Raw genomic sequence first — 55,350 nt, 5'->3', positions numbered from 1 at the left:
ATCGAAGCCCGCGCGCTCGTGGACCCGTACGTCCTCGATCGTGAACTCCGCCACCGAGCCGTCGGCCCGCAGCACGCGCACCTTGTCGCCCGCCTTCGCCGAGCTCAGGCCGTAGAAGACGGCCGGCTTCGACCGCGTGTCCACGTGCCCGACCAGCAGCGCGGTCCCGGCCGTGCCGGGCTGGGCGCCGCCGCGCCACCAGCCGACCGTGCCCGGATTCTCGTACGGGGGCGCTTCGATCGCCCCCGTAGCGTCGAGGTCCCGGACCATGACCGGGGCCTGGACGCCCAGGGACGGTACGTCGACCCGCGCGGGCGCGGCCGGCCCCAGCGGGGTGTGTGCCGCGGGCAGGCCCGGGGCGGCCGGTCCGCCGGCCTGGCCGGGCAGGGGTATCGCCACGCCGGTGATCTCGCGGCCCCACAGCCACAGGCCGAGGACCAGCACCGACCAGGCGGCGAAGGTCAGCAGCCGGGAGCCGCCGGAGCTCCTCGGCTCCCCGCTCACCCGATCACCCGGTCACTCGCCGCTGCGGCGGCGGCGCAGGGCCAGTGCCCGGCCGGCGACCGCGAGGGTGGCGGCGGCGGCGAGCACGGCGCCGATCACCGTGTGCGGCAGGCCCGGCCCCTCGCCCTCGGGGCTCTTCTTCGCCGCGGCGGCGAGCTGCGCCGCATCGGCGGGCTCCGCCGCGCCGGCCGCCTTCGACTTCTCGGCGATCTCCTCGGACATGCCGCCGCCGCCCGCGTGGACCGGCCAGACGGGTGTGTGGTGGGGGCTGGGGCGGTGGTGCTCCCGGCGGCGCTCGATCTCGATCGTGCCCCACTCGCGTTCGCCGCCGCGGCCGCCGCACTTGATCTTGATGTCGTGGCGGCCCGGCTCGACCCAGGAGCGGATCATCGCGTCGCCCCACAGGGTGCGGCGGTCGTCGCGGCCGGTGGAAAGGCGGACCTCGGAGACGAAGACGACGGACGAGGCGACGGCCCAGTCGTCCTCGCAGCCGCGGACGCGCAGTTTGACCTGCGCCCCCGGTTCCGCCGGGTTGGGGTCGACCGAGACACTGCCGCGGTCGCGGTTCCCTTCCTCCGCGAAGGCGGAGGGAGCGGTCACGGCGGACAGGGCCGTCAGGGCGACGGCCACCCCGGTGACACGGAGAGCGATAAGATCACTGCGCATGGTGAACCTCCTCAACAAGGAGATTCACGCGCGGCGCGCCGCTCCGCATCCGGAGCGGCGCCCTCTTGGCCCGTACGTGTCAGCCGTACGCGCTAAACCAGATCGACCAGATCGGCGATGGAGTCGAAGGTGTGGGTCGGTCGGTACGGGAACTTCTCGGTGTCCTCGACCGACGTCAGACCGGTCAGCACGAGGAAGGTCTGCATGCCCGCCTCCAGCCCGGCCAGGATGTCGGTGTCCATCCGGTCGCCGATCATCGCGCTGCTGTGGGAGTGCGCCCCGATGGCGTTCAGCCCGGTCCGCATCATCAGCGGGTTGGGCTTGCCGGCGAAGTACGGCTTCTTGCCCGTCGCCTTGGTGATCAGCGCGGCGACCGCGCCCGTGGCGGGCAGCGGGCCCTCGGCGGAGGGGCCGGTCTCGTCCGGGTTGGTGCAGATGAAGCGGGCGCCCGCGTTGATCAGGCGGACCGCCTTGGTCATGGCCTCGAAGCTGTACGTCCGGGTCTCGCCCAGGACCACGTAGTCCGGCTCGTGGTCGGTCAGGATGTAGCCGATGTCGTGCAGGGCGGTGGTCAGGCCGGCCTCGCCGATGACGTACGCGGTGCCGCCCGGACGCTGGTCGTCGAGGAACTTCGCGGTGGCCAGGGCCGAGGTCCAGATGTTCTCCACCGGGACCGACAGGCCCATCCGGCTCAGCCGGGCCTGGAGGTCGCGCGGGGTGTAGATGGAGTTGTTGGTCAGCACCAGGAAGGGCTTGCCGGACTCGCGCAGCCGGTTGATGAAGGCGTCGGCGCCGGGGATCGGGATGCCCTCGTGGACGAGGACCCCGTCCATGTCGGTGAGCCAGGATTCGATCGGCTTGCGCTCTGCCACGGGACTGTTCTCCGCTCTCGGTGACCTCTGACCTCGGTGACCTCTGGTCTCTACCACCCTATCGGGGCCGGACCGCGGACGCGTGGGGCGTCCACGGCCCGGACCGCACGGCGGAACGGGTCGCCGCGAAGGCCCGTCAGGGACCCGCACCAAAGGTCCCGTACCCGCCGAAAGCGACCTCAGCCGAGCTTCACGTTGTCCACGGTCCAGTACCAGTTGTTGCTGCCCGCGTAGCGGAAGCGGACCTGGACGTCGGTGGCGCCGGCCGGGACCTGGAGCGCGATCGACTCGGACCGGGCGACTGCGTCGGCGGTGTAGCTCTTGACGAGCGCCGGGGTACCGCCGTTGTAGGAGACGAGGACCTGGGCGGTCTGGCCGGCCTCGTGGCGGTAGTGGGTCTGGAAGGTCAGGTTGCGCGTGGTGCCGCCGGTGACCGCCCACTTGGGGGTGATGAGGGTGGAGTCGTAGGAGCCGGTGTGGGTCTTGTCGTCCCACTCGTCGGAGTCGGCGACGGCGAACACGTCACGGGAGCGGACGTTCAGCTCGCGCCACTGGTCGCGCTGTGCCTGGCTCCAGAACTCGTCGGTCGCGAAGGCCCATCCGGCCCACTCGGTGACACCGCCCGTGCCCATCTTGGAGTTGTCGACGGACCAGCCGGCCGGCGGGGTGTGCGTGAAGCCCTTGGTGGCGATCGGGATGCCCGTCTCGTCCACGCGCGCCTGGAGGTTCGGGCGCAGGGTGTCGAAGGCGTCGCCGTCGTCCGGGGCGCCCAGCGGGATGCCGTCGATCGCGGAGCCGGGGGTGACCCCGACCTGGGCGAGCGCGGTCGCCGCGACGTCGACGAGCCTCACGTCGTTGCGTACCGACCCGGCCGGGATTCCGGCGCCCTTGGCGAGGACGAAGGTGCCGCGCTCCTGGATGCTGGAGCCGCCGTGGCCACCGGTGTTGGTGTGGCCGTGGTCGGTGGTGACCAGGATCTTCCAGTTCTCCTGGGCGTAGGTCGGGCGGTTCTGGACGGCGGTGAGGAGCTTGCCGACCAGTGCGTCGGACTCGGCGATGGTGTCCAGGTACTGCTGGCTGGCCGCGCCGTAGGAGTGGCCGGCGTGGTCGATGTCGCCGAAGTAGACGAAGGCGGCGTCCGGGTTCTGGTCGCGCAGTTCGGCGGAGGCCGCGGCGGCGATCTTCGGGTCCTCGGCGTGGTAGCCGTCGCGGTCGCCCTTGAGGGAGAGGCGCTTGTCGACCTTGGCCGAGAAGATCGGGCCGTTCTGGTCGGTGGAGGTGATGGGCTCCCAGTCGGCGGCCGCGTACGTGTTGAGCGCCGGGTTGGCGTTCTCGATGCGGGTCAGGAAGTCCGGGTAGGCCGTGTAGTTCTTGCCGGTGAAGGAGTTGTCCTTCACGCCGTGCTTGTCGGGCCAGACGCCGGTGGCGATGGTGGACCAGCCGGGGCCCGAGGAGGTGGCGCCCATCGGGTTCGCGTACAGGGTGCTCTTGGCGGTCAGGCCCTGGGCCATCAGGCCGTTCAGGTGGGGGGCGTTGGCGACCTTGACGCGGTCGAGGACCGCGCCGTCGAGGCCGATGACGAGCACCTTGTTCGTGACGGCGACGGCGGAGGCTTCGTCGGCGGTCGCGGCGTGGGCGGCGAGGCCGGTGGCGAGCAGGGCGGTGGCGGTGGCGGCCACGGCGAGGGTCCGTCCGGACAGGACAGTGGGCACGTACTCCTCCGGGAGTAATCGTGGGGAAGGCGCAGGGGACGTACGGGGCGTGCGGTCGTACGGTCGTGCGGCAGCGCGAGCGAGCGTACGGCGGGTCCGGACCGAAGGCGAGACTCGGTCCAGACCCGTTATCCATGCGTCACTATCCCGGCCGTGAGTGACCGGGAGGCGACGGGTCAGCTTCCGGTGGCCGACTTCCACGCGTCGACGTAGCCGGTGAGGTTCTTGTCGATGTCGGCCCAGTCCGGCTCGAAGATCTCGACTCCGGTCATCAGCTTGGTGAGCTCGACGGCGTTGGCGTCGGTGGGCTTGACGTCCGTGCGGGCCGGGAAGCCGCCGCCGACGCCGCTGACCAGCTTCTGGGCGTCCTCGCTGAGCAGGTGGTCGAGGAGCTTCTTGCCGTTCTCGGTGTGCGGGGCCTTGTCGACGAGGCCGGCCGCGTACGGGAGGGAGAACGTGGTGGGCTTGCCGCCGTCCTTGGCGGGGAACCAGATGCCGATGTTCGGCATGGACTTGGACTGCGCGAAGTTCATCTGGACGTCGCCGTTGGCGACGAGGAGCTCGCCCTTGTCGGTCTTCGGCGCGAGCTTGCTGGTGGAGGAGGACGGGCCGACGTTGTTGGCCTGGAGCTTCTTCAGGTACGCCATCGCCGGCTCCTTGCCGCCGAAGTCGTGCATCGACTTGATGAGTACCGCGGTGCCGTCGCCCGCGACGCCCGGGGTGGAGTACTGGAGCTTGCCCTTGTACATGGGGTCCAGCAGCTCTTCCCAGGTCTTGGGGGCCGCGGCCAGCTCCTTCTTGTTGTAGATGAAGCCGAAGTAGTTGTTGACGACCGAGGTCCACTTGCCGTCGGAGGACTTGTTCGCCCCGTTGACCTTGTCGGCGCCCTGCGGCGCGTAGGCCTGGAGGAGGCCCTTGCCGTCGGCCTGCTGGATGAACGGGGGCAGCGTGATCAGCACGTCGGCCTGCGTGTTGGTCTTCTCGCGGACGGCGCGCTGCACCATCTCCCCCGAGCCGCCCTCCACGTACTTGACCTCGATGCCGGTCTTCTTCGTGAAGTCGGCGAAGACCTTGTCGTACCAGCCGTCGCCCTTGTCGCTCTTGAGGCCGTCGGCGCTGTAGACGGTGACGATCTTCTCGCCGCCGCCCTTGCCTCCGGCGGAATCGGCGGAATCGGCCGAGGAGGAGTCCGCGCAGGCGGTCAGGCCGGCGGCGAGGACGAGACTGCCGGTGACGGCGGCGGTGACGCGCAGGTGGTGCTTGTTGCTGGGCATGGAACTTCCTTACGGGGAAAGGGAGTCAGCAGGGGAATCAGCACGGGAATCAGCAGGCGTGAGCGGGTCTCGCAGCGGGGGTGGAGCAGGGATCCGGCTGCGGGGTCCGAGCAGGGGTTCGGCGGTGGGATGCCGCCGTGACGCGTCAGCGGTACGCGGCCCTGGTGCGGACGCGGGAGACGGCCAGCAGGACCAGCAGGGTGGTGGCCATCAGGACCACGGCGACGGCGGAGCCGGTGAAGAGCGAACCGCGGTCGGTGGCGGTGAAGATGCGGACGGGCAGGGGCATCCAGTCCGGCGGGTAGAGCATCATCGTGGCGCTCAGCTCGCCCATGGACAGGGCGAAGCAGAGGCCGGCCGCCGCGGTGAGCGACGGCAGCAGGAGGGGGAGCTTGACCCGCCACAGCACGTAGGCGGGGCGGGCTCCCAGGGAAGCAGCGGCCTGCTCGTACGCGGGGTCGAGACGCACGATGGCAGCCGAAACCGACTGGTAGGCGAACGCCGTGACAAGGATCGTGTGCGCCAGGATCACGATCGAGCTGGTGCCGTTGAGGAGCAGCGGCGGCTTGCTGAAGGCGACGAGCACGGCGAGGCCGACGACAACGGACGGTACGGCGACCGGCAGCATGAACAGCGCGTCCAGGGAGCTTTTGCCGCGCTTGCGGAGCCCGGCGGCGGCGAGCGCCGCCCAGGTGCCGACGGTGAGCGCGATCAGGCTGGCGGCCAGGGCGGTGAGCAGCGAGGTGGTGAGCGCCTGGAGGGATTCGCCCCGGACGGCCGCGGCGTAGTTCTCGGTGGTGGGGCCGGAGGGGAAGGCCCCGGACCAGTGCGTGGAGAAGGACGCGGCCACCACGACGAGCAGCGGCAGGGCGAAGAGGGGCAGGAAGAGGATGCCGAAGAGGCTCCAGGCGGCCCAGCGGCCGCTCTTGCTATGCACCAGCACGCTTGCTCACCACCCGGTAGAGGCCGAACAGGCCGACGGAGATCACGATGTTGACGACGGCGACCACGCAGGCGGCCGCGTAGTCGGATTCGAGGATCGCCTTGCCGTAGATGAGCATCGGGAGCGTGGTGACGTCCTTGGCTCCGGTGAACAGGACGATCCCGAACTCGTTGAGGCACATGACGAGGACGAGGCTGCCGCCGGCGGCGAGGGCCGGGAGGGCCTCGGGGAGGATCACCCGCCGGATGATGCGGCCGGGCTTCGCGCCGAGCGAGGAGGCCACCTCCAGCTGGGCGGTGTCCAGTTGGGAGAAGGCGGCGAGCAGCGGGCGCATCACGAAGGGCGTGAAGTAGGTGATCTCCGCGAGGAGGACGCCCCACGGGGTGGTCAGGAAGTGGAAGGGCCCCTCGGTGACGCCGAAGGTGTCGGTCCACAGGCCGTTGGCCATGCCGACCGTGCCGTAGACGAAGAGGAGGGCGAGGGTGATGAGGAAGGAGGGGAAGGAGAGGAAGACGTCGATGAACTTGGCCACGGCGCGTGCCCCGGGGAACGGGACGAAGGCGATGACCAGCGCGAGCGCGAAGCCGAGGACCAGGCAGCCGGCGGTCGCGCCGACGGCCAGCCAGACCGTGGTGCCGAGGGCCTCGCGGAAGGAGTGCGAGGCGAAGACGGAGACGTAGGCGTCGAAGGCGGCGCCCCCGTTCTCGGGCGTCAGGGACTGCTGGACGACCAGCGCGAGGGGATAGAGGAAGACCACGGCGAGCACGGCGACGGGAGGCACGGTCCACAGCCAGCCGGGGACGCTGCGGGGCCCGCCTGCGGGTCCCGCCGGGCTGGGGCCGGCGGCGGGAGCGCGCTCCGCCCGGCCGGAGCCGCCGGCCGGGCCGGGGCCCTGCCCGGGCTCGCGGGCCCCGCTCCGCGAGGTTCCGCCCGCGGTGGAGGCGGCGGGGTCGGCGGGGCCGGCGGGGCTCTGGGCCGGGATGGCACCCGTCCGCGGCACGGCCTCAGGCATCGGACACCCCTGCGGCCAGCAGCACGGCGTCGCGCGGCTCGAAGTGCAGGGTGACGCGGTCGCCCAGAGCCGGGGTCTCGCGCAGTTCGGGCAGGTCCGCCTTGACGCGGTGGCCCTCGATGTCCACGTAGAGCCGGTGGGTCGCACCGCGCCACTGCACCTCGGTGATGGTCCCGCTCAGCGCGTTGGGTCCGGCACCGAGGCCGAGCAGGTGCGGGCGTATGCACAGCGTGGCGCCGGCGCCGACGGCGGCGCGGCCCGCATCGAGCGTGAGGGGGTGCCCGGCGAAGAGCGCGCCCCCGTCGGACACGGTGACGGGCAGCAGGTTGGCGTTGCCCACGAAGGAGGCGGTGAACTCCGTGCGCGGGGCCCGGTACAGCTCCTGCGGGGTGCCGCAGTCCTGGAGGCGGGCCCGGTCCATGACGGCGATCCGGTCGGCCAGGGTCAGCGCCTCGACCTGGTCGTGGGTGACGTAGAGGATCGACACGTCGGGCAGTTCGCGGTGCAGCCGGGCCAGTTCGGCGAGCATCCCGGACCGGAGCTGCGCGTCGAGCGCGGACAGCGGCTCGTCCAGGAGGAGGACCCCGGGGCGGATGGCGAGGGCGCGGGCGATGGCCACGCGCTGCTGCTGCCCGCCGGACAGCTCGCGCGGGTAGCGCTCGGCGTAGGCAGCCATCCCGGTCATCTCCAGGGCCCCGGCGACGCGGCCGGGGATCTCCGCCTTGGGCGCCTTCTGCGCGCGCAGGCCGAAGGCGACGTTGTCCGCGACGCGCATGTGGGGGAAGAGCGCGTACTGCTGGACGACCATGCCGATGCCGCGCTTGTGCGGCGGGAGCGCGGTGACGTCCCGGCCGCCGATCAGGATCCGGCCCGAGGCGGGCCGGACGAAGCCGGCCACCGCGCGCAGGGCCGTGGTCTTGCCGGAGCCGGAGGGGCCGAGCAGCGCCATGACCTCGCCGGGCTCGACGGTCAGGTCGAGGGAGTCCAGGACGGTGTTGCCGCCGTAGGCGACCGAGACGGAGTCGAAGCGGATGCCGCTCACGCGCCGGGCTCCCCTTCCAGGAGTGCGGGGAGGTCGGCGACGGAAGCCAGGACGTGCGTGGCGCCGTGCTCCGTCAGGGCCGCGCGGTCGTGGGCGCCGGTGAGCACGCCCGCCACGATCCCGGCGCCGGCGCGGACGCCGCTGAGCATGTCGTACGCCGTGTCGCCGGCGACCACGGTGTCGCGTACGTCGGCCACGGCGCCGGTGCGCAGGAAGGCGGCCAGCACCATGTCCGGGTAGGGCCGGCCGCGGCCGCCCGCGTCGGCGGGGCACAGGGTGAGGTCGGCCAGGCCCTGCCAGCCGAGGGCGTCGAGGATGGCGTCCTGGGTGACGCGGGCGAAGCCGGTGGTCAGGACCACGGTGCGGCCGTCGGCGCGGAGCTTCTCGACGGTCTCGCGGGCGCCGGGGACCGGGGCGATGAGGCCGCCGTCCACCAGCGATCCGTAGGCCTCCTCGAAGGCGGAGTTGGCGCGCCGGGCGAGGTCCTCGGCGCCGAAGAGGTGGCGGAAGACGGAGATCTTCGACTCGCCCATGGTGTCGCGGACGTACTGGAGCTTCGCGGCGTGGTCGGCGCTGCCCGGCTCGACGCCGAGGCGTTCGGCGGCCCGTTCGAAGGCGCGCTCGACGAGGCCGCCGTCGGCGACGGTGGTGCCGGCCATGTCGAGGACGATCAGCCGGTGGGTGCGGGGGGTGGGGGTGGGGGTGGGGGTGTCGGTCATGGTGCTTACCAGCCCAGTTCGTTCGCGGTGGTTTCGGCTATGGCGGGCGAGCAGGTCATGCCCCGGCCGCCGGGCCCGGTCACCAGCCAGACGCCGTCGGCCACCTGCTGGCGGTGGACGACGCGGGTGGTGTCCGTGCACTGCGCGTACACACCCGCCCAGCGGCGCCGGATATGCGGCAGCGGGCGGCCCAGGAAGGACTCGACGACTCCGCTGAGGTGCGCGTAGGGGTCTTCGAGGGTGTCGAAAGCGAAGGGGTGCTCGTACTCGTGGGTGTCCCCGATGGTCAGTCCGCCGTCCTGCCGCTGCACCATCAGGAGCTGCATCTTGTGCGCGGCGGCGATCGGCGCCTGGGCCTGTTCGGCGTTGAGCTCGTCGAGGGCTTCGCTCGTGTAGGCGGGGTAGTAGCGGAAGCTGTCGGCGTCGGCGACCGAGGTCGTCAGGGACTCGCCGAGCGGGGCGGTCTGCATCATCTGCAGCCGGACGCGGCGCACGGGCAGGTCGGGGACCAGCTCGCGGACCAGCCCGGAGAGCCAGGCGCCGGTGGCGAGGACGACGGCGTCGCCCCGGTGGACGTCGCCGTGGTCGTCGCGGACCGCTCCGTTCCCGACGACCTCGCGCACTTCCCGGCCGGGGAGGAAGGTGTAGCGGCCGGAGGCCTTGAGGGCTTCGCGCAGGTGGAGCTGGGCGGTGCGCGGCTCCACGGCCGCGTCCCGCTCGCACCACAGGGCGGCCTCGAACGCGCCGCGCAGGGCGGGGTTGACCGCCCTGGCCTCCGCGGCGGTGACCAACTCGTAGCCGCGGGCGGCGGCGTCGGGGCGGGCCACGGCGGCCGCGGCGACGGCGTGCTCGCGGGCGTTGCGCACCGGGGTCAGGGAGCCGATGGCGCGGAAGCCCAGGCCGGGGACCCGCTCACCGATCGCCTCCCAGAGTTCGCGGGCCCGCAGGGCGGTGTCGAGTTCCTCGCCCCCGGCCCGTCCACTGACCCAGATCTGGCCGAAATTGCGCAATGACGCGCCGCGGGCCTCCGCCTCTCGCTCGATCTGGACGACCTCGTGGCCGCGTTCCACTGCTTGCCAGGCGTGCATGGTGCCTACCACGCCGCCTCCGACGACTATGACTCTCACGTGCTCCAAGGTGGCGGCGGCCCGTGACCCGGGAGGATCCCGCGGGCGACGCTCCGGTGAACAGCCTCCAACGCTTGGACTAGACCCGTTACCGTTCCGTGATGCGAATTCGTCCTGTTTCAGGGTCTACGGGGGCCTTCGGGCGGGACTATTCGGGCCGCAGATGGGTCGTGAAGCTGAACCGGTCACCACGGTAAAGAGAACGCACCCGCTCCAGCGGCCTGCCGTCCCGATCCCGGGAGAACCGGTGGATGAGCAGCATGGGCAGCGCGGGCGGGGTGCCGATCAGCAGGGCTTCGCGGGGGGTGGCGAGGACCGTTTCCAGCTTCTCGTCGGCGTCGCCGAAGGCGATGCCGAGGCTGTCGTGGAGGTACCCGTAGAAGGAGGAGTCCGGCTGGAAATCGACGTCGAGGCGGGGTGCGCGGGCGACCCGGACGTACGTGCTCTCCAGTCCGACCCGCTCCTCGTCGGCGAGCAGCACCCGCTCCAGGTGCCAGAGCGGCTCCCCCGGCTCGGCGCCGATGCCCGGGGCCACGGAGGCCGGACAGGGGAAGCGCTCCAGGCCGATCAGACGGCGCCCCGGGGTGCGCCCCTGGCGGCGCACGCCCTCGGTGTAACTCGCCAGCGACAGGGGCTGTTCGAGCTTCGGCCCGGCGGCGACGGTGCCGCGCCCCGAGCGGCGAAGCCGGCCCTCCAGCAGCAGCTCGCGCAGGGCCTGGCGGACGGTCTCGCGGGATACCCCGTACTGCTCGGCGAGATCGCGTTCGGTGGGGAGGAGTCCCCCCTCGCCGAGCTCGTCGAGCAGGCCGGCGATGCGGGCCTTGACGGCGTAGTACTTGGGGATGCGGCCGTGCTCGGGGATGCCGGAGCGGACGGGCAGGCCGGGCTGGTGGTGGTGCGCGTAGGCGGTCGGTTCTTCCACGCTCGGACTCTACGTGGACCTCTGCGCGGCCTGCCCCTACGCGGACTGCGGGCCCGGGCCCGGCTCCTTGCGCAGCCGGCGGGCACCGAGCAGGAGTCCGCCGCCACCGGCCAGGGCGGCCGCGGCGCCGGCCCCGTACGCCCAGGCCGCCGGCGTGCGGCCGGTGTGGGCCAGCGCTCCAGCCTCGCCGGTCTCCGCGCCCGGGCCCTGGATCTCGAACCGGTAGCCGCCCGCCTCGCCGATCCAGTCCCCGTCGTCACCCTTGCGCTGGACCAGCGCGGCGTCGGCGACGACCTCGCCGTGGGGGGAGCCGGGCGCGAAGGCGAGCCGGACGGTGACGGTCACGGAACCTCCGGGGCCGACGGTGAAGCCGGAGAAGGCGTCGCCACCGTCGAAGACGGCGATGATCTCGTCCCGGTCGGTGCGCTCCAGGCTGACCGGAAACGAGCTGCCGGGGGCGTCGAACTCCATCCGGAAATGGGCGGGTCGCAGGGCGCGGGCCTGGTCGGTGAAGACGACGACGGGATGGATGGCCGTGCACTCGGCGGTGGTGGTGTTGGTGAGGTCGAGGTACCAGGTCTGCGCCTCGCCACCGGTCCGGTACACGGCCGGTCCACCGCGGATGCGGGCGCCGATGGGGAACTGCGCGCCCTTGGCGTCGCCACAGCTGGCCTCCACCCGCGAGGGCAGCGCGGGCGCGGGACGGGCTCCGCCGCCGGTACCGATGTCTGCGGACGCGGTGGGGACGGTGGCGGCCACGAGGACGGCGGCGAGGGCCAGGACTTTGCGCAGTCGCATGGAAAACCCTCGCTACTCGCCGACGACAGAACGACCAACCGAACGACCCGTGAACGATTGCCGGACAACCCGACAATCATCCCGGCCTTGCCCGCACCCTCCCACGCACGCACGACCCCGTGTCCAGCACCACGCCCAAGTTCTCCCCATGTCCCCCCATTCGGCGGACACCGACTGCCTGGGCCTGGGGCTGGGGCTGGGGCCGGGGCCGGGGCTGGGGCTGGGCTGGGCTGGGGCCGGGGCCGGGGCCGGGGCGGGGGCCGGGGCGGGGGCCGGAGCTGGACCCGAAAAGGGACGGCCCCCTCAGCCCCCTCGCCCGAACAACGGACCAAGCACCAACTCCGCCGCCCCCTCCGCCACACCCCCTTCCGCGAGTTCAACCCTCACCGCACCCCCCACAAAGGCCCGCACCCCCAAGACCCCCCGCACCCCCTCCAGGAACACCCCCGGCGCAGCCGCCACCACCCGCCCCCCGAGCAACACCCGGTCCACATCCAGCAGCGCGACCAGGTTCGCCGCCGCCTCCCCCACGATCCGCGCCGCTTCCTCCAGCCGGCCCGCGGCCACCGCGTCCAGGCACAACACCTCCGCGCACCCGCGCCCCCCGCACCGGCAGGCCGGCCCGTCCAGCCGCAGCACCTGGTGTCCGAACTCCCCCGCCGCCGAGCGCCGCCCCCGGTAGACCTCTCCACCGCCGGCCAGCCGGAGCCCCGCCCCCAGCCCGGTGCCGACGTGCACGTACGCCACGGCCTCCCCGAAAGCGGCCTCCCCGAAGCCGGCCCCCGCCGCCACCCCCGCGTTGGTGTCCTTGTCCACCCGCACGGGAACCCCCAACCGCCCCTCCAGCACCTCCCGCAACGGGAACCCCTCCCATTCAGGGAACCCCGTCACCCGCCCCAGCACCCCGGTCCGCCAGTCCAGCGGCCCCGGCGCGGCCACGCCGACGCCGAGGAGCGGCCGGTCACCGCACACCCGCGCGACCGCCCGTACGGCCTCCTCGACCACCGCGTCCGGGCCGGCCCCGAAGTCCAGCGGGGCCCGCCCGTCGGCGACGACGCGGCCCGCCAGGTCGACCCGTACCGCCGTGAGCTCGTCGCGGTCCAGGTGCACCCCGACCGCGTACCGCGCCTCCGGCACCAGCCTGAGCAGCGTGCGCGGCTTGCCGCCCGTGGACGCCTCGCGCCCGGCGTCGGCCACCAGGCCCTCGCCCCGGAGCCGCGCCGCGATCTTGCTGACCGCCTGCGGGGTGAGCCCCGTACGCGCGGCGAGGTCGCCGCGGCCGAGCCCGGCGGGGCCGGCTCCGCGCAGGAGGTCCAGCACCAGCGCGTCGTTGTGCCCGCGCAGCACCGGCAGATTCACGCCGGTGCCCCCACTCGCCTCGCCCCTGCTACCCCTGCTACCCCTGTCCACCTGCCCATTGTCCACCCTCCTTGCACTTAAGCAACGCTGTTGCCAAAGTGGTCCCCATGAACGCCACCGCCCCCACCGCCCCCACCACCCCCCTCATCCCCGCCGCCCCCCTCCGCGTCGGACTCGTCGGCTACGGACTGGCCGGTTCCGTCTTCCACGCCCCGCTCGTCTCCGCGACCGAGGGCCTGGTCCTGGACACCGTCGTCACCTCCGACCCGGGCCGCGCCGCCCAGGCCCGCGAGGCCTACCCGGACGTCCGCATCGCCGCCACCGCCGACGAGCTGCTCACCCAGAGCCCGGCCCCCGACCTCATCGTCATCGCCTCCCCGAACAAGACGCACGTCCCGCTCGCCACCGCCGCCCTCACCGCCGGCATCCCGGTGGTCGTGGACAAGCCGCTCGCCGCCACCGCCGCCGAAGCCCGCGAGCTGGCCGCGCTCGCCGAACGGACCGGGACCTTCCTGTCGGTCTTCCAGAACCGCCGCTGGGACAACGACTTCCTCACCCTGCGCCGCCTCCTCGCCGACGACGAGCTGGGCGAGGTCCAGCGCTTCGAGTCCCGCTTCGAGCGCTGGCGCCCGCAACTCAAGGGCGGCTGGCGGGAGTCCGGCGCCCCCGAGGAGATCGGCGGACTGCTGTACGACCTCGGCAGCCATGTGGTGGACCAGGCACTGGTGCTGTTCGGCCCGGCCGTACGGGTCTACGCGGAGACCGACGTACGCCGCCCGGGCGCCGAGGCGGACGACGACACCTTCATCGCCCTCACCCACGCGAGCGGTGTCCGCTCGCACCTCTACGTCAGCGCGACCACGGCCCAGCTCGGCCCGCGCTTCCGCGTACTGGGCTCCCGCGCGGGCTACGTCAAGTACGGCCTGGACCCCCAGGAGGCGGCGCTGCGCGAGGGCCTGCGCCCCGGCGACCCCGACCGGCCCTGGGGCGAGGAGCCCGAGCACCTGTGGGGCCTGCTGGGCTCCGGGGAATCGCCGCTGACCGGCGGCGGCACGCCGGTACGGACGGCGCCGGGCGACTACCCGGCGTACTACGCGGCCGTCGCGGCGGCCTTGCGCGACGGCGGCCCGGCCCCCGTCACGGCCTTGGAGGCGGCGCACTGCCTGGACGTGCTGGAGGCGGCGCGCACGTCGTCGAGGGAGGGGTGCACGGTGGACGTGTGACCCGCCCGAGCCCTGCAGGAGAGCGGAAACGGGAAAGGGGCGGCGCCGTCGACGACGGCACCGCCCCTCCCCTCCGTTCCGCTGGGACTAGGCGTCCTTGAACTCCTGGCGCTGACGGCCGAGCCCGTCGATCTCCACCTCGACGACGTCGCCCGCCCGCAGGAACGGCTTCGGCTCCGGCTGGCCCGCGGCCACACCGGCCGGGGTGCCGGTGACGATGACGTCGCCCGGGTGCAGGGTCATGAACTGGCTGACGTACCGCACGACCTCGCCGACGGCGAAGATCTGGTCGGACGTGTTGCCGTCCTGCTTGAGCTCACCGTTGACCCACAGCTTGACGTCCAGCACCTGCGGGTCCGGGACCTCGTCCGCGGTGACCAGCCAGGGGCCGAGCGGGGTGAACGTCTCGCAGTTCTTGCCCTTGTCCCAGGTGCCGCCGCGCTCGTTCTGGAACGCGCGCTCGGTCACATCGTTGACCAGCACGTACCCGCCGACGTGCGCGAGGCCCTCCTCGGCGGAGGCCAGGTAGCGGGCGGTGGCACCGATGACGACGCCGAGCTCGGCCTCCCAGTCGGTCTTGACGCTGGTGCGCGGAATCAGCACGGTGTCGTCGGGGCCGACCACGGTGTCCGGGGCCTTGAGGAACAGGATCGGCTCGGCCGGCGCCTCGGCGCCCACCTCCGCCGCGTGCCCGTGGTAGTTCAGGCCGATGCCCACGACCTTGCCTATGCGGCCGACCGCCGACCCGATCCGCAGACCCTCGGCGTCCAGCACCGGGAGCTCACCGGACCCGGCCGCGTCCCGCACTCGGGACAGCACGGAGTCGTCGGCGAGCAGCGCGCCGTCCACATCCGTGATCAGGCCGGACAGGTCCCGCAGGGTTCCGTCCTGGTCGAGCAGCGCGGGGCGCTCCGACCCGACGGGTCCTACACGCAGCAGCTTCATGGGCATTCTCCCGTGGTCGAGGGTGGTCGGCCCATGGGCATGCCCCGGGCCGGACGATGGGTTGCGGCCATCGGAGGATTGGTCGATCCTCCAAGATGTCGACCTCATCCGCAAGACCCCGTTCACATGGCGGAACGCTCTGCTCCGCTGACCGCCCGCCCGGCACGCTCCGCCCGGTCCTTCCGATGCTGGAGCCAGGCGCGCTCGGCCACCGACCAGGCGGTCGAGGTCACCAGGTACAGCCCGGCCGCCAGCGGCACCAGGGCGGCCGTGATCAGCGTCCCGAAGGACAGCAGGGGCAGTACGCCGCCGAGCTTGCGCACGAGTTCCTGCTGCTCGGCGGTCACGACACCGCCGCCCGGTGCACCCGCCCCGGAAGCCCCGGCCCGGCCGGCTTTGGCCGCGCCGATTCGAGGGGCGGCAGAGGCAGTGGCAGCCATCAGCGCCGCCGCCTTGCGTCCGCGCACCGCGCTCCACGCGGCCACCACCGCGACGACCGCGAAAAGCCCGAGGAACACCAGCCCGGACTCCCCGAGGAGGCCGCCCGCTCCGAGCGCCTCACCCCACCGGTCCCCCAGCGGCGCGGCGAACAGCCGGTGGCCGAGGAGCTCGTTGGCGTCCCCGCCGATCTCCGACGAGGAGAACGCCCGGTACATCAGGAAGAACACCGGCAACTGGAGCAGCACCGGCAGGATGCCCGCCACCGGGGTCGCGCCACGGAAGGCGGCCCGGCTCAGCGGGTACAGCGCGAGCCGTACGAGCACGGTGAACAGCACGATCGCGGCAGCGGTCGCGGACTCGGCCAGCACCGGCTCCAGGAACCGGCCCAGCACGGCAACAAGATCGATGAATACGGACACGTGGGCCCTCCGAAGGGACTCGTCGAACGTCGAAAGAGATGCGTTTCGGCGTGACGACCCGCGAGGGGCGGCAAGGTCAGGCGATCAGAAGTGATCGGGAGGAAGGAGCTGCGCGCCCCTACGCGGCCGTCGGAAGGGGACGGCCGGGCGCCCTGGGCCGCGACCGGCCCGAAGCGTCGGGATCGCGCTGCGGCAAGAACGCCGTGCGCTGCTCGCGATCACGGATCGCGGTACGTATGCGGTGCGGCGGCACCGGCCGGACCAGCCGGGCGGCCAGAGCCGAGGCGCCCACGGCGAAGGTGGCCGTGAGGACCACCACGACCGCGCCGAGCCCGCCCTCCCCGGCGAACAGCCCGAGGAAGCCACCGAGCACCAGGAGCGAGGCCGGCAGTGCCACCAGCCGTGCCGCCAGCCGTGCGGACGACGCGGCGAACCGCACGGGGCGAAGCCCGCTGTGCTCTGCCATGCGAACCACCCCCTCCCGCTCCCGCGCACGAACTCCCGTAAGAACTCCGCCACTCGCACCGGTTGCCCGTACCCGGTACTCGTAGTCGTACTCGCGATCGATACTAACCGCGTGCACTGTCAACGGACGGGATCTCGTTTTTGATCCCCCTCCACCCATCCGCCCGTCAGCGCTTGAGGGTCCCCCACACCACGAGCCGGTACTTGGAGCTGTACTCGGGCGTGCAGGTCGTCAGCGTGATGTACGCACCGGGCTCGCTGTACCCGGCCCCCGGTACGACGGCGCTGCGCGGCACGGGCGCGATCACCCCGGTGTCGCGCTCGGTCGTCTCCGCCACCGTCTGCCCGACCAGGTACACGTACCGCTTCCCCCGCACCTCCACGACCAACTCGTCGCCCGCCCTGAGCCGGTTGATGTAGCGGAAGGGCTCCCCGTGCGTGTTGCGGTGTCCGGCGAGCGCGAAGTTCCCCTCGGCACCAGGCTGCGCGGTCCCCGCGTAATGCCCGGCGTACCCCTTGTCCAACACGGACCGCTTGTCCACGCCCCGCGCAACGGGCACGGCGACACCGAGACGCGGAATGCGCAGGATCCCGTACGCGGACGCCCGCGGCGACGGCTTCGCGGTGCGCGGCCCGGAGTTCCCGGCGGGCGCACCACCCGAGGACCCGGAACCGTCCGGCCCGCCATCCAACCCGTCGGAAGGGGCGGCAGCCGGATCCTCCTCCTCGACCCCACCCTCCTCGGGCACGGGGGCCCACCCACCCTCCTCCAACTCCCTCACCACCTCGTGGGCGGCGCTCAGCGCCTGCCGGTTGGTCCACCACACCTGGTGCACCACCAGCAGCATCACCACCACGCCCACGGTGACGGCCAGTTCACCCGCCGCCCACCACACCCCCGCGAGACCGACCCGGCGCGCACGCCAGGCCCGCCGGCCCTTCCCCTGCACCACGACCCGCACGCGATCTCGCACGGGCGGCACCCTAAGTCCTCCCCCCTCAACTGACCAGCGGCAGTACGCTGCAAACCATGCGCCCCGACACGCCTGCCGAGCACATCGCCGAAGCCGAGCGCCTCATCCGCACGGCGACCCGCTACCCCGAGGACCAGGAGCCCTTGCTCCTCCAGGCCGCGGCCCACCTCGAACTGGCCGACGCACGCGAACGGGCGAGCGCCCTCTACGACCAGCTCCTCTCCCACGAGGCGGTCGAGGACCCATCCCTCATCAAGGCCCTCCAGGCGGCCAACCTCTGGGAGTACGGCCACGAGCCCGAGGCCCGCGCCCTGATCCAGGGCATCCGCGCGGCGGCCCCCTCGGACCCCGCCCCCTGGGAGGTCATCGCCGAGGCCCTTGAGGCCCACGACGAACTCGAAGCCTCCCACGAGTGCTTCACGGAAGCCGCCACCCTCCTGGCCCCGGACAACGCCCCCCTCACCCCGGCCACGACCGCGCTCCTCACCGGCCGCCACCGCGTACGCCGCCTCCTCGGGCTCCCCCACGACGACTGGGACATGGTCGCGGACACCCGCCACATCGGCCCGATCCCGCTGGACGAACTCCACGACCCCAAGCGCATCTGGGCCCTCGGCTCCGACGACCCCGCCGAACTCCGCGCGGAGATCGCCCGCCTGCGCGCCGAACTCGGCGACCGCCGCGCCGCGCTCTCCCGCCCCTTCCCGGTGGCCATCCTCCACTGGCCGGCCCGCGAACTGGCGGAGCTCCTCACCAGCTACCCCACCCTGTCCACCGAGTACCCCTCCCACGACGCCCACCTGGCCCAGGTGGAAGCCTCCCTCCGCACCCTGGCCGCCTCGGGCACCACGAACCTCGGCATCGTCACGGCCAGCGTCCCCTCGTACGAAGCCTTCGCCGCCTCGGAGAAGACCTCCCCGTCCTCCCCGTCCCTCCTGGCGGAATACGCCACCACCCTGGCCGCCCGAGGCAAAGCCACCCCCTGGCCCCCCACCCCGACCAACCCCTGCTGGTGCACGTCGGGCAGGCCTTACGGGGAGTGCCACGCAGCCAGCCAGACATAGACCCCTCTCAACTCGCCAACAAGGAACGAATGTGGATCAGATTCTAGAAATTGACGGCCTAAATTCAGACGAAGAAGAACAGGTCAGCGAATACGACATAATCTCCTCCCCCAACGACTTCAACACCCTGACCATTAATAGCTTCATCGAGCAGGGCGCAATTCAGACACCGGGCTTTCAGCGCAACTATGTTTGGGATATCAAGCGCGCTTCCAAGCTGATCGAATCACTCATCCTCGGCCTGCCGGTCCCTCAGGTGTTCCTGTATGAGGAGAACAGGAACAAATTCCTCATCATAGACGGACAGCAGCGCCTGCTCACTGTCCACTTCTTCATGAAGGGGCGATTCCCCCGCAGAGAGAAGAGGGCGGAGCTTCGGAAGTCCCTCAACTCAGAAGGCGGAATAACTGCAGACCTCTTGGCAGATGATTCCTTGTTCATTCCATTCAAGCTTCAGCTGCCAAAACTTCCAAATGGCACGAAGAACCGGTTCTCTGGAATCAGTTACGACACCCTGGACGACTACCTGAATCAGTTCAATCTGCGAACCGTCAGAAATGTTATCGTAAAGCAAGTCAGCCCAAAAAACGACGATTCCTCAATCTTCGAGATGTTCAACAGGTTGAACACAGGCGGCGTCAATCTCAACACCCAAGAGATTCGGGCTAGCCTGTACCACTCTGAATTCTTTGAAAATCTGTTCGCGATGAACGAACGCACTGACTGGCGCAATATCCTGGGAACCGGCGATCCAGATTTCAGGATGCGTGACATCGAGATCATCCTGCGAGCGATCTCCTTGAGCCAGGGAGTTGAATCCTATTCAGGGTCCATGACCCGATTCATCAACACCTTCTGCAAGCATGCTCAGACTTTCGACGTGGAAACCGTTGCCCGATTCACCGAGGATTGGGACTGGTTCCTGGGCATCGCCTCAGCCTGGGGCGAATCAGCATTTCGCCCCGCGAGCAGTAAATTCAGTTCACTGCTGTTCGAGTCAGTCTACTCCGCCTCCCTGCGCCTCCGAAGCGAAGGGGTATCCGTGGTCGGCGTTTCCTCCGGGGAGATCTCCAAGTACGGCCGGAGTGACGAGTTCACCCAATTCTCGCAGGAAGGTTCGACCAAGACGACGAATGTCAGCGGTCGGCTTTCCGCAACGTACGATTTTATGCAGCAAGCATCCAGGGTGGCATGATGCTTCCACAGCATAAACCTGTTGGGATTCTCTACCGAGATCAGCAGCAGATGCTGACCGAGCTACAGGAACGGGAACCATCGTTCCACGCCTCTCTACAGAGCACTCTCCCGAAGGTCCTCCTGCTGGCAGCTGCAAGTGAGTTTGAGCATTCAGTCTGCAGCCATCTCCGCGAATACGTACGAGAAAGCGTGCTAACTCCTGGCATTATTTCACTAATCGACCGCAAGGCAATAAATCGGCAATATCATACCTATTTCGACTGGGAGAGGCGAAAGGCTGGGCCGTTCTGGTCCCTATTCGGCAGCGCACACAAAAAGGTGGCAGAAACAGAGATATCACTCATAGAGAGTCTCGAGAAAGGCCAGTCCGCGTTTCTTGAAATAGGATCCGTGAGAAACAATCTCGTCCACGGAAACTATGCAACGTTCACCCTGGAGAAAACTCTCAGCGAAGTGTACTCGCTATACGCGATGGGATCGGAGTTCGTAGATGAGATCCCGCGCCTGCTCCGCCTTGAAGTCAAATAGGCCTCAACTCATCGGCTGGTGAAACTTTCGTGACATTGCAGAGTTCAGTCGAATTCGACGAGGAGATCTCGCGTGTACATAAGCATCTCCTCGACCTAGATCCAGGTGGGGAGAAATTTGCATGCGTCCTCAGGAAGACCATCGACCAACTGCTCGACGGTGAGAATACGGGAAGATATGACTGGGGCCAGCTGTGTAAGACCGAGAAGACACACGCAGGCACTCTTGTCGAGATCAATCTGCAGCGAGAATTTGAGTTTGCAGACGGGATCGATATGGACTATCGGATTGCCGATCTCGAGGTCGACTGTAAATACTCCCAGGACCTCGGGGGTTGGATGATCCCTCCGGAGGCGATGGGGGAAATTTGCCTCGTCGTATGGGCAAGCGACTCGCAAAGCAAGTGGAGTGCTGGACTGCTCCGAGCTGACCGCGATCGGCTGGTGCGAAGTGGAAAATCCACGCGAAAGGGAAACCGGGACCACAAGTACCGGCTCAACAAGAGCAACCTGGACATGGTCCGCTGGCTGTGGCGTGAAATGCCTCTTAAACAAAACCTTCTTCTCGACCTGAAGCTCACCGACCCGGAAACCCTGGCTTCGGTCGAATCCCCCAAGTCTGGGCAGGCGCGAGTGAATCAGCTATTTCGCCGGGTCCTGAGGCGAAGAATCGATCGAAATGTCGTGCGCACACTGGCGCGGCAGTATGACTACATGGCGCGCGTGCGGGATGACCAGGACGGAACGCGGGCACGCCCTGCTCTGCGCCAAGAGGGAATTATTATTACCGGGGGCTCCAGGAATCACCAGGACGTCGCGCGCGCTCTCGGCGGACCTGTTCCAGAGAGGGGAGAGTTTGTGAGTTTCAGAGTAGATCGGGCTGGTCCTCACCATGAAGGCCGCCCCTCGGTTCATCTCGATAGCGAGGAATGGGTTGCGGTTCACGAAAGCGAGAGAGCAGCTAGGATAGCGCCAAAGCTTCCTTCACGATGACCCTCAACGTCGAGATGTAGGCGGGGAACCATGCCCATCGCCTGGCAGCCACCCACTGGTTCGTGGGCCTCCTCGGCCGGCCGACGTCGGAACATGCAGGCCATTAGAAGTCGCGATACGAAACCGGAACAGCTGGTCCGAAAGCTAGTGCACGCCCAGGGGCTTAGGTACCGGGTCGCTGCTCGCCCTCTTGCTGACCTCCGCCGAACGGCAGACATGGTCTTTCGTCCGGCGAAGGTTGCTGTTTTCATTGACGGTTGCTATTGGCACGGGTGCCCAGAGCACTACAGCGCTCCTAAGACGAACCCAGACTACTGGTCAGGCAAGATCGCGGGCAACGTGGCGCGCGATCGGGACACCGACCAGCAGCTTCAAGCCGCAGGTTGGACCGTGCTCCGGTTTTGGGAGCACGAGTCACCTGAGGACTGCGCCCTCACGATCGCCGCCACTGTCAGCCGACTGAGGGGTTGAAGGGCGCGGGATCTCGGTCATCGCCCAACTTGTGTCGGGGTCTTCCGCAGGAACTCTCTTCTCCAGCGCCGCCTTGATTCGTCCACCTACAGCCTCCGCTACTGGCGGCGGGAAGGCGTTACCGACCTGACGGTACGCAGCGGTCTTCTTGCCCATGAACCGCCAGGACGGCGGGAAACCCTGGATGATCGCAGCCTGCTCGACGGTCAGCTTAGGACCTGCCGCAGAGAAGAGATCTCTCTCCTTGTCCACGAGCTTGTCCCGGTCATTCGCGACTCCGAGGCCGTCCACCCCGAGTTTGCCCCACGCCCTCTTTGCGCGCGTCGGACCAAGGTCAGCCCCACCATGCTTCTTTGAGCCTCCCACCAGAGTCGGTGCGATGTCTCGGCGAGCCGCATCGAACCAACTGTTGAACGCAGCTTCGGAGCGAGGATCGTTCACTTCGTCGTAGCGGAGACGCATGCTCTTCTCCAGAGCATGCCCTACGGTGTGCTTCTGGATCTTCTGCTCGGCTTCCTCGTTAGCCTTCTTGAAAGGCACAAAGAACGGGGCGTATTCCGGAAGCAGAGCCACAAGGATCGCCCTGGGGCGGAGTTGCGGCACACCAAAGTGCCACGCCTCTAGTACCTGCCACATGCAGACCTTATAGCCTGCCTCGATCAGACGACGTTTGATCGTGTTCTCGCGGTACTCCTTGAACTTCTCCGCCGGCTCCAACAGGCCGCGAACGTTCTCGATCATCACGGCCTTGGGGCGCAGATCATCGACCATTTTGAGCATCGTGGGGAAGAGGTCTCGTTCATCCTCCTGCCCCAGCTGCTTGCCGGCCGCAGAGAACGGGGGGCAAGGGACGCCGCCAGCCAGCAGGTCAAGCGTTCCTTCGTTGAGGCCCAGCTCGGCAACGTTGAAGGTAGTCAGGTCCCGCTTGAGGACTCGGCAACCGTCCCACCCGTCACCCTTGACGTTCTCCTCAAGGGTCTTGATCGCGTTGTCATCAATCTCGATCAACGCATGATGCCTGAACCCTGCGCGGTGCAAACCAAGCGCTTGGCCCCCCGCCCCGGCGCAGATCTCCACCGACGTGAACCTCGAATCCGAGTCAGTGCTGGTCATGCACCCTCCTTCCAGACTTGCCCGACGGACACACCTTGCAATCCGTCCTCACAGAGGGTGACAGACCCCACTGACAACGCGACCTCCACAAGTGTGCGACATGTTTCGGCCTGCCCAGTACTCCCCACACGCAACATCGAATGCTTGTACGGTACTGGTCATGCGAAGCCCTGCCTGGACCTGGGATGAACTGCTGCTGGCCTGCGCGCTCGTGGTCAAGAACGGCTGGCGGGAGCTGCGGGTCGGCGACGCAGCTGTGACTGAGCTCTCTGACCTGCTCAGGTCCCTGCCTCTGCCCGAGCGCACTGGCCTGGCTGCGAGTCTTCCCGAGTACAGGTCTGTCGGCAGCGTCTCCCGCAAGACCACAGATCTTGCCTCCAATCACCCTGGCTACTCGGGCAAGCGCACCAAGGGCGGGAGCCTGGACAAGCTGATCATCGAAGCGTTCCGCACCCGTGAAGCCGAGATGCTCCAGGCTGCTCAGGCCATTGAGGACGGGATCGGGTCCGGCCAGCTTGCCCTGATCCCCGAGCAGCCCGACGAAGTGGACGAGGACGGGACGACTGCCACTGAAGGCCGGTTGCTCGCCCGGTGGGCGATCTCTCGTGAGCGAAACCCTGCATTGCGCAGCCGCAAGATCAGCCAGGTTCGCAAGCTCGGACTGCCCCTTCGGTGCGCTGTCTGCACCTTCGACTTCGGTTCCGCGTACGGATCGCTTGGCGACGGCTACATCGAAGTGCATCACGTCCTGCCACTCCACATTTCTGGCCCGCGCGAGACCAAGCTGAACGATCTCGCCCTGCTGTGTGCCAATTGCCATCGCATGTGTCATCGCAGCCACCGTGGAGCGACATGGCGTACACCTGATGAGTTGAAGGCAGAGATGAACCAGCCCTCGGGCCCTCTACAGGCGTAGCAGCGAGGCCCCCACGGCTGCGCACAGCTCACGCGGCGTCCGCCTCCGCCTCGTAGTGGGTCTGGGCACGGTCCAGGATGTCGTTCGGGTCGCAGCCCTGGGCTGCCAGCCAGTGGAGGACGTCGGCGATGAGGTCGGTGACCGACTCCTCCAACACCTGGGGTCGCCAGGCGGCCGGAGGGTACGGACCCTCGGAGAGGCCGCGGTAGGCCGCCAGGACGGCCGCTCCGCGCTGGACCCGCCGGCACTGGCGATCCGACTGCAGTGCGAGTTCGCACCAGACCGCCTTGCCCGTGGCCGTCAGAACCGTGCCCCAGTCGACCGCCAGGGCAGCCAGCATGTGCAGACCCCGGCCGGCTTCTTCATCACTGGACGGCTGAGCCGCGCCAGGAGCAGTGTGGCTCTTGTCGTGGATCTCTACGCGAAGACGCCCCTCAGTCGGCGTGGGCTCCAGGATCAGCGTCGCGGACGTGCCGACACCCACGTGCTTGATCACATTGGCCGTGAGTTCCGTGACCGCCAGCTGGGCATCGTCGGCGAGGGCCGGGAGACCCCAGACAGCGAGCTGATCTCTGACCATACGCCGCAGGGGAGACAGTTCCGCCGGCTCCGCCGTGAAGGGCAGAACACAGCGAGACCGGGGATCAACAGTCGGGTATCCACTCATGGGGCTCCCTCCCATGCCACGACAGCGCCTGCACCAGCCGTATCCGTACGACTGCGCCGCGTAGCGTCACGAGAAGGAGTATGGCATTGAGAAGTCTCACTGTGTAACTTCTCATGAGAATCGTCCGGGTGAATCTTGTCGGCTCAACCTCGTTCGCACATAGCCTTGTTGCCTTCACTCCGGCAGCAGAACAGCATCTCGGGAGACGGCACGCATGTCCGCCAGAGCAACCACCCGGCGCCGACAGCTTGGGGCGACCATGCGTAAGCTTCGCGCCCGCGCGGGCATGACCTTGGAGGAGGCCGGCCACCTCGTCGGAGTCTCCAAGGCCACCGTTAGCCGCTACGAGACCCAGTCAGGGCCGGTGAAGTGGCCCATCGTGGAGGCACTGTGCCGCGAATACGGGGCCACGGATGCCGAGCGGAAGGCAGTCGTGGAGCTCGCGAAAGGCGCGAAGCGGCAAGGATGGTGGAACTCCATCGCCGACTCGATTCCCGAGAGCATGAATCTGCTGCTCACCCTGGAAGACGAGGCCGTCCGGGAGGACCACTTCAACTGCCTCTACGTGCCCGGGCTTCTCCAGACACGCGCTTACACAGAGGCCGTCCAGAACGCCTCGGAGATGAGGCTGCCTCCCGAGGAGATCGAGAAGCTCGTTGACATCCGGATGAAGCGGCAGGAGATCCTCAGCCGGGCCAAGCCACCGCACCTCTGGGCCATCCTCGACGAGTCCGTGATCCGTCGGGTTGTGGGCTCCCGGCAGGTGATGAGGGCACAGCTGGAACGCCTCCTTGAGGCCAACAAGTCTCAGCACATCACCTTGCAGGTGCTGCCCTTCGCCAAGGGAGCACACTCTGCCGCCATGGGCAGCTTCGTGATCATCGGCGGCCCCGAGCCGTCCCTGGATGTCGTGTACGTGGACACTCACGTCGGCTCGCTGTTCATGGAGCAGAACGAAGAGCTGGACCGTTACCGGCTTGCTTTCGAGTACCTCCGCGCACAAGCGTTGGACATGGCTGCGTCATCAGCCCTGATCGAATGTGTCCACGAGGAGTTGTAATGCATTCCGTTTCGCCGGCCATAGCCAGTGCCTCCTGGGTCAAGTCCTCCTACAGCGGGGCCGAGCACAGCGAGTGCGTCGAGGCAGCATTCCTCGCGGACTCGACCACTCTGCGTGACTCCAAAAGGCCGACGGGGGGAACCGTTTCCTTCGGGGATGCGGCTTGGCACGCCTTCATCAAAGGGTTTCGGAACCAGTAGCCATAGCTGTGGTCAGCAGCAACACAGTGAGCTGGGGAGGACCTCCCATCGCTTCGTGGGTTCCACCGCTCGCCACCAGGACCGGTGGTGCCCGCATGGCGCTTCGTGGCAGCGTCGACCCCATGCGGATTTCGTGATGGCCGGCACCTGATTCCTCGGCCGGGCGATCGCTGCCGATGAGTTTCGCCCTGCCCGGATCAACATGTGCTCGGCCCGGTGCAGTCGACGAATCTCAGCCCAGTCCTCCACGGAAATCACGGGGCAGGAAGCCGACCTAAGCGTGGTGTCGTGCAGCCACACCCGCAGCCTGCCTCCGGCAGCAAGGGGCGGGGCGGTAGTACGTGAAAGAGGCGCCTGTCCTGGCGGCGAGGGTGTCGTCAACGCCTTCCTCACGGCCCCGGATGGCAATTGCTTTGGACAGCGGGGTCGGCGAAGCACAGGTGTGGTCAGGTGCCTGCCTCCGGCGACTCTCCGTGTTCCAGGTAGGCAGTCAAGCCGTTCGTTCGGGCCTGGATGCCAGCCGCGATTCGGCGCGCGAGGCGGGGGATGGTGAGTTCTGGCACCTGTTCGGCGCCGTGGAAGTCGTAGCCGCGGAGCTCATCCGCTTGCAGTGCGATCTGTTGGCGGTGGTCTGCGTCGAGGCGGCCGCCGTCGAAGAGGTAGAGGACCTTGTCGCCCTCTCCCGGGTTCGGCGCCCAGTCGACGACGAGGAGGCGGCCGATGTGGGGCTTGATGCCCAGTTCCTCATGGACTTCGCGCACACAAGCCTGTCGGGGCGACTCGCCCTGTTCGACGTATCCGCCGGGAATGTCTCGGTAGTCCTTGTACGACGGCTCGACGAGGAGGACTCGATCAGCTTCGTCGAAGAAGAGAGCGCCGGCCGCCATGCGGGGGTGGGCCATCTTCGCTTCATGCTCGTTCTCGCTCACGGATTCGACTCTAGCCGCCAGCGACGATGCGGAGCCTGCGCGCCAGGTCGGCCACGGGGTGGGAGGGCCGGCCTCGGGTACCGCGTATCCAGCCGATGACCAGCTCTCGGCTCATGTAGTGGTGCCGGACCTGTTCGGGGGCGGCCTGTTCGGCTTCCAGGAGTACGGCCAGGGCCTCGTCGGTCCGGTTCCAGGCACTCAGTGCTCTGGCAACTTCGAGGCTGTGCCGCACGCGCCGTTCCGCTGGCATTCCGCTGGTGTCGATGCGTGCGCCGAGGTCCGCGGCGATCTGGATGTCGCCGAGTTCGCCGGCGGTGGCTACGCAGTGGATCGCGACGTTCGTCGGACCGAAGGCTGTCCACATGTGGTTGGCATCGGCGCCGAGTCGCTGCGCGGTCTCGTCGGCCTCTCGGAGGAAGGCCTGCGTAGCTGCCCGGTCCTCTGCTCGTGCGGCGGCCATCGCGCCGGTGAGGAACAACGTGCCGTACACCGAGAGGTACTCGTCGTTTGCAGTGCCCAGTTCCGGCTGCATGACGGCTGCCGCGTCGTTCACGAGCTGGACCGCTGCCGTGAAGCGTCCGGTGGCCAGGAGGCAGTGCGTGACCGCTCGGAAGAGCGAACCTGTGACCTCGCTGCGGCCGCTGTGCTGCGCGGCTGCCAGACCGCGGTCCGCGGCGATCCATGCCAGTTCGGGCTCTCCGACCTTCCCCAGCACCATGGCTGCGCCGTGGTAGGCCAGGGCGAGCAGGGCATGGGCCTCCTCCCCTTCGTGCCCCGAGTAGGCGCGGGATGCGGCGAGCGCGTCGGCCAGGACGAGGGGAAGACGTCGGGTGGCGAAGCCGTAGCGGGACGCCTGGTAGGCGTCGAGGACGTCGCCCACGTTGGCTCGAAGGTCCTGTAGGGCAGGTGGTTCGTCATCGGGTGCAGGGCCCAGCAGGGGCGTGAGCTGCTTGTAGTCCATCAGCGCTTCGCGTAGCGCGGGGACTGTGCGGTGTCCGCTGTCGGCCGACCACTCCATGAGCGTCGGCTCCGCGAGTAGGTCTCCGAGGGAGACGTCGAGGGCGTCGGCGAGTGAGGTGATCACCGAGAGGCGATCCAGCTCGATCCGGTTGTTCTCCGCCTTGCTCAGCCAGTCCGTGGTACGGCCGACAAGGCCGGCCAAGACCTCTTGGGAGAGGCCGCGCCGCCGCCGATACCAGGCAACGCGCTCCCCGATGGTCAGGTTCTCTGTCATCCCTCGCATGTCCTGATCATCACCTCGTGGCCGAAGTGGACCCCGGAAGGATTTTCCGGGGTGTCGCGGGGCGCCCTGGCTACTGTCGCAACAGACCGAGAACGCCGCTGGGAAATGCGAGCAACTCAACCTGCATCAACCGGCTTTGGCTAATGACGCTCATCCGTCCCACCCGTCTTCTTCAGGCAGAGAGATCGGAGTTTGTCATGCGCAAAACCATCACGACTGAGGGCGGCTTCCTGTCCATCGAGACGGGCACCACCAAGCCCGACGCGACGACCATCGTGGAGCGGAAGGGGCTCGGCCACCCCGACACCCTGGCCGATCACCTCGCCGAGCGGTTGTCCCGCGCTTACAGCCACTACACGGTCCAGTGCTTCGGCGCCGTGTTGCACCACAACTTCGACAAGCTCGCCCTCCTCGGCGGGGCCAGCGAGGTCCGCTACGGCGCCGGCCGGATGACGGCCCCGGTCCGTGTCTTGGTCAACGGGCGGGCCGCGCCGATGTGCGGGGGCGAGACGATCCCCGTTGAGGAGATCGTCGAGGCCGAGGTCAGGGCGTTCTTCGCCGAGCGGCTCCCAGAGGTGTCGGACCACCTCGACATCACGTTCAACATCACCAGCAACTCCAGCCCCGGCGCGGTCCTCACGGGCGACGCGGTGCCGGACCGCACCCGCTGGTTCAACCCACGCTCCATCGACGACCTGCGAGAGCGTCGGGTGCGGCTCTCGAACGACACCTCCCTAGGCACCGGCTGGGCCCCGGAGAACGCCTTCGAGTCGTTCGTCCGCGAGCTGGTGAACCACTTCTCCGGCGAGAGCGACTTCACCCTCTCCCACGCCTGGTGCGGATCCGACGTCAAGCTCATGGGCTACTGGGACGGGGACCAGGCCGACGTCGTCCTGTGCGTCCCGCAGAAGTCGCGACACGTCGGCAGCCGCGCCGAGTACGTCCGCAACGCCGAGAGCGTCCTCGCCGAGTGCCACCGTATGGCCGGCCTCCGCCTCCCCGGTGCACAGGCCCGCTTCAGGCTCAATGCCCGCGACGTCCCGGAGAAGGACGAGCTGTACCTGACGTACACCGGCAGCTCGATCGAGTCCGGCGACGAGGGTGTCGTCGGCCGCGGCAACCGGGTCAACGGGCTGATCACGCCGCTGCGTCCGATGAACCTGGAGGGCGCCAACGGCAAGAACCCCGTCTACCACGTCGGCAAGCTGTACAACATTGCCGCCCAGCGCCTGGCCGAGCGGCTCCACGAGGCCACCGACGGACACGCGGAGGTGCACCTGGTCAGCACCACCGGCCAGCGCCTCGACCAGCCGTGGCGGATCCTGATCCGGCTGTCCTCCCCGGACGCCGAGACCGACAAGGTCCAGGCGCTCGTGGCCGAGGCACTGGAGGGCTTCCCCGCCATCACGGACGAGCTGGTCTCCGACGGGATCGTGCTGAGCTGATGGCGACGCAGACGCTCGGAGATGTGCCCTCGGGATGTCGGGAGCGGCTGCTCGCGCACTACGGCCCGTCGGTCCAGGAGTGGCTGGAGGCCGCCCCGGGCCTCCTCGCCGAGGCGGCGAAGCGGTGGGACCTCTCGCTGAGGGGCTACCACGATGCCGGACATGCCTCGGCGGTCGCGCTCGCCGTGGCACCCGACGGGAGCCGGTTGGTTCTGAAGGCGTGGGTCGACCCCATCCGCTATCGCCACGAGATCACCGCGTTACGGGTATGGGCCGACGGCCCGACCGCGAACGTAGCCGAAGCGGCGGATGACCTCTCGGTGGCGGCTCTGGAGCTGGTCGGCGGGCGGCCCGGGGGCGCCGATCGTCCCGAACGGGCGACGCAATCGGTGGCTGGCGCGATCCACAGGCTCCATGCCCTTGGCCGCCGGAGGCCCGGATCGGGCGTGCCCATGCTGCCCGACTTCATGCGAGAGGTCCTTCTGCCGCGCATCCACCAGCGAGCGCAGGCGCTCGACCTCGGCACCCGTGAAGGACTTATACGGGAGGCGTGCCACGGGCTTGCCGGCCTCAGTCACGCCCCTGACCGGACGACGGTCCTGCACGCGGACCTGTATGCGGAGAACGTCATCTTCGACGCGCGGCGGCAACCGCGCCTGATCGATCCGCACCCTGTGGAAGGTGACGCAGTCTTCGACTGGGCCTTCTGGAGCGTCTATTACGACCTCGAACAGGGGATGGCCGATCGGCTGGCCACCGCCGCTCGGATCTCCCGCATCCCCGTACCGGAGATCCTGCCGTGGTGCAGGGCCCTCGCTGTCGATGGCCTCCTCTACTACAGGGAGATCCACGACCCCGCGGAACCGAAGATCGCCGCGGTCCTGTCCGATCTGCTGGCTACTGGAGCAGGGGGTGACCGATGACGACGTACGTCCTCCGTCACGGCCAGACGAACTACAGCAAGCGCTACCTGGTCACCGGCGACCCGACCAAGCACATCCACCTCAACGAGGAAGGCCGGCACTCCCTGCGCCGCGCCTGGACCACGCTCCCCCTGCACTCGGTGGCCACGTGGCTGACCAGCGAATTCCCGAGGGCTCGCCAGACGACCTCGCTGCTGATGGGTGTCCCGTCCGCCGGGCTCGTGGTCGACGCCCGGCTGAACGAACTGGACTACGGGGAATTCGAGAGCAGTCCCTTCCTCGAATACGCCGTCTGGCTAGACACGCACGGCTCCGGCGAGCGCCCACCCGGCGCTTCCGAGTCCCAGCGCGAGGGCATCCGCCGGATGCTCGCCGGAGTGCTCGGGGCGCTGGAGCGCCCCGGGCCCCGGGTCCTCGTCGGGCACGGCCTGCTGGTTTCGGTCCTCCTCTGGTACCGCTACCGCGCGGGGGGAGAAGCCATGCCGCTGTTCTTCCCCGAGGCCCCGTACGTCGAGCCGGTCGCCATTCCCGATGACGAGCTGCCCATTCTGATCACCGCACTCCTGGACGATCTTGATTCGGGTGCGTGTAGGGAGATCACCGGCGCCAGTGACGCGGCGATATTGCGGATCAGCGAAGGGTCGACGGTTGCTAACGTCGATGCGGTATCCCCATCCCACTCGCTGGATAAAAAGGATCTTCCTCATGCATGACGCCCGCGCCCTGATTGAAATGGGTGCCGAAGCAGTTCGTCGGCTCGCTCGTCGCGGTTACTCCCTGGACCTGTCCCGGCTGGAAGACCTCCAGTCCCGGCGCAACCAGAGCATCCGGTCAGCCGACGAGCTGCGGGCGGAGGCCAAGCGGGTGGCCAGCGAGGTCCAGCAGACGGCCAAGCAGGGCGGCGACATCTCCAAGCTGAAGGAGCGCGCCCGTGAGCTGAAGGACCAGATCCGGGACATCGACACCGAGCAGGAGCAGGTGCAGGAGGAGCTGACCGATTTGCTCCTCACCATCCCGAACCTGCCGGACGACACGGCCCCGGACGGCGACTCCGACGAGTTCGCAGTCGAGGTGCGGCGCGTCGGCACCCCGCCGGCCTTCTCCTTCGAGCCGAAGGACCACGTCGACCTCGGCGAAAGCACCGGCATGCTCGACTTCGCCCGGGCCACGAAGCTGTCGGGCCCCCGGTTCGTCGTCTCCCGCGGGGCGGGCGCGGCCCTGGAGCGCGCCCTGGCGACGCTCTTCCTCGACATCCACACCCGTCGGCACGGGTACGTCGAGCACGCGGTCCCGTACCTGGTCAGCCGCAAGACGATGACCGGCACCGGGCAGCTGCCGAAGTTCGAGGAGGACCTGTTCAAGACCGGCGTAGCCGACCGTGAGCTGTTCCTCATCCCCACGGCCGAGGTACCGCTGACCAACCTCTACGCCGACGAGATCATCCCGCCGGCCGACCTGCCGCTGGCCCTCACCGCGCACACGCCGTGCTTCCGGTCCGAGGCAGGCTCGTACGGTCGCGACACCCGCGGCCTGATCCGCCAGCACCAGTTCGCCAAGGTCGAGATCGTCCAGATGGTCGACCCGGCGGACGCGGACGCCACGCTGGAGACGATGGTCGGCCACGCCGAGGCGTGCCTGAAGGAGCTCGGCCTCGCGTACCGCGTCGTCAAGCTGGCTGCCGGCGACACGGGTTTCTCGGCCCAGCTCACGTACGACATCGAGGCCTGGATCCCGAGCCAGAACACGTACCGCGAGATCTCCTCGATCTCGAACTTCGGCACCTTCCAGGCCCGCCGCGCGAACATCCGTACCCGAGGCGAGGACGGCAAGCCCAAGCTCGTCGCCACCCTCAACGGATCCGGCCTCCCCATCGGCCGCACCGTCGCCGCGCTCCTCGAACAGTGTCAGCAGCAGGACGGCTCCCTCGTCCTTCCCGAATCTCTCTTCCCGTACCTCGGCTTCCGCCGGATCTCGGCGGACGGAACACCGGAGGCATAAGTGCTCGTCGGCGTCTGCGACTTCCCTGGTAGCTACGCCTTTCCACCCGCCGGGTACGGCGGGATCGAACGATGGCTGTGGGCGGTCGCCGTAGGCGCCCGGGCCGCAGGCGCCGACGTACACCTCCTCGGGCAGGGCTGGCTCACGGACCTGGAACACGACTGGGTCCGCAAGCCGATCCGTCTGGAGGACATCACCGCCGGATCGCTCACCGAGCGCGAGCTCCGTGACGCCGGGTACGACCTCCTGGTCGTGGGGCACGAGTACCCCTCGCTCCCGGCCTGGACCCGCACCTGGAACGAGCTGGACTGCGATCTCGCGACCTTCCAGCACTCTCCGGTCTTCCAGCACGCCCCCGCCGCCTTCGACGGCAAGCGGTCCCGCCTCTACTGCTACTCACCCGAGATGATCGAGCGGTACGCCGACCACCAGCCACTCCCGGAGCTGGCTGTGCACCTCGGCCTCAACGAGGAGGAGCCGCCGGCCGTCGCGGGACAGGACCTTGTCTGGCTCGGCCGCATCGACGCCGAGAAGGCGCCGCACCTGGCCGTACGCGCCGCCCAGATCCTGGGTCGGAAGATCCGCATCGTCGGTCCGGTCTTCAATCACGACTACGTGCAGAGCCACGTCCGTCTCTTCAGCGCGGACCACGTCGAGTGGGTCGGCGAACTCGGCGGCCCCGCCAAGACGGCCGCCATCCGCGATGCCTCGGTCTTCGTCTACACGTACGCCCGTACCTACGTGGAGGCCGGCGCCGCCGTCTTCGGCGAGTCCCTCCGCGCCGGCACCCCCATGGCCGCCCTCACCTGGCGCACCGGCACCTGCGCCGAAGCCGCCCTGTGCGAACAGACCGGCGCCATCACCGTGGCCAACCCAGACGAGGACGACGAGGCGTCGGCCCACCAGCTGGCCCACGCAATCGAACAGGCGGAGGACCTCGACCACACTCAGGTCCAGGAGATCGGCCTGCACCGCTTTGCCCCTGCGCGGCACTTCTCGGCTATGGCAGCCCGATCATGCTGACTCGGGCAAGCAGTGCGGCCGGGGCCAACTTGACCTGGCGGATACCCTCCGTGCTCCGCGCGACGTTAGGCTCCCACTGGGAGTTCACCGTCGACGGCTCCCGTATAGAGATCCGGCATCCGCACCGAGGCACCCCGTACCGTCCCCCGCGCCGGCAGCCTTCGTGGAAAGAACTCCTCCACAGTCTGGAGACCGGCTTCGCCGGCGTCGGCGCACCGCGCGACAACTGTCTCCCGCTCCGCTGGGGGCGCGACACAGAACTCACCATCTCGGCAGTCCAGGCACTCGACCCGCTCCTCAAGGACGGCAAGCCGCAGACATATCGCCGCGGGTTCCTGCCCCAGCCGGTTGTTCGCTTCACGGGCGAACGCGACGCCTCGGGCGACCTGTGCGACGGCTTCCTGACCTCCTTCGTCAATGTCTCCCGCGTCCAGCCCATAGAACGCCTCGACGAGTACGGCGCCATTCTCGACGGTTGGGTCTCCGTTCTCTCCCAACTCGGTTTCCATGCACGCCATTTAAGCGTTCACGGGGCTCTCACCCACTGGCGACGACACGAAGTCGCGGGCATCACACTGCAATTCCGCCACCTCGACCTCGACTTTGGCGACATCGTCCTGCTGTGGAACGCCGACGACCCGACACGCATGGCTGTAGACCTCGGCACCGGCCTGGAACGCCTTGCTTGGGCGCGCTCCCGACAAGGCTGGGGCAGTCTGATATACGGCCGCTTCGCCCAATCGGCATCGCCGGCGACGCTCGACGCCATCCGCACTGTAACGCTCCTGCTCGGCCACGGGATTACTCCGACAGCGCGCGGAGCGGGCGGAATCACGCGGCGGGTCATAGGCGCCCTCGCCCCGGACGCCGTACGCCTTGGCGTCAGCGCCATGGTCCGTGAGATGTTCGACTACTGGACTCTCTTCGGCGAGCTACGCGTTCCGTGGCCAGCAGTCGTCTGCCTCATCGAGAGCGAGGCGCGTCGGTAACGGTGGTGACGGGCAGATCACACCCAACACGTAACTCGCACTTCTGAATGCACTCCCAGGGCGGACGGCTCCGGGGCCCCGTAGGGCCCTGCCGGTAGGCCGTCAGAGCTGGCATCACGGGGCATCAGATGGGGTGTGGAGCGACGGGCATTGAGCCCGGGGGCCTTCCTCCCGCGCTCGGGAGGGTCTTTACCCGACGGGGCTCAAGTCCGCCTTCCCAGCTACCGGCGGCTCTCTCTGCTCACACGATCCGCGGCTACTCGTCCGCGTCTCCATGCCGAAGGGATACGGACGCCGCGATGCCCCGCAACGGAATCAAAGCGACGGCGCAGGATGTCGGCCCCTCAGCAGGGGAACCGAAGCGGGAGTTGCTGGTGGCCGCGGGCCGTTGCCGTGGGTGGGGTGGGGTGGGGCGGGTCGTGGTCAGGGTGAGGAGGGTGCGGAGGGCTGCGATGACTTCGGATGGGGTGTCGCGGATCATCGACGGGGTGACGCTGACCACCAGGATGCCGTGGGACTCCAGGCGGAGGCGGCGGTGGAGCGTGGCGTGCCAGGAGTCGCGGTTGTAGTGGTACTCCGCCGAGTCGATCTCCAGGGCCACGCCCTCGTCGGGCCAGTAGGCGTCCGGGCTCGCCAGGAACGTGCCGTCGGGGGTGTAGAGGCGGGCGTTCCACAGGGGCGTCGGGAGGTCCGTGACCGAGAGGGTGTCGCGGGCCTGGGCCTCGGCGACCGAGCGGACTCCGGCGAGGAGTTCCGCCGCAGCCGCGCGGATCGTGGGGCGGGCCAGGAGGCGGGCATCGCGGAGTTCGGCGTGCAGGTCCTGCGGGTGGCACCAGCCGGACTGGACCACGTGGGCCAGGACCGAGCGGATCCGGTCCGCCGGCTCCTCGGTCCGGGCCGCGAAGTCCGCGGCCGCGCGGACCGGTCGGGTGCTCGGGATGCCGGAGACGGTGATGGTGCGGGGCCAGCGGGTGGTGGGGTACGGCCGTACGTCCGGGGAAGCAGCGAGCCGGCGCGGGGCGCGGATCAGGACGTCGGCAGGGGTGTACGGCGCTTCGCGGATCCCGAGCAGGGCGAGGGCCGCACCGCCGGTGAGGGCGGCGGTCTCGCCGGAAAGCGGGTCGGAGCCGGGCTCTGTGGCGTAGAGGACGGCGGCGAGGGCCCGTTGACGGTGGTCCGGGGGGCCGGTCTGGAGGAGGTAGACCCGGGGCAGTAGGCGCTGCCAGGGCCCGCCGGGGCGGGTGCGGGAGGTGATCGTGCCGGGTGGGATACCGGCGGTGGTGGTGAGTTGGTGCCGCGTGGCGAGGTTGAGTTGGTGGCGCGTGGCGAGGTGGAGTTGTCGGCGGGCCGTGGAGGTGGGAACGCGAGTGGGAGTGGCTCGGGTCTGAGTGGTCTGAGTGGTGGGAGTGGTGGGAGTGCCTTGGGTGGCATCAGCCGCGCGGGGCGTCGCTGCTGCCTCCTTGGCCCGGGTGGGTGCTGTGGTCCAGGTGGTGGGTGTGGCCTGGGGTTTCTCTGCCGCTTCCGTGGCTTGGGGTGCCTCTGTGGCTTCCGTGGCCCTGGTTGTGGGGGTGGTCTCGGTGGTGGGCTTCGTTTGGGTGACCTGCCTGGCTCGGGCGGTCTGCCTGGTCCGCATCGGGTGTGCCGGGGGCGTGGCTGCCGCCGTCGGCGCTGCGTGCGTAGCGGTTGCCAGGGCCGCCGGGGGCACGTGCGTGGTGCGTGGGGTGGGGTTCATGGGCGCGGTATGCCCCGGCTGAGTGCTTCGGACGCCCCGCTGGGTGATGTTTCGGGCCGTTTCGTGCCCCCTCGAGGCGTGTCCCGCACCGTCCATTGCGCGCTTCGCGTGGCGAGGCCTCCGCTCTCGTGGCGACGAGTTCTGTCACGCCGGAGGGACACGACCCGGGCTCCGCGTCTCCCCGGGTCCGGACAGCGGGCCGCTGGGATGCTGGGACGCTGGCAAGGTGATCGGCCAGGCGTGAGGGACGTACTCGGGTGCCCCGTGGCGGCAGGGGCGCCTCTCGACGCTCGCCGTCCGGATGCGTGCCGTTTCCGGCGAGGGGGGTGCACTGACAACGTCCCCCAGAGGCCGACACGTTGGCGCCGCCCGGCTTGGCCGGGGGCAGGGCCGCCCAGGCGAGGTCCGCGAGGGGCCGCCGGGCTACGCCGCCCGGCCTGGGAGGAGCGGGGGCAGGGGGGCCATGGCGCGCCCCTCTCCGTGCCGCGCAGGGCCCGGCGTGTGGGGCCGGCCCGAGCGAGGTGCGGGACGGGGCAGCAAGGCTACGCCGCCCGGTTCGGGTGGTCCGGGGACAGGAAGACGATGACGCCCGTCTCCGTGCCGGGCAGGGCCGCGACCTCGTGCCAGCCCAGGCGGCGGTACGTGGCCACCGTGTTCTTGGCCAGCCGGCTGGTCAACAGCCAGGCGCGGCGGTCCGGGGCGTCGGTGGTGATCTCGGTGAGGAGGTCCCGGGCGGTGCCGCGGCCGCGCGCGTAGGGGCGTACGGCGAGTTCGTCTATCTCCAGCGCCCCGGTGAGGAGTTCCTTGACCCGGCCTGAGCCGAGCTGCGCCGCGACCTGGGCGTACGCGCGGTTCTTCGGGAAGGTCGCCGGGGTGATCCAGCCCGTCGCGAAGCCGTCGATGCCGGTGGCGGACTGGATGAAGGCGGTACGGAAGCCGCGGCGCCGGGCGTCGGCCGGGAGGCGCGTAGCGAACTGGCGAATGGTTTCTTCGTCTTCGTTCCACGGCGGGGCGGAGAAGACGTCGGCGTAGGCGTCGACCAGTTCGTCCGCGAGGTCGAGGACGGCCTGTCCGTAGCAGATCACGATGTCCTGGCTCCTGATGTGGGATGGGAGAGATGAGGGGTGGGAAGGGTGGGAAGGGCGGGAGGGGGCTAGGTGGTTTGCCCCCTTGGGTAGGAGATTGAATTTATGCCCATCAGGTTCCCTCAGCAGACATCGTGCGGATCCGGCGAGTGTGCGACAAATCCCCACGGCACGGTCCGTGTCGGGCGGCCGGGCGGCCGCGTTGAGCAGCGCGTGGACAGACTGCTTCGGGCCGCCGGCGGGTGCGGGCTCGCGTTTCTGCTCGTGTTGGGCGTGGTGGCGGTGCTGCCGCGCGGTGTACGGGACGCGGTGCCGGACCCGGTGATCGGCGGCGCCGTACTGGTGTTGGGAGTGCTGGGGGCCCGACGGGTGGTCAAGGGGTCGAGTTAGCGTTGGGGGCACGTGCGGGCACGTGCGGGCACATGGGGGCGAGCAGGTGTGCGCGTATGAACCGATGAACCGATGAGGTGAGGGAGTTGGACAGCATGACACGGGTACCGAGTTCTGTGGTCGCGGCCGCCGGGCTGGTCGGGGGTTACGCCGTCGCGCGGTGGACCAAGAAGCGGCCGCTCGGCGGTGTCGTGCTCGGTGCCGCGGGGGTCGTGGCCGGCCGCGAGTGGCACAAGCGTGGCGGTGCCCCCGCCGCGGCCGGGCTCGGTGCGCTGTACCTCGCCGGGTTCGCGGGTGCGCACCCGCTGGCGAAGAAGGTCGGCGCGTGGCCGGCCGTCATCGGCGCGGCGGGCGTGGTCGCCGCCGCGTCCTGGGCGGTCGCCGACCGGGGCTGACACCGACCCCGGCCCGCGTACGAACCTCGGCCGGTCCGGCACCGGCCCCGCACGGAGCTTCGGAGCGAGGGCGGGAGCATACGAACGGTTCCGGGACGGGCAAAGCAACCCGGCTGTTCGCCCGGCACGGGATCGGATCACGGGTCACCGCGACGACCGGCCCTGACGGAGCCGTGATCGCCGGCAGCTTGCGCAGGCACACGTGTCGGCAGCGAGCGTCAGGACGGTGCGGGCCGCCTTCGAGGACGTGCGGCCGGGCCGCGGGTACGGACGGCCCCGTACGGGCTGATCCAGGTCCATGCGGCGGCGCGCCGCATCGGACCCGCCCCCGCGCCCGCTACGCGCCGAAGGCTCGCGAGAGCGTGTAGATCAGGAGCCCCGCCAGCGCGCCGACCACCGTGCCGTTGATGCGGATGAACTGCAGATCGCGGCCGATGTGGGCCTCGATCTTGCGCGAGGTGTGCTCCGCGTCCCAGCCCGCCACCGTGTCCGTGATGAGGGAGGTGATCTCCGCACGGTACGTCGTGACCACGTACACCATCGCGCCCTCGATCCAGCCCTCCACCTTGTCCTGGAGGCGGCCATCCGTGGCCAGCCTGGCGCCCAGGGACATCAGCGAGGAACGGACCCGCAGGCGCAGCGCGCTCCGCTCGTCCTCCGCCGCCGAGATGATCATCGAGCGGACCGCCGTCCAGGTGGAGGCGATCACGTCCTGGATCTCCTCACGCTGCAGGATCTCCGACTTCAGGCGCTCCACCCGCGCCCGTGTCTCCGTGTCCGACTGGAGGTCCGCCGCGAAGTCCGAGAGGAAGCGGTCCACCGCCCCGCGCGCCGGGTGCTCCGGCATGTCCCGCATCTCCTGGACGAAGCGGAGCAGTTCCTTGTAGACGCGGTCGCCGATCTTGCGGTCCACGAACCTCGGGGTCCACCCCGGCGCCCCGCCCTGTACCGCCGCCTCCACCGACTCGGCGTGGGTGACCAGCCAGTCGTACGCCCGCGCGCACACCAGGTCCACGACCCGCCGGTGGCCGCCGTCCGCGACGACCTTCTCCAGCGTCTTGCCGAGCCCCGGCGCGATCTCCGCCGTCTCGGCCCGCCGCGTGATCGCCTCGCCCACGACGGCCTGCACATCGGAGTCCCGCAGGACCGTCAGCGCCCCGCGCAGGGCCGTGGCCAGCTCCGCCGTGACCCGGTCGGCGTGCGCGGGGTCGGCCAGCCAGGCGCCGAGCCGGCCGCCGATGCCGAGTGCGTGCAGCCTCGTACGGACCACGTCGGCGGAGAGGAAGTTCTCCCCGACGAACTCCCCGAGCGAGACGCCGAGCTGGTCCTTCTTCGTCGGGATGATCGCGGTGTGCGGGATGGGCAGGCCGAGCGGCCGCCGGAAGAGGGCGGTGACGGCGAACCAGTCCGCGAGCGCGCCGACCATGCCCGCCTCGGCCGCGGCCGCGACGTACCCGGCCCAGCCGCCCGCGCCCGCGTGCTCCGCCCACTTCGCCGCCACGTAGACCAGCGCGACCAGGACCAGCAGACCGGTGGCGGTCCGCTTCATCCGGCGGACGCCGCGCCGGCGCTCCTCGTCCGCCTCGCTGAACACGAACCCGCCCCGTGCCGCAGCCCCGGTCGATGACGTCTTCGACGAGGACGACGAAGTCTCAGCCTCCGCCGTAGCCGTCGTACTGCCCTGCTCCACGTGCTCCTGCCTTCCCCCGGGCGACGATTTCGTCCGCAAAGCGTCCGACTTCATAGCATCCGACTCCCGGGGCGCCCGGGGAGTTCCCGGCGCGCCGTACTGATCCTCCCGGCTGTGGACGGCGGGCCCCCTACGGGCCGGCCCCTTACAGCTCCTTGCGCGGCTTCTGCTTCGAGACCGCCCGCTGCTTCGGCGGCTTCACCTTCACCTCGACCCCGCCCCAGAAGGCGAGGCCCGTCACGACCACCCGCGGAGCCCCCGGCTCCACCGGGCCGGGGCTGTCGGTCTGGTCGAAGCCGCCCATCACACCGATGCCGCGTACGTCGAGCTCGACGCCCGGCGGCACGATGATCTGGATGCCGCCCATGATGGCGACGCAGTTGATCACCACCTCCCGCTCCGCGAAGCTCGCTTCGCGCAGGTCGAGCTCGCCGCCGCCCCAGAACGCCACGGCGTGGAAACGGGCGGGCACGGTCCAGTTGCCCTTGCGCTGGAAGCCCGACATGACCGCCACGGCCATCGCCGGACCGCCCGCCGTCCCTCCGCCGCCCACGATCCGGGCCGGCCAGTCGGCCTCCGACCCCGCCGGCACCGCCTTCGTCAGTCCGACCGAAGCCACCGGGGCGGCCGCGATCGGGGCCGTCGCGCCGAGCGCGGGCAGATCCCGCGTCAGCGGTTCGAGCTCCGCATACGTACGGGACCGGTAGGCGGCGTCCAGCCGCTCCTCGAACTCGTCCATGTCGAGCCGGCCCTCGGCGACGGCGTCCCGCAGCCGGTCCACCACCCGCTCCCGGTCGGCGTCCGAGGCCCTCAGCTCCGGCAGCGGTGCGGGTGCCGGAGCCGGAGCCGGAGCCGACGATGGCGCCGCCGACGGCGCCGACGATGGTTCTCCGGGCAGCGCCGTCTCGGACAGCGCCGTCCCGGGCAGCTCCGTCTCGGCCAGCGGCTCCTCGGGCAGCGACTTCTCGGGCACCGGCTTCTCAGGCCGCTCGTCACTCATGCGGACCAGCCTATGCAGTCACCTCCGGGATCGGTACGGCGCGAACCCCGCTCCAGCTCAGGGTTGTCCCTGATTTACCCCCACCCCACGACCCCCTGCCCCCCTACCCCCGCCCCGCGTACATCCGCGCGATCACGTCCTCGATGTCCGGCTCCCGCACCGACAGGTCCAGCAGCGGATACTCCGCCGCCACCGCCGCCACCAGCGGAGCCGCCGAAGCGCGCGCCGGGAACGCCAGCCACTGCCGGGCGCCCTCCACCTTCACCACCCGCGCCCCCGCCACCTCGATCGGCGGCAGCTCCCGCTCCAGGTCCACCACCAGCGTCCGCTCGCTCGCCACCGCGCCGTCCGCGCCGCCCGCCGTGTGCAGCCCGCCCAGCGAGCCGTCGTACACCAGCCGCCCGTGGTCGATCACCATCACCCGCTCGCACAGCTGCTCGATGTCCTGGAGATCGTGCGTGGTCAGCAGCACCGTGGTGCCGAGTTCCTCGTTCAGCTGCCGCAGGAAGCCCCGTACGCTCGCCTTGCTCACCACGTCCAGCCCGATCGTCGGCTCGTCCAGGTACAGCACGTCGGGATCGTGCAGCAGCGCCGCCGCGATGTCCCCGCGCATCCGCTGCCCCAGCGACAACTGCCGTACGGGTACGTCGAGCAGCTCGGCGAGGTCGAGCCGGTCCACGCAGCGCTCCATGTTCTCGGCGAACCGCGCCGGCGGAATCCGGTACAGCCTCCGCATCAGCGCGTACGAGTCCTTCAACGGCAGGTCCCACCACAGCGTCGTGCGCTGCCCGAACACCACGCCGATCCGGTGCGCGAGGCGCATCCGCTCCCGCGCCGGGTCGATGCCGGCGACCCGCAGACGGCCGCCGCTCGGGGTGAGGATGCCCGTCAGCATCTTGATGGTGGTCGACTTGCCCGCGCCGTTGGGCCCGATGTAGCCGACCATCTCGCCCCGGGCCACCTCGAAGCTGATCCCGTCCACGGCCCTGACCTGCCGCTTCTCCCGGCGCACCAGGCCCACCCGGCGCCGTACGTCGAACACCTTCTCGACCTCGTGCAATGAAATCAGCGCATCCGACACGACTAGCTCCCCGTACTGCGGTACGAACGGACCCCCGCGCGCCAGGCAAGCGACGCGGGGAGGAACACCACGAAGGCCACCAGCGGGCTCGCGTACGCCACCCACCCCGGCAGCCCCAGCGGATCGGGCCGGCCCAGCACGTACAGCGCGGGCAGCCAGTTGACGAAGGCGAGCGGCACGATGAAGGTCACCCCGCGCAGCAGGTCCTTCGCGAAGACGGTCGGCGGGTACTGGAGCATGGTGCAGCCGCCGTAGGTGAAGCTGTTCTGCACCTCCGCGGCGTCCCCGGCGAGGAACTGGAAGGCCGCCCCGGCCACCATCACCGCGCCGAAGATCGCCGCCCCGGCGGTGATCATCACGGGCACCATCAGCACCTTCCCGACCGTCCAGTGCAGCTGGTCCAGCTCCGAGACCGCCCACCCCAGCACCGCGAGCCCCTGCACGATCCGCCCCAGCCGGCGCAGCGCGAAGCGGTCGGCCGCCACCTGGGCGAGCACCGGGACCGGGCGGACCAGCATGGTGTCGAGGGAGCCGTCGCGGATCCGGGTGCCGATCCGGTCGGTGTTGCCGATCAGCAGGTCGGCCAGGCCCAGGGAGGCCGAGGAGGATCCGTACAGCAGGGCGATCTCGGGCAGCGTGAAGCCGCCCAGCTCGTCCACGTGCGAGAACATGATGGTGATCGCGACGAAGTCCAGGAGCGTGATGGCCGCGTTGCCGAAGGTCGAGAGGAAGAAGGACGTGCGGTACGTCATCGTCGACCGGATCCACATCGCGGCGATCAGCCGGTAGCCGCGCAGCCCCTCCAGGACCCGGCTGCGCCGCGGGGCCACGAGCGCGGGAGCCGCCGCCCTTTCGGCCGCCACCGTCACCGTCACCCCGGCCCCTCCCTCCGCCACCCGCTCAGCCACCCTGAACCACCACCTTCCGCGTCGCGGCCGACTGCACCAGCCGGCCCAGCCCCAGCAGCGCCACCGCCCACGCGGTCTGGAAGCCCAGCGCCCCCGCCGTACGCGCGGCCCCCGCACCCCCGCCGAGCAGCACGTCCACCGGCACCTGGAGCATCGCCGCCCAGGGCAGGAGACGGACGAACTCCCCGAAGCCGCCCGGGAACACGGTCAGCGGCAGCAGCATCCCGGAGAAGAAGACGGAGACGACCGTCGCCATCAGGTTGATCCCGGCCCCGTCCATCAGCCAGAAGGCCGCCAGCCCCAGCAGGTAGCGCAGCGCGAAGCTCACCACCAGCCCGAGGAACACGGAGACCAGGAAGAGCAGCCAGCGCAGCGGAGCGGTGGGCAGCGCCAACGGGAAGGCGAGCGTGCCGACCACCAGCGGTACTACGCCGCGGCCCAGGAGTTGAAACGCCGCCCGGCCCATATCACCCGCGAGCCACCACATCTGGAGATCGGCCGGACGGTACAGGTCGACGGCGATGTCACCCGTACGGACGCGCTCTTGGAACTCCTCCTGGAAGCCGCCGCCGATCAGCGCCCCGGCGGACAGCAGGGCCTGACTGACCCACATGAACGTGAGGGCCTCGGACTGGTCGTAGCCGCCGAGCCCGGGCCGCTCGTCCCAGAGCGCGATGTACGTGTAGGCCAGGATGAAACCGAACACGGTGTTGGTGAACACCCCCGCCGCGGTGGCCGTCCCGTACGTGGCGTACCTGCGAAATCCCCCGGCCGCGACCGCCCCGTAGAGCCCGGCTCGCCCCACCCCCGGCTGGCGCACCCCATCCCCTCCGTTTCCCTGATCGCTGCTGCGTCGTTCCTACGTCGGCCAAAGCGCGCGAGCTTAGTGCGGAGGGGCGATCCACGCGAACGAATTACGCCCGTCCGGAGCGGAACCGGCGGCCATCGGGTAGACAGCATGAGGTACAGATGTGGATATTTCGTACGGCGCCGAGGAGTCCCGGAGATGAGCGACCCGTCACCACCGCCCGGCTGGACGCCTCGCGATCCCGACACCCCCGACGAACACCGGGCCACCGGCGCCGACGCGGCCCCGCAGCCCGCAGCACCGCCCACGGCCAAGGACACGAAGAGAGCGGAGAGACAGCGCGCCAAGGCGGCCAAGAAGGCCAAGCGCAAACGCACCGGCTGGCGCCGGATCCTCCCGACCTGGCGCATGGTCCTGGGCGCGTTCCTGCTGCTCGCCCTGCTCGTCTGCGGCGGCCTCGTGGCCGGCTACCTGCTGGTCCACATCCCGCCCGCCAACGCGGCCGCCACGGCCCAGTCCAACGTCTACCTGTACACCGACGGCACCCAACTCGCCCGCGACGGCGAGGTCGACCGCGTCAACGTACCGCTCTCCCAGATCCCGCGGACCGTCCAGGAAGCCGTACTGGCCGCCGAGGACCGCGACTTCTTCACCGAACGGGCCGTGGACCCCGCGGCGATGCTGCGCGCCGCCTGGAACACCGCGACGGGCAAGGGCACCCAGTCCGGATCGACCATCACCCAGCAGTACGTCAAGAACTACTACCTGGGCCAGGAACAGACGATCAAGCGGAAGGTGAAGGAGTTCTTCATCGCGATCAAACTCGGCCGCGAGAAGTCGAAGAACTACATCCTCGAGGGGTACCTGAACACCAGTTACTTCGGCCGCAACGCCTACGGCATCCAGGCCGCCGCCCAGGCCTACTACGGCAAGGACGTCGGCAAACTCAACGCCGCCGAGGGCGCCTACCTCGCCACCCTCCTCAACTCCCCCAGCGCCTTCGACGTCGTCGCCCACCCCCAGAGCCGCGGCCGCGCCCTCGCCCGCTGGAACTACGTGCTCGACGGCATGGTCAAGAAGGGCTGGATGACGCCCGCCGAACGCGCCGCCACCCAGTTCCCCGAACCCGGCAAGGTCCGCCCGGCCGCAGGCCTCTCCGGACAGCGCGGCTACCTCGTCGAGGCCATCAAGGACTACATCACCGCGAACAAGATCCTCGACGACAAAACCCTCGCCGAGGGCGGCTACCGCATCACCACGACCATCGACAAGACCCGCCAGACCGCCATGGTCGACGCCGTCAACGACAAGATGGTCAGCAAGCTCGACCCCGCGACGCGCAAGGCCGACCGCGTCGTACGCACCGGAGCCGTCTCCATCGACCCGGCCACCGGCAAGGTCGTGGCCATGTACGGCGGCATCGACTACACCAAGCAGTACGTCAACAACGCCACCCGCCACGACTACCAAGTCGCCTCCACCTTCAAGCCGTTCGTCTTCGCCTCCGCCGTGCAGAACGACGCACGCACCCAGGACGGCCGCACGATCACCCCGTACACGATCTACAACGGCGACAACAAGCGCCGCGTCGTCGGCACCCGCATCCCCTACGCGCCGGAGAACGAGGGACAGCTCAGCTACGGCAACATCACCGTCAACACCGCCACCGACCTCTCCGTCAACACCGTCTTCGCGCAGATGGTCGTCGACGTCGGCACCGACAAGGTCAAGCAGACCGCCATCGCCCTCGGCATCCCCGAGAACACCCCGAACTTCGACCCGGGACCGGCCATGGCACTGGGCACGATGCAGGCCAGCGTCCTGGACATGACCGAGGCCTACGCGACCCTCGCCGACCACGGCCGCCACACCCCGCACACCTTCGTCGAGAAGATCACCAAAGCCGGGGACACCGTCCCGCTCCCGCCCCGCGACCCGGCCCAGGCCGTCAGCCGCGAAGCCGCCGACACCACCACGTCCATGCTGGTCAGCGTCGTCGACAACGGCACCGGCACGGCCGCCCTGGCCGCCGGCCACCCGGCCGCCGGCAAGACGGGGACCGGCGAACTGGACCGCTCGGCCTGGTTCGCGGCGTACACCCCGAACCTGGTCACGGTCGTCTCGATGATGGGCCAGGACCCGGACACCGGCTCCCTGGAATCCCTCTACGGAGCACTCGGCGAGGCCCGGATCGGCGGCGGCGGCTACCCGGCCCGGATCTGGGCCCAGTACACGAAGACGGCCCTGGGCGACAGCGACCCCCTGGAGTTCGACCTGGAACTCATGCCGGGCGCGAACCGGCCCCCGCAGCCCCCGCCCGTGGACACGGACCCGACCCCCTCCCAGGAGGAAACACCGGGCGACCGCCCCTCGAACCGGCCGGGCCGCCCGACCCGGACCCCGTCGACGAACGGACAGACGAACGGGGGCCGGACGGACGGCGGGCAGAACAACGGAGGCCAGACCGACGGAGGTCAGACCACCGGGGGCCAGACCACGGGCGGCCAGACGGACGGAGGCCAGACCGAAGGCGGCCAGACCGACGGCGGCCAGACCGACGGCGGCGCCACGACGGGCACCCAAGGCGGCACCACCGAGGGCCTGCGCCCACCGGCGGACCTACTGGAGTAACCCGGCGAACCGGTGACTCAGCGACTCAGTGACGCAGTGACTCAGTGACCGGAGGTCGCCTTCAGCCCGACGACGGCGGCCAGCAGCAGACAGATGAAGAAGATCCGGGCGGCGGTGACGGGCTCCCCCAAGGCGACCATCCCGACCACCGCCGCACCGGCCGCGCCGATGCCGACCCACACGCCGTACGCCGTACCGATCGGCAGGGTCTTGACCGCGATCGACAGCAGCACCATGCTCGCCACGATGCCCGCACCCGTGAACACGCTCGGCCAGAACCGCGTGAATCCCTCGGTGAACTTCATGCCGATCGACCAAGCGACTTCGATCAGACCGGCGACGACGAGCAGAACCCAGGCCATGACAGGCACCTCCGGGACGAGAGCGGAACGGGGTGCGTCGTCTTGTCATGCAGCCACCGGCCACTGGCCAAGGGCGACCCGGTACGGCGCGTCTCGTCGGGGGTTCCCCACCACCGTAGCAAAACCCGACGAAAAGGGCCGGTGACGATGGTCACCGGCCCTTTTCACGATCTGTGCGGGCTCTAGAGATAGAGCCCCGTGGAGTCCTCCGACCCCAGCCTCCCGGCGGCCACGGCGTGCAGGTCCCGCTCCCGCATCAGCAGGTACGTCGCCCCGCGCACCTCCACCTCGGCCCGCGCCTCGGGGTCGTACAGCACCCGGTCCCCCGGCTCGACCGTCCGTACGTTCTGCCCGACCGCGACCACCTCGGCCCAGGCCAGCCGCTTGCCCACCGCGGCCGTCGCCGGAATCAGGATGCCGCCGCCGGAGCGGCGTTCGCCCTCCGGCGAATCGGACTTCACGAGCACGCGGTCGTGGAGCATGCGGATGGGCAGCTTGTCGTGGGTGGTGGTGTTCTCGCTCACGGAGCGAACCTACCCGCCCACACCCGCCCCGCACCCCCCAGGGTCATCAGCGCTTTCGTCGCGCCGACACCACCAGCAGGCCCACGACGCCGACCGCGAGCAGCGCGACCGGCACGATCCGCTCGACGCGCGGGGTGCCGTCGTCGTGGCGCAGCGCGTCACCGGCGTCGGTGACGAGGCGGTTCACCGTCGCCACCGCACGGCCGACGACGTGGTCGACGTTGCTGACCACCTTCGCCTTGGCGTCCCCGACGATCGTCTTGGGGTGCATGCGCACCCCGATCTCGTCGAGCGCCTCGGCGAGCTGCTCGCGGCGGCGGACGATGTCCGCCTCGATCTGTGCGGGGGTCCTGGCTTCCGGCACCGCGCTGCCTCCGTCGTCATGGTCGGTCCCATGGCGGGCGTAGCCCGCCATGAACAGTCAGTCAGCAGCTTAGTCTCGGACCGTACCGATCCCCTCCCGAGGAGACTGTTAGATGAGCGAGCGACTTGAGCCGGGCGACACCGCCCCCGCCTTCACCCTGCCCGACGCGGACGGCAACGAGATCTCGCTCGCCGACCACAAGGGCCGCAAGGTCATCGTGTACTTCTACCCGACCGCCCTGACCCCGGGCTGCACCAAGCAGGCCTGCGACTTCACGGACAACCTGGCCGTCCTGGCCACCGCCGGCTACGACGTCATCGGCGTCTCCCCGGACAAGCCGGAGAAGCTGGCGAAGTTCCGCGAGCAGGAGCACCTGAAGGTCACCCTGGTCAGCGACCCCTCCAAGGAGGTCCTGACGGCGTACGGGGCGTTCGGCGAGAAGAAGCTGTACGGCAAGACCGTCACCGGAGTCATCCGCTCCACGGTGATCGTCGACGAAGAGGGCAAGGTTGAACGCGCCCTCTACAACGTCAAGGCCACGGGCCACGTAGCCAAGATCATCAAGGACCTGGGCATCTAACCCCGCCCCCTCCTTCCGGAACGGCCCGCACCCCACAACCGGTGCGGGCTGTTCCGTTTATCGGACGACATCCGCCGTAACCGTCCGACTATCGGTCCGTTACTCCATGCGAGGGCCGCACACGCGGCCGGGAAATGGAGGGGTCGATGCCGATCAGCCCGTACACGAGGGAACGCCTCGCGGAAGCAGCGAAGGGGGCACGGACGATGTCCGAGGCACTGGAAAGGCTGGGGGTGGACCCGAAGAGCCCGACGAGGCGGTACCTGCACGACCGCATGCGGAAGCTGGGCGTGGACGTCTCGCACTTCGAGCGGGAGGGCTCCAAGTGGACGAAGGACATCTTGGAGGACGTAGTCGCCCTCTCGAAGAACATGTGCGAGGTGCTCAGGCGCCTCGGACTTGAAGTCGTGGGCGGTCACCACACGCACATCAGCCGCAAGGTGAAAGCTATGGGGATCGACACCTCGCACTTCATAACGCCTTCCAACGCAGGGCGGCACTACGTGCGCCGAACGCCTGAGTCGCTCCTCGTAGTGCAGGCATCCGAGAGTGCTCGCCGCATCCCAGGGGAACGCCTCAAACGAGCGATGATCACACTCGGCGCAGACGAGCGCTGCGCCGAGTGCGGCATCGAGCCCGTCTGGCTGGGCGAGCCGCTGCCCCTTGAGGTCGACCACATCGATGGCGATTGGCGTAACAACAGCCCCGTCAACCTGCGGCTGCTGTGCCCCAATTGCCACTCCACTACGGACACATATCGCGGTCGCGGCAAGGGCCACCGATGAGCGACTTGAAGCGGCGGAGCTACGTCAAACGCATCAAGCCGGACGGAGCCGCCTTGCGTGACGCAGTCGCGTCGTCACACTCCCTGGCAGAGACCCTACGGCGCCTCGGCAGGCCCATGTCCAGCAGCCAGAACGAATCACTCAAGCAATGGATCGACGAGGACGGCCTCTCGACGGCCCACTTCCTCGGACAGGCCCACCAACGCGGCAAGCCGGGTCCTACGCCCGTGAGGGCTGCTGAGAGCATCCTCGTTAAGCACGATGGAAAACGACGCACCCGCACCCGACTACTGCGGCGCGCTCTGCAGGAGATCGGCATCCCGGAGTGCTGCGGCATGTGCGGAACACGTCCGGAGTGGCGTGGGCGTCCGATGACCCTGGAAATAGACCACGTCAACGGCGACTGGACCGACGACCGCGCCGACAATCTGCGGCTGCTCTGCCCTAACTGCCACGCAATCACAAGCACCTGGTGCCGTGGAGGCGCCCGCCAACGCCGTACATAGGGCACCCACCCCACAACTCATGCCCGGCCGCTAGGATGACAGCACCAAGCGGCCGTGTCGTAACAGGCAGCCGAGCGGCGCTTAGAACGCCGTGGGAGAGATCCCGTGGGGGTTCGAATCCCCCCGGCCGCATTCGCACGAAGGCCCGACTCCAAGAGTCGGGCCTTCGGCATGCTCGGGCTCAGCCCAGCAGTTCCCGGACCGCCGGGACCAGGGCTCGGAAGGCCTGGCCTCGGTGGGAGATGGCGTTCTTTTCCGCCGCCGTGAGTTCCGCGCAGGTGCGGGTCTCGCCCAGGGGCTGGAGGATCGGGTCGTAGCCGAAGCCGCCCGTGCCGGCCGGGGTGTGGCGGAGGGTGCCCAGGAGGCGGCCTTCGACCACGCGTTCCGTGCCGTCCGGGAGGGCGAGGGCGGCCGCGCAGAAGAAGTGGGCGCCGCGGTGTTCGTCGGCGATGTCGCCGAGTTGGGACAACAGGAGCGCCAGGTTCGCGGCGTCGTCGCCGTGGGCGCCGGCCCAGCGGGCCGAGAAGATGCCGGGGGCGCCGTTCAGGACGTCCACGCAGAGGCCCGAGTCGTCGGCGACGGCCGGCAGGCCGGTGGCCTGGGCGAGGGCGTGGGCCTTGAGGAGGGCGTTCTCGGCGAAGGTGACGCCGGTTTCCTTGACGTCCGGGATCTCCGGGTACGCGTCCGCGCCGACCAGCTCGTGCGGCAGGCCGGCGGCGGACAGGATGGCGCGGAGTTCGGTGACCTTGCCCGCGTTGCGCGTGGCGAGGATCAGGCGGCTGGGAGAGCTGGCGGAGGGCGTCGTCGGCGTCGTCGTCGAGGTCATGACGCCATTATCCCGGCCGCGCTCGGTCATCGGCCGGGGGCAGCCGCCCGGGGTCAGCCGCCCGGGGTGCAGACCTTGGAGATCTCCTTCGCCGCGTCCGCGACCGGCGTGACGTCGGGGGCCGTGGTGCCGCTCTCGATGGAGGTGCGGACGTTCTGAACGGCCGTGTTCATCGAGGAAATGGCCTTGCTCAGGTCGGCGTTGTCCGTCTGGTCGCCGACCTTCTTGAGGTTCTCCTCGATCGCGTTGAGCGCGTTCTGGGCGTCCTGCGGGCTGTTGCCGGCCTGCGAGACGGCCTGCTGGAGGTCGTTGGCGCCGTCCGTTATGGCGACGGCCGTGCTCGCGCAGTCCATCGCCGTCGAGATCGCGCTGCAGGAGGTGATCGCGGGTATGGCGAGGGCTGCCGTCAGGGCAACGGCTGCCAGGCGGTACTTCGGCTTCACTTCGGCCCCCAGGAGGATGGTGTGGATGCAGGCGTGCGGGATGCGCGGATACGTGGACGGGCGCACGGCTTCGACGCCGTGCACCCGTGTACCCAGAGACGCGCGGACGGGCCGCGCGGTTGCCGCCAGGGCTAGAGCGTGAGCTCCAGGGCGCCGAGCTGGAGGGCTTCCAGGTCGGCGCAGCCGCCGGAGGCCAGGTCGAGGAGGGCGTTGAGTTCCTTGCGGTCGAAGGGCTCGCCCTCGGCCGTGCCCTGGACCTCGACGAAGCGGCCGTCGCCGGTGCAGACCACGTTCATGTCGGTCTCGGCGCGGACGTCTTCCTCGTAGCAGAGGTCGAGGAGCGGGACGCCGTCGACGATGCCGACGCTGACGGCGGCGACGGTGCCGGTCAGGGGCTTGCGGCCGGCCTTGATGAGCTTCTTGCCCTGGCCCCAGGAGATGGCGTCGGCCAGGGCCACGTAGGCGCCGGTGATGGCCGCGGTGCGGGTGCCGCCGTCGGCCTGGAGGACGTCGCAGTCCAGGACGATGGTGTTCTCGCCGAGGGCCTTGTAGTCGATGACGGCGCGCAGCGAGCGGCCGATGAGGCGGGAGATCTCGTGGGTGCGGCCGCCGATCTTGCCGCGTACGGATTCGCGGTCGCCGCGGGTGTTGGTGGCGCGGGGGAGCATCGAGTACTCGGAGGTGACCCAGCCTTCGCCGCTGCCCTTGCGCCAGCGCGGGACGCCTTCGCTGAAGGAGGCGGTGCAGAAGACCTTGGTGTCTCCGAAGGAGACGAGGACGGAGCCCTCTGCGTGCTTGCTCCATCCGCGTTCGATGGTGACCGGGCGGAGCTGTTCGGGCGTACGGCCGTCGATGCGAGACATGGCACCGAGCCTAGCCGGTGCGAGGCCGGGCCCGGGTCGCTGCGAGAAGACCCCGGCCGGGTGCGTCCGGTCGGGGTCCTGTCGTACGTACGGGTGCGCGCGGGGGCGCGCGTGCGAGCCGGTGGGCTCAGCTCACATCATGTCTTCGATGTCGGCGGCGATCGGGTCGGCGTCGGTGCCGATGACGACCTGGATCGCGGTGCCCATCTTGACGACGCCGTGGGCGCCGGCGGCCTTCAGTGCGGCCTCGTCGACCTTGCTCGGGTCGATGACCTCGGTGCGCAGGCGGGTGATGCAGCCCTCGACCTCTTCGATGTTCTCGATGCCGCCGAGCCCGGCGACGATCTTCTCAGCCTTGGTGGCCATGTGTTTCTCCCTGAGTTCTACGAAGAACGAGTCCGACTGACATCCGGCGCCCGGCGTTGCACGCCTGCCGCCCGACCGACCGACCAACCAGGGCGGTCCGCTTCGTCACGGTAACCCACGATTGGCCCAGCTACGCGGGCACATGCCCGGTATCTACCGAATGATGATGATCAGCACCAACCTGCCCTAGGGCGGGTGGAATGCGACCGCAACACAAGTGGTCTACACCAGTGTGCCGCAAGTGTCGCGGCTGCCAAAAACGGGTCGGTCAGGGAGGACGCGGATGAGCGCGAGCAGCGCCGCAGCAGTGCCACAGCCGAAGTGGTGGAACGGATTGTTCCAAGGGCTGCAGAAGATGGGCCGGAGCCTGCAACTCCCGATCGCCGTGCTGCCCGCGGCCGGCATCCTGAACCGGCTGGGGCAGCCGGACGTGTTCGGCAAGGACGGCCTCAACTGGACGAGCGTCGCCAAGGTCATGGCGGGCGCGGGCGGAGCGCTGCTCGACGCGGACCTGGGTCTGCCGCTGCTGTTCTGCATCGGTGTCGCGATCGGCATGGCGAAGAAGGCGGACGGTTCGACGGCGCTGGCCGCGGTGGCGGGCTTCCTCGTCTACCGGGGCGTGCTGCACTCCTTCCCCAAGGACTGCCCGGCGGGGTCCACGGACATCGGCGGTGGATGCCTGGCGGCCGGGAACGCCTTCACCGGGTTCACGTATCAGAATCCGGGGGTGTTCGGCGGCATCATCATGGGCCTGCTGACGGCCTGGTTCTGGCAGCGGCTCCACCGCGTGAAGCTGGTCGACTGGCTGGGGTTCTTCAACGGGCGCCGGCTCGTCCCGATCGTCATGTCGTTCGTCGCGATCGTCTTCGCGGTGCTGTGCCTGTGGATCTGGCCGCCGGTCGGTGACGCGCTGGAGAGCTTCTCGGACTGGCTGGTGGGTCTGGGGTCGCTGGGCGCGGGCGTCTTCGGCGTCGCGAACCGCGCGCTGCTGGTGATCGGCCTGCACCAGTTCCTGAACGTGCCGGTGTGGTTCCAGTTCGGCAGCTACACCAAGCCGGACGGGCAGACGGTCCACGGTGACATCAACATGTTCCTGGCGGGCGATCCGAACGCCGGGCAGTTCCTGACCGGCTTCTTCCCCATCATGATGTTCGCCCTGCCGGCGGCGGCACTGGCGATCACGCACTGCGCGAAGCCGGCGCGGCGCAAGGAGGTCGGCGGTCTGATGCTGTCGGTCGGCCTGACGTCGTTCGTCACCGGCATCACCGAGCCGCTGGAGTACTCGTTCCTCTTCCTGGCGCCGGCGCTGTACGCGGTCCACGCGGTGCTGACGGGCGTGTCGATGGCGGTGACCTGGGCCTTCGGCGCCAAGGACGGCTTCAGCTTCTCGGCGGGTCTGATCGACTACCTCCTCAACTGGGGCCTGGCGACGAAGCCCTGGCTGATCATTCCGATCGGCCTCTGCTTCGCGGTCGTCTACTACGGCATCTTCCGCTTCGCGATCACGAAGTGGGACATCAAGACGCCCGGCCGGGAGTCGGACGAGGAGATCGCGGTGATGCAGGCGGAGAACACCAAGGCGTGACGCGGGGGGCGTGAGCCCCGTCCGGGGGCGGGCGAACGCCCCCGGGCGTCCGGCCGAACGCCCCCGGACGTCCCTCCCGAACGCATTGCCGCGGGGCACCGGAAGCCCCGCCCGAAACACCCGACGGCACACGAGGCCTTCGGACCCACAGGGTCCGAGGGCCTTTGTCATGTATGCCCAACTGTGTCCTCCCCCACGGAAATGACGGGTTCCTTACGCCGACCTCACCGTGCTACAACTGGTCTACACCACTGAGTGGTGTAGACCACGTGGGCCTTTCGGCCCCGGGGTCCCCCGTTCCGAGACGCTGCCAATCCCCCGTTTTTCCACGTCCTGGCAGAGCCTTGTCCACTGGAGGAAGACCATGTCCACAGCCACCGCTGCGGAAAAGAAGAAGGGCGCTGGCGTGATGGCCGTCATGCAGCGCATCGGCCGGAGCCTCATGCTCCCCGTTGCGGTGCTGCCTGCCGGCGCGCTCCTGCTCCGCCTGGGCGCGGACGACATGCTCGGCGACAAGGACGTGTTCCCGACGTTCGTCCTCAAGATCGCCGGGTACATGGCCGCCGGTGGTGGCGCGATCCTCGACAACATGGCGCTGCTGTTCGCCGTCGGCATCGCGATCGGCTTCGCGAAGAAGTCGGACGGTTCGACCGCCCTCGCGGCCGTCACCGGTTACCTGGTCTTCCAGAAGGTGCTCGCCACCTTCACGGACGGCAACCTGCCGCAGAAGGCCACGGTCGTCGGCGACAAGATCGTCATGGTGGACGCCCCGGTCAACGCGGGTGTGCTCGGCGGTGTCGTGATGGGTGTCATAGCCGCCCTGCTCTACCAGAAGTTCTACCGGACCAAGCTCCCCGACTGGGCGGGCTTCTTCGGCGGCCGCCGTCTGGTCCCGATCCTCTCCGCCTTCGCGGGTCTGGTCACCGGCATCGTCTTCGGTCTCATCTGGCCGGTCCTCGGCTCGGGTCTGCACGGCTTCGGTGAGTGGCTGACCAGTTCCGGCGCCGTCGGCGCGGGCATCTTCGGTGTCGCCAACCGCGCGCTGATCCCGATCGGCATGCACCACCTGCTGAACTCCTTCCCGTGGTTCCAGGCCGGCTCCTTCGACACCCCGACCGGCGCCGTCCACGGTGACATCGGCCGCTTCCTCGCCGGTGACCCGACCGCCGGACAGTTCATGACCGGCTTCTTCCCGATCATGATGTTCGCCCTCCCGGCGGCCTGCCTCGCGATCGTCCACTGCGCGCGCCCCGAGCGCCGCAAGGTCGTCGGCGGCATGATGTTCTCGCTCGCGCTCACCGCCTTCGTGACCGGTGTGACCGAGCCCATCGAGTTCACCTTCATGTTCATCGCCCCGGTCCTCTACGCGATCCACGCGGTCCTGACCGGTGTCTCCATGGCGCTGACCTGGGCCCTGGGCATGCGTGACGGCTTCGGCTTCTCCGCCGGCGCGGTCGACTTCGTCCTGAACCTCGGCATCGCGGAGAACCCGTGGGGCCTGGCCGGCATCGGCCTCTGCTTCGCGGTCGTCTACTACTTCGTGTTCCGCTTCGCCATCACCAAGTGGAACCTGCCGACGCCGGGCCGCGAGTCCGACGAGGAGCTCGCCGAGATCCTCAAGGCCGAGGCCAAGTAAGCAGTCCCGTACCGCACACAGGTACGCGGAAAGCCCCCGCTCTCCCGGAAGGGAGGGCGGGGGCTTTCGCGTATCCGTCCGCGAGAGGCGGGTCTCAGACCTCGTACACCGCGCCCGTGTACGCCAGCTCCACCGGGCCGTCGTAGACCGCGCGGGCGTCGGCCAGGTTGCGTTCGGCGTCCGTCCACGGCGGGATGTGGGTCAGGACGAGCCGGCCGGCCCGGCCGCCGCGGGCGAACTCGCCGGCCTCGCGCCCGTTGAGGTGGAGGTCCGGGATGTCCTCCTTGCCGTGCGTGAAGGAGGCCTCGCACAGGAAGAGGTCGGTGTCCTCGGCGAGCAGGCCCAGCTCGGGGCAGGCGCCGGTGTCGCCGGAGTACGTCAGCGCGCGGCCGCCGTGCTCGACGCGGATCCCGTAGGACTCGACGGGGTGGCAGACCTTCTCGGTGCGGACCTGGAACGGGCCGATCTCGAAGGTGCCGGACTTCAGGGTGCGGAAGTCGAAGACCTCGCTCATGGAGCGCTCGTCGGGGACGTCCTCGTAGGCGGTGGACAGCCGCTTCTCGGTGCCTTCGGGGCCGTAGACGGGGATGGTGCCGCAGCGGCCGCCCTCGTGGC

59 protein-coding genes, 1 tRNA gene and 1 riboswitch (2 of these 61 cut by a window edge) are annotated in these 55,350 nt (G+C 69.5%); of the genes, 24 read left to right on the top strand and 36 right to left on the bottom strand.

Going from position 1 to position 55,350, the window contains the following annotated elements:
* The 13 genes from AC6CKD_RS12290 to AC6CKD_RS12230 form a co-directional block, all read right to left on the bottom strand.
* A protein-coding gene (locus AC6CKD_RS12290; protein ID WP_498327150.1) for a class F sortase crosses the window boundary here: on the bottom strand, positions 1-504 show its 5' portion. 159 nt of this gene lie to the left of the window's left edge; 504 of the gene's 663 nt are visible here — the first part of the coding sequence; it begins with the start codon at positions 502-504; its stop codon lies beyond the left edge, outside the window.
* Positions 505-516: 12 nt separating this feature from the next.
* Positions 517-1,170 (bottom strand): hypothetical protein, encoded by a 654-nt coding sequence (locus AC6CKD_RS12285; RefSeq protein WP_498327148.1) that lies wholly within the window; start codon positions 1,168-1,170, stop codon positions 517-519.
* A gap of 92 nt (positions 1,171-1,262) precedes the next feature.
* Positions 1,263-2,042, bottom strand: a complete 780-nt coding sequence (locus AC6CKD_RS12280; protein ID WP_385372497.1) for an HAD-IIA family hydrolase — start codon at positions 2,040-2,042, stop codon at positions 1,263-1,265.
* Between the two features lie 179 nt (positions 2,043-2,221).
* The gene (locus tag AC6CKD_RS12275; protein WP_498327147.1) at positions 2,222-3,754 is read right to left on the bottom strand and encodes an alkaline phosphatase family protein; all 1,533 of its coding nucleotides are present in this window, start codon (positions 3,752-3,754) and stop codon (positions 2,222-2,224) included.
* Positions 3,755-3,930: 176 nt separating this feature from the next.
* Positions 3,931-5,028: a 2-aminoethylphosphonate ABC transporter substrate-binding protein gene (locus tag AC6CKD_RS12270; RefSeq protein ID WP_498327145.1), complete on the bottom strand. Its 1,098-nt coding sequence runs from the start codon at positions 5,026-5,028 to the stop codon at positions 3,931-3,933.
* A gap of 145 nt (positions 5,029-5,173) precedes the next feature.
* Positions 5,174-5,971, bottom strand: a complete 798-nt coding sequence (locus AC6CKD_RS12265; RefSeq protein WP_498327144.1) for an ABC transporter permease — start codon at positions 5,969-5,971, stop codon at positions 5,174-5,176.
* Positions 5,958-6,983: a 2-aminoethylphosphonate ABC transporter permease subunit gene (locus tag AC6CKD_RS12260; RefSeq protein ID WP_498327142.1), complete on the bottom strand. Its 1,026-nt coding sequence runs from the start codon at positions 6,981-6,983 to the stop codon at positions 5,958-5,960. The genes AC6CKD_RS12265 and AC6CKD_RS12260 overlap by 14 nt, the downstream gene beginning before the upstream one ends.
* Positions 6,976-8,025: an ABC transporter ATP-binding protein gene (locus AC6CKD_RS12255; RefSeq protein ID WP_498327141.1), complete on the bottom strand. Its 1,050-nt coding sequence runs from the start codon at positions 8,023-8,025 to the stop codon at positions 6,976-6,978. The genes AC6CKD_RS12260 and AC6CKD_RS12255 overlap by 8 nt, the downstream gene beginning before the upstream one ends.
* Positions 8,022-8,744, bottom strand: a complete 723-nt coding sequence (locus tag AC6CKD_RS12250; RefSeq protein WP_498327140.1) for a phosphonatase-like hydrolase — start codon at positions 8,742-8,744, stop codon at positions 8,022-8,024. Before AC6CKD_RS12250 ends, AC6CKD_RS12255 begins: the two co-directional genes overlap by 4 nt.
* Positions 8,745-8,749: 5 nt before the next feature.
* On the bottom strand, positions 8,750-9,871 hold the full coding sequence (locus tag AC6CKD_RS12245) for a TIGR03364 family FAD-dependent oxidoreductase (RefSeq protein ID WP_498327139.1): 1,122 nt from the start codon (positions 9,869-9,871) through the stop codon (positions 8,750-8,752).
* 148 nt (positions 9,872-10,019) lie between these two features.
* Positions 10,020-10,793, bottom strand: coding sequence for a GntR family transcriptional regulator (locus AC6CKD_RS12240; RefSeq protein ID WP_498327137.1), 774 nt, complete (start codon positions 10,791-10,793; stop codon positions 10,020-10,022).
* 36 nt (positions 10,794-10,829) lie between these two features.
* Positions 10,830-11,591 carry a hypothetical protein gene (locus AC6CKD_RS12235; RefSeq protein ID WP_498327136.1) on the bottom strand — a complete coding sequence of 254 codons (762 nt, stop codon included), beginning with the start codon at positions 11,589-11,591 and terminating at the stop codon, positions 10,830-10,832.
* 303 nt (positions 11,592-11,894) lie between these two features.
* Positions 11,895-12,950, bottom strand: coding sequence for an ROK family transcriptional regulator (locus tag AC6CKD_RS12230; protein ID WP_498327135.1), 1,056 nt, complete (start codon positions 12,948-12,950; stop codon positions 11,895-11,897).
* Between the two features lie 107 nt (positions 12,951-13,057).
* Between AC6CKD_RS12230 and AC6CKD_RS12225 the strand changes: the two genes are divergently transcribed.
* Entirely contained in the window at positions 13,058-14,173 is a 1,116-nt protein-coding gene (locus AC6CKD_RS12225) for a Gfo/Idh/MocA family protein (RefSeq protein ID WP_498327133.1), read from the top strand.
* Positions 14,174-14,260: 87 nt separating this feature from the next.
* Here the strand turns inward: AC6CKD_RS12225 and AC6CKD_RS12220 are convergent, their stop codons facing one another.
* From AC6CKD_RS12220 to AC6CKD_RS12205, 4 genes are all read right to left on the bottom strand, one after another.
* Positions 14,261-15,118: a fumarylacetoacetate hydrolase family protein gene (locus tag AC6CKD_RS12220; RefSeq protein ID WP_498327132.1), complete on the bottom strand. Its 858-nt coding sequence runs from the start codon at positions 15,116-15,118 to the stop codon at positions 14,261-14,263.
* Between the two features lie 122 nt (positions 15,119-15,240).
* Positions 15,241-15,978 carry a hypothetical protein gene (locus tag AC6CKD_RS12215; protein ID WP_498327131.1) on the bottom strand — a complete coding sequence of 246 codons (738 nt, stop codon included), beginning with the start codon at positions 15,976-15,978 and terminating at the stop codon, positions 15,241-15,243.
* Positions 15,979-16,096: 118 nt separating this feature from the next.
* On the bottom strand, positions 16,097-16,444 hold the full coding sequence (locus AC6CKD_RS12210) for a DUF6412 domain-containing protein (RefSeq protein ID WP_498327130.1): 348 nt from the start codon (positions 16,442-16,444) through the stop codon (positions 16,097-16,099).
* A 166-nt stretch (positions 16,445-16,610) separates the two neighbouring features.
* Entirely contained in the window at positions 16,611-17,417 is an 807-nt protein-coding gene (locus tag AC6CKD_RS12205; RefSeq protein WP_498327129.1) for a class E sortase, read from the bottom strand.
* Between the two features lie 56 nt (positions 17,418-17,473).
* Here AC6CKD_RS12205 and AC6CKD_RS12200 point away from each other — a divergent pair, with 56 nt between their 5' ends.
* The 5 genes from AC6CKD_RS12200 to AC6CKD_RS12180 all read left to right on the top strand — a co-directional run bounded on the left by AC6CKD_RS12200 (position 17,474) and on the right by AC6CKD_RS12180 (position 21,669).
* Positions 17,474-18,481, top strand: coding sequence for a DUF8829 domain-containing protein (locus AC6CKD_RS12200; protein ID WP_498327128.1), 1,008 nt, complete (start codon positions 17,474-17,476; stop codon positions 18,479-18,481).
* Positions 18,482-18,512: 31 nt separating this feature from the next.
* Positions 18,513-19,676 carry a GmrSD restriction endonuclease domain-containing protein gene (locus tag AC6CKD_RS12195; protein ID WP_498327127.1) on the top strand — a complete coding sequence of 388 codons (1,164 nt, stop codon included), beginning with the start codon at positions 18,513-18,515 and terminating at the stop codon, positions 19,674-19,676.
* Positions 19,673-20,206, top strand: a complete 534-nt coding sequence (locus AC6CKD_RS12190; RefSeq protein WP_498327126.1) for a HEPN domain-containing protein — start codon at positions 19,673-19,675, stop codon at positions 20,204-20,206. Before AC6CKD_RS12195 ends, AC6CKD_RS12190 begins: the two co-directional genes overlap by 4 nt.
* 29 nt (positions 20,207-20,235) lie before the next feature.
* Complete coding sequence (locus tag AC6CKD_RS12185; protein ID WP_498327125.1) at positions 20,236-21,198, top strand: NaeI family type II restriction endonuclease; 963 nt, start codon at positions 20,236-20,238, stop codon at positions 21,196-21,198.
* Positions 21,199-21,291: 93 nt separating this feature from the next.
* On the top strand, positions 21,292-21,669 hold the full coding sequence (locus AC6CKD_RS12180; RefSeq protein WP_498327567.1) for a very short patch repair endonuclease: 378 nt from the start codon (positions 21,292-21,294) through the stop codon (positions 21,667-21,669).
* On the opposite strand, the gene AC6CKD_RS12175 is transcribed toward AC6CKD_RS12180, so the two are convergent.
* Positions 21,613-22,782: a DNA cytosine methyltransferase gene (locus AC6CKD_RS12175; RefSeq protein ID WP_498327124.1), complete on the bottom strand. Its 1,170-nt coding sequence runs from the start codon at positions 22,780-22,782 to the stop codon at positions 21,613-21,615. The genes AC6CKD_RS12180 and AC6CKD_RS12175 overlap by 57 nt on opposite strands.
* A gap of 160 nt (positions 22,783-22,942) precedes the next feature.
* On the opposite strand from AC6CKD_RS12175, the gene AC6CKD_RS12170 reads away from it, so the two are divergent.
* On the top strand, positions 22,943-23,698 hold the full coding sequence (locus tag AC6CKD_RS12170) for an HNH endonuclease (protein WP_498327123.1): 756 nt from the start codon (positions 22,943-22,945) through the stop codon (positions 23,696-23,698).
* 28 nt (positions 23,699-23,726) lie between these two features.
* Here the strand turns inward: AC6CKD_RS12170 and AC6CKD_RS12165 are convergent, their stop codons facing one another.
* Positions 23,727-24,365 (bottom strand): ATP-binding protein, encoded by a 639-nt coding sequence (locus tag AC6CKD_RS12165; RefSeq protein WP_498327122.1) that lies wholly within the window; start codon positions 24,363-24,365, stop codon positions 23,727-23,729.
* A gap of 214 nt (positions 24,366-24,579) precedes the next feature.
* Between AC6CKD_RS12165 and AC6CKD_RS12160 the strand changes: the two genes are divergently transcribed.
* Positions 24,580-25,425 carry a helix-turn-helix domain-containing protein gene (locus AC6CKD_RS12160; protein ID WP_498327121.1) on the top strand — a complete coding sequence of 282 codons (846 nt, stop codon included), beginning with the start codon at positions 24,580-24,582 and terminating at the stop codon, positions 25,423-25,425.
* Positions 25,404-25,625 (top strand): DUF397 domain-containing protein, encoded by a 222-nt coding sequence (locus tag AC6CKD_RS12155; protein WP_498327120.1) that lies wholly within the window; start codon positions 25,404-25,406, stop codon positions 25,623-25,625. Before AC6CKD_RS12160 ends, AC6CKD_RS12155 begins: the two co-directional genes overlap by 22 nt.
* Positions 25,626-26,071: 446 nt before the next feature.
* Here AC6CKD_RS12155 and AC6CKD_RS12150 read toward each other — a convergent pair whose 3' ends face one another.
* Together AC6CKD_RS12150 and AC6CKD_RS12145 are read right to left on the bottom strand one after the other, a co-directional pair.
* Positions 26,072-26,554 carry an NUDIX domain-containing protein gene (locus AC6CKD_RS12150; protein WP_498327119.1) on the bottom strand — a complete coding sequence of 161 codons (483 nt, stop codon included), beginning with the start codon at positions 26,552-26,554 and terminating at the stop codon, positions 26,072-26,074.
* 10 nt (positions 26,555-26,564) lie between these two features.
* Entirely contained in the window at positions 26,565-27,788 is a 1,224-nt protein-coding gene (locus tag AC6CKD_RS12145; RefSeq protein ID WP_498327565.1) for a helix-turn-helix domain-containing protein, read from the bottom strand.
* 206 nt (positions 27,789-27,994) lie between these two features.
* On the opposite strand from AC6CKD_RS12145, the gene AC6CKD_RS12140 reads away from it, so the two are divergent.
* Genes AC6CKD_RS12140 through AC6CKD_RS12115 form a run of 6 tightly spaced genes read left to right on the top strand, consistent with a single transcriptional unit; the run spans position 27,995 to position 34,175 of the window.
* A complete protein-coding gene (locus AC6CKD_RS12140) occupies positions 27,995-29,242 on the top strand; it encodes a methionine adenosyltransferase (RefSeq protein WP_498327117.1) in 1,248 nt (415 codons plus the stop codon).
* Complete coding sequence (locus tag AC6CKD_RS12135; protein WP_498327116.1) at positions 29,242-30,165, top strand: aminoglycoside phosphotransferase family protein; 924 nt, start codon at positions 29,242-29,244, stop codon at positions 30,163-30,165. Before AC6CKD_RS12140 ends, AC6CKD_RS12135 begins: the two co-directional genes overlap by 1 nt.
* Positions 30,162-30,878 (top strand): histidine phosphatase family protein, encoded by a 717-nt coding sequence (locus AC6CKD_RS12130; RefSeq protein ID WP_498327115.1) that lies wholly within the window; start codon positions 30,162-30,164, stop codon positions 30,876-30,878. The genes AC6CKD_RS12135 and AC6CKD_RS12130 overlap by 4 nt, the downstream gene beginning before the upstream one ends.
* The gene (serS, locus tag AC6CKD_RS12125; protein ID WP_498327114.1) at positions 30,871-32,163 is read left to right on the top strand and encodes a serine--tRNA ligase; all 1,293 of its coding nucleotides are present in this window, start codon (positions 30,871-30,873) and stop codon (positions 32,161-32,163) included. The genes AC6CKD_RS12130 and serS overlap by 8 nt, the downstream gene beginning before the upstream one ends.
* Positions 32,164-33,186, top strand: coding sequence for a glycosyltransferase (locus AC6CKD_RS12120; protein ID WP_498327112.1), 1,023 nt, complete (start codon positions 32,164-32,166; stop codon positions 33,184-33,186).
* A gap of 50 nt (positions 33,187-33,236) precedes the next feature.
* Complete coding sequence (locus AC6CKD_RS12115; RefSeq protein WP_498327111.1) at positions 33,237-34,175, top strand: hypothetical protein; 939 nt, start codon at positions 33,237-33,239, stop codon at positions 34,173-34,175.
* A 256-nt stretch (positions 34,176-34,431) separates the two neighbouring features.
* Here the strand turns inward: AC6CKD_RS12115 and AC6CKD_RS12110 are convergent, their stop codons facing one another.
* Together AC6CKD_RS12110 and AC6CKD_RS12105 are read right to left on the bottom strand one after the other, a co-directional pair.
* Entirely contained in the window at positions 34,432-35,907 is a 1,476-nt protein-coding gene (locus tag AC6CKD_RS12110; RefSeq protein ID WP_498327110.1) for a hypothetical protein, read from the bottom strand.
* A 542-nt stretch (positions 35,908-36,449) separates the two neighbouring features.
* Positions 36,450-36,992 (bottom strand): GNAT family N-acetyltransferase, encoded by a 543-nt coding sequence (locus AC6CKD_RS12105; protein ID WP_498327109.1) that lies wholly within the window; start codon positions 36,990-36,992, stop codon positions 36,450-36,452.
* Between the two features lie 213 nt (positions 36,993-37,205).
* Between AC6CKD_RS12105 and AC6CKD_RS12100 the strand changes: the two genes are divergently transcribed.
* A complete protein-coding gene (locus tag AC6CKD_RS12100) occupies positions 37,206-37,382 on the top strand; it encodes a hypothetical protein (protein ID WP_498327107.1) in 177 nt (58 codons plus the stop codon).
* Positions 37,383-37,477: 95 nt separating this feature from the next.
* Complete coding sequence (locus AC6CKD_RS12095) at positions 37,478-37,777, top strand: hypothetical protein (RefSeq protein ID WP_498327106.1); 300 nt, start codon at positions 37,478-37,480, stop codon at positions 37,775-37,777.
* Positions 37,778-38,114: 337 nt separating this feature from the next.
* Here AC6CKD_RS12095 and AC6CKD_RS12090 read toward each other — a convergent pair whose 3' ends face one another.
* The 5 genes from AC6CKD_RS12090 to AC6CKD_RS12070 form a co-directional block, all read right to left on the bottom strand.
* Positions 38,115-39,521 (bottom strand): DUF445 domain-containing protein, encoded by a 1,407-nt coding sequence (locus tag AC6CKD_RS12090; protein WP_498327105.1) that lies wholly within the window; start codon positions 39,519-39,521, stop codon positions 38,115-38,117.
* 91 nt (positions 39,522-39,612) lie between these two features.
* Positions 39,613-40,467, bottom strand: coding sequence for a DUF1707 SHOCT-like domain-containing protein (locus AC6CKD_RS12085; protein ID WP_498327104.1), 855 nt, complete (start codon positions 40,465-40,467; stop codon positions 39,613-39,615).
* 103 nt (positions 40,468-40,570) lie between these two features.
* The gene (locus AC6CKD_RS12080; RefSeq protein WP_498327103.1) at positions 40,571-41,548 is read right to left on the bottom strand and encodes an ABC transporter ATP-binding protein; all 978 of its coding nucleotides are present in this window, start codon (positions 41,546-41,548) and stop codon (positions 40,571-40,573) included.
* Positions 41,549-41,550: 2 nt separating this feature from the next.
* On the bottom strand, positions 41,551-42,456 hold the full coding sequence (locus tag AC6CKD_RS12075) for an ABC transporter permease (RefSeq protein WP_498327102.1): 906 nt from the start codon (positions 42,454-42,456) through the stop codon (positions 41,551-41,553).
* Complete coding sequence (locus AC6CKD_RS12070) at positions 42,449-43,276, bottom strand: ABC transporter permease (RefSeq protein WP_498327100.1); 828 nt, start codon at positions 43,274-43,276, stop codon at positions 42,449-42,451. Before AC6CKD_RS12070 ends, AC6CKD_RS12075 begins: the two co-directional genes overlap by 8 nt.
* 186 nt (positions 43,277-43,462) lie before the next feature.
* On the opposite strand from AC6CKD_RS12070, the gene AC6CKD_RS12065 reads away from it, so the two are divergent.
* On the top strand, positions 43,463-45,895 hold the full coding sequence (locus AC6CKD_RS12065; protein ID WP_498327099.1) for a transglycosylase domain-containing protein: 2,433 nt from the start codon (positions 43,463-43,465) through the stop codon (positions 45,893-45,895).
* A gap of 41 nt (positions 45,896-45,936) precedes the next feature.
* Here the strand turns inward: AC6CKD_RS12065 and AC6CKD_RS12060 are convergent, their stop codons facing one another.
* From AC6CKD_RS12060 to AC6CKD_RS12050, 3 genes are all read right to left on the bottom strand, one after another.
* Entirely contained in the window at positions 45,937-46,257 is a 321-nt protein-coding gene (locus AC6CKD_RS12060) for a DMT family transporter (protein WP_498327097.1), read from the bottom strand.
* A gap of 31 nt (positions 46,258-46,288) precedes the next feature.
* A riboswitch (guanidine-III (ykkC-III) riboswitch) is annotated at positions 46,289-46,382 on the bottom strand.
* A 57-nt stretch (positions 46,383-46,439) separates the two neighbouring features.
* A complete protein-coding gene (locus AC6CKD_RS12055; protein WP_498327096.1) occupies positions 46,440-46,781 on the bottom strand; it encodes a GroES family chaperonin in 342 nt (113 codons plus the stop codon).
* A gap of 46 nt (positions 46,782-46,827) precedes the next feature.
* Positions 46,828-47,145: a DUF3618 domain-containing protein gene (locus AC6CKD_RS12050; RefSeq protein ID WP_498327095.1), complete on the bottom strand. Its 318-nt coding sequence runs from the start codon at positions 47,143-47,145 to the stop codon at positions 46,828-46,830.
* 112 nt (positions 47,146-47,257) lie between these two features.
* Between AC6CKD_RS12050 and bcp the strand changes: the two genes are divergently transcribed.
* From bcp to AC6CKD_RS12030, 4 genes are all read left to right on the top strand, one after another.
* On the top strand, positions 47,258-47,725 hold the full coding sequence (gene bcp, locus AC6CKD_RS12045; protein WP_498327094.1) for a thioredoxin-dependent thiol peroxidase: 468 nt from the start codon (positions 47,258-47,260) through the stop codon (positions 47,723-47,725).
* Positions 47,726-47,871: 146 nt separating this feature from the next.
* Complete coding sequence (locus AC6CKD_RS12040) at positions 47,872-48,510, top strand: HNH endonuclease signature motif containing protein (protein WP_498327093.1); 639 nt, start codon at positions 47,872-47,874, stop codon at positions 48,508-48,510.
* Positions 48,507-49,016, top strand: a complete 510-nt coding sequence (locus AC6CKD_RS12035) for an HNH endonuclease (protein ID WP_498327091.1) — start codon at positions 48,507-48,509, stop codon at positions 49,014-49,016. Before AC6CKD_RS12040 ends, AC6CKD_RS12035 begins: the two co-directional genes overlap by 4 nt.
* 48 nt (positions 49,017-49,064) lie before the next feature.
* Positions 49,065-49,148, top strand: a tRNA-Leu gene (locus AC6CKD_RS12030).
* A 49-nt stretch (positions 49,149-49,197) separates the two neighbouring features.
* On the opposite strand, the gene rdgB is transcribed toward AC6CKD_RS12030, so the two are convergent.
* The 4 genes from rdgB to AC6CKD_RS12010 form a co-directional block, all read right to left on the bottom strand.
* Positions 49,198-49,842 (bottom strand): RdgB/HAM1 family non-canonical purine NTP pyrophosphatase, encoded by a 645-nt coding sequence (rdgB, locus tag AC6CKD_RS12025; RefSeq protein WP_498327089.1) that lies wholly within the window; start codon positions 49,840-49,842, stop codon positions 49,198-49,200.
* Positions 49,843-49,895: 53 nt separating this feature from the next.
* Positions 49,896-50,285, bottom strand: a complete 390-nt coding sequence (locus AC6CKD_RS12020; RefSeq protein WP_498327564.1) for a hypothetical protein — start codon at positions 50,283-50,285, stop codon at positions 49,896-49,898.
* Positions 50,286-50,416: 131 nt separating this feature from the next.
* Entirely contained in the window at positions 50,417-51,148 is a 732-nt protein-coding gene (rph, locus tag AC6CKD_RS12015; protein WP_243337256.1) for a ribonuclease PH, read from the bottom strand.
* Positions 51,149-51,280: 132 nt separating this feature from the next.
* Complete coding sequence (locus tag AC6CKD_RS12010) at positions 51,281-51,601, bottom strand: PTS sugar transporter subunit IIB (RefSeq protein WP_478688702.1); 321 nt, start codon at positions 51,599-51,601, stop codon at positions 51,281-51,283.
* A 196-nt stretch (positions 51,602-51,797) separates the two neighbouring features.
* On the opposite strand from AC6CKD_RS12010, the gene AC6CKD_RS12005 reads away from it, so the two are divergent.
* Entirely contained in the window at positions 51,798-53,099 is a 1,302-nt protein-coding gene (locus AC6CKD_RS12005) for a PTS transporter subunit EIIC (protein WP_498327088.1), read from the top strand.
* Positions 53,100-53,463: 364 nt separating this feature from the next.
* Positions 53,464-54,735, top strand: coding sequence for a PTS transporter subunit EIIC (locus tag AC6CKD_RS12000; protein WP_498327087.1), 1,272 nt, complete (start codon positions 53,464-53,466; stop codon positions 54,733-54,735).
* Positions 54,736-54,829: 94 nt separating this feature from the next.
* Here AC6CKD_RS12000 and AC6CKD_RS11995 read toward each other — a convergent pair whose 3' ends face one another.
* A protein-coding gene (locus tag AC6CKD_RS11995; RefSeq protein WP_498327086.1) for an MBL fold metallo-hydrolase crosses the window boundary here: on the bottom strand, positions 54,830-55,350 show its 3' portion. Its footprint extends 232 nt past the window's final position; 521 of the gene's 753 nt are visible here — the last part of the coding sequence; its start codon lies beyond the right edge, outside the window; its stop codon occupies positions 54,830-54,832.

This window comes from Streptomyces sp. GQ60, assembly GCF_059758875.1.
The sequence above is the reverse complement of the archived record's forward strand: the minus strand, read 5'-3'. Positions and strand labels throughout refer to the sequence as shown.

Bases quoted from the DNA above. Each gene is read 5' to 3' on its own strand.
- AC6CKD_RS12270 (WP_498327145.1), bottom strand. From the start codon at position 5,028: ATGCCCAGCAACAAGCACCACCTGCGCGTCACCGCCGCCGTCACCGGC.
- AC6CKD_RS12165 (WP_498327122.1), bottom strand. From the start codon at position 24,365: ATGAGTGGATACCCGACTGTTGATCCCCGGTCTCGCTGTGTTCTGCCC.
- AC6CKD_RS12190 (WP_498327126.1), top strand. From the start codon at position 19,673: ATGATGCTTCCACAGCATAAACCTGTTGGGATTCTCTACCGAGATCAG.
- AC6CKD_RS12155 (WP_498327120.1), top strand. From the start codon at position 25,404: ATGTGTCCACGAGGAGTTGTAATGCATTCCGTTTCGCCGGCCATAGCC.
- AC6CKD_RS12260 (WP_498327142.1), bottom strand. From the start codon at position 6,983: ATGCCTGAGGCCGTGCCGCGGACGGGTGCCATCCCGGCCCAGAGCCCC.
- AC6CKD_RS12110 (WP_498327110.1), bottom strand. From the start codon at position 35,907: ATGAACCCCACCCCACGCACCACGCACGTGCCCCCGGCGGCCCTGGCA.
- AC6CKD_RS12040 (WP_498327093.1), top strand. From the start codon at position 47,872: ATGCCGATCAGCCCGTACACGAGGGAACGCCTCGCGGAAGCAGCGAAG.
- AC6CKD_RS12175 (WP_498327124.1), bottom strand. From the start codon at position 22,782: ATGACCAGCACTGACTCGGATTCGAGGTTCACGTCGGTGGAGATCTGC.
- AC6CKD_RS12250 (WP_498327140.1), bottom strand. From the start codon at position 8,744: ATGACCGACACCCCCACCCCCACCCCCACCCCCCGCACCCACCGGCTG.
- rph (WP_243337256.1), bottom strand. From the start codon at position 51,148: ATGTCTCGCATCGACGGCCGTACGCCCGAACAGCTCCGCCCGGTCACC.
- AC6CKD_RS12170 (WP_498327123.1), top strand. From the start codon at position 22,943: ATGCGAAGCCCTGCCTGGACCTGGGATGAACTGCTGCTGGCCTGCGCG.
- AC6CKD_RS12135 (WP_498327116.1), top strand. From the start codon at position 29,242: ATGGCGACGCAGACGCTCGGAGATGTGCCCTCGGGATGTCGGGAGCGG.
- AC6CKD_RS12035 (WP_498327091.1), top strand. From the start codon at position 48,507: ATGAGCGACTTGAAGCGGCGGAGCTACGTCAAACGCATCAAGCCGGAC.
- AC6CKD_RS12180 (WP_498327567.1), top strand. From the start codon at position 21,292: ATGCAGGCCATTAGAAGTCGCGATACGAAACCGGAACAGCTGGTCCGA.
- AC6CKD_RS12140 (WP_498327117.1), top strand. From the start codon at position 27,995: ATGCGCAAAACCATCACGACTGAGGGCGGCTTCCTGTCCATCGAGACG.
- rdgB (WP_498327089.1), bottom strand. From the start codon at position 49,842: ATGACCTCGACGACGACGCCGACGACGCCCTCCGCCAGCTCTCCCAGC.
- bcp (WP_498327094.1), top strand. From the start codon at position 47,258: ATGAGCGAGCGACTTGAGCCGGGCGACACCGCCCCCGCCTTCACCCTG.
- AC6CKD_RS12085 (WP_498327104.1), bottom strand. From the start codon at position 40,467: ATGAGTGACGAGCGGCCTGAGAAGCCGGTGCCCGAGAAGTCGCTGCCC.
- AC6CKD_RS12225 (WP_498327133.1), top strand. From the start codon at position 13,058: ATGAACGCCACCGCCCCCACCGCCCCCACCACCCCCCTCATCCCCGCC.
- AC6CKD_RS12220 (WP_498327132.1), bottom strand. From the start codon at position 15,118: ATGAAGCTGCTGCGTGTAGGACCCGTCGGGTCGGAGCGCCCCGCGCTG.
- AC6CKD_RS12145 (WP_498327565.1), bottom strand. From the start codon at position 27,788: ATGACAGAGAACCTGACCATCGGGGAGCGCGTTGCCTGGTATCGGCGG.
- AC6CKD_RS12285 (WP_498327148.1), bottom strand. From the start codon at position 1,170: ATGCGCAGTGATCTTATCGCTCTCCGTGTCACCGGGGTGGCCGTCGCC.
- AC6CKD_RS12060 (WP_498327097.1), bottom strand. From the start codon at position 46,257: ATGGCCTGGGTTCTGCTCGTCGTCGCCGGTCTGATCGAAGTCGCTTGG.
- AC6CKD_RS12090 (WP_498327105.1), bottom strand. From the start codon at position 39,521: ATGAAGTCGGACGCTTTGCGGACGAAATCGTCGCCCGGGGGAAGGCAG.
- AC6CKD_RS12065 (WP_498327099.1), top strand. From the start codon at position 43,463: ATGAGCGACCCGTCACCACCGCCCGGCTGGACGCCTCGCGATCCCGAC.
- AC6CKD_RS12000 (WP_498327087.1), top strand. From the start codon at position 53,464: ATGTCCACAGCCACCGCTGCGGAAAAGAAGAAGGGCGCTGGCGTGATG.
- AC6CKD_RS12095 (WP_498327106.1), top strand. From the start codon at position 37,478: ATGACACGGGTACCGAGTTCTGTGGTCGCGGCCGCCGGGCTGGTCGGG.
- AC6CKD_RS12005 (WP_498327088.1), top strand. From the start codon at position 51,798: ATGAGCGCGAGCAGCGCCGCAGCAGTGCCACAGCCGAAGTGGTGGAAC.
- AC6CKD_RS12235 (WP_498327136.1), bottom strand. From the start codon at position 11,591: ATGCGACTGCGCAAAGTCCTGGCCCTCGCCGCCGTCCTCGTGGCCGCC.
- AC6CKD_RS12160 (WP_498327121.1), top strand. From the start codon at position 24,580: ATGTCCGCCAGAGCAACCACCCGGCGCCGACAGCTTGGGGCGACCATG.
- AC6CKD_RS12130 (WP_498327115.1), top strand. From the start codon at position 30,162: ATGACGACGTACGTCCTCCGTCACGGCCAGACGAACTACAGCAAGCGC.
- AC6CKD_RS12200 (WP_498327128.1), top strand. From the start codon at position 17,474: ATGCGCCCCGACACGCCTGCCGAGCACATCGCCGAAGCCGAGCGCCTC.
- AC6CKD_RS12210 (WP_498327130.1), bottom strand. From the start codon at position 16,444: ATGGCAGAGCACAGCGGGCTTCGCCCCGTGCGGTTCGCCGCGTCGTCC.
- serS (WP_498327114.1), top strand. From the start codon at position 30,871: ATGCATGACGCCCGCGCCCTGATTGAAATGGGTGCCGAAGCAGTTCGT.